The following is a 55,242-nucleotide window of genomic DNA, read 5'->3' as shown; positions in this document are numbered from 1 at the left end:
ATTCATAATCTGTATCGGTTATTTAGGACTAGACAATTCAAGCAACCTTCTATATGAATTACAAACAAGAAAGAGGACATCCTTTCGGAAGTCCTCTTCTCTAAAAACTAAAAAAGCAAAATATTATAAGTTATATCTAAGACCTAAAGTCAAACCTAATCCACTAATACCTACATAAGAGCTCAACTCATCCATCGGCTTACTTTGATCTAATCCATTAGGATTTGTCAAAGCATTATTAGAAGTTGTATTTAAAGAACTTCCGTAATTAGTATGAATCTGCGCTGTAGTTCTTGAAGCTAAAGCATCATTACCGTTAACAGTAAACTCTGTAGTTTCTTTAGTCTTTCCGTGTACTGTAAAGTTACGATATTCTAATTCTGCAAATGCCGCGATATTTTTTCCTAATTTATAAGATGTTCCTAAAGCAGCTACAAACCCTACTGTTGGATTTGGTTTTACCTTATCAACACTACGAACTGCCATAGTTGCTGGACTAGCTACACCTGTAGGCACAACCGCATCTGTAGTAATTTTAAGATCTCCATGAATTGGAATCAACACACCTACTTTTGTATATGGCTCAAATCCATGAGATTTCCCTAAATACATAACTAAAGCAGGAGCAAGATCAAAGGCTTTAATTTGTCCTTCAGAAATAAAGTTATAAATAGGCTTTCCTCCAGAAACAAAAATCTGATCTGTAGTAGTTTGCGCCATAGTCTTACTATTACTAGTGTAATAATTAATCCCCATCTCAACTCCTAAACGAGCAGAAAAACGGTAACCAGCAGTAACTCCTGTTCTAAAACCTTCACCAAAAGACCCAGTAACACTTTCTTCAGAGACTAATTCTTTACCTACATAAGTTCTATCCAAAGGAAGATTTCCTCCTACAGTTGGAAACTCAGTAGCTGCTGTTTGCAAGAAATAAGATCCGCCTAATTTAAAATACCAGCTTTCATGTTCTTTTGTTTCAGTTTGAGCTACCATTGTCATAGAACAAACCATCATTCCTAATAAAAAAAGGTTCTTTTTCATAATTTTTTTCTTAAAATAATTTATACAGTCTAAAATAATTTAACAGGATGTTCTCTTTTGCTTTGTAGCAATTAGAACGCAATCGTTGTAATTAACAACAATGATACTAAAAAAATAATATGCACGCATAATTATATCGTTAAAAAAATACATTATTTAAAAATTTAACTATAAAACTTTAATTTAACTTAAAATTTATCTGCATTTTCTCTAATTCTTGCAATAACTCAGTACAAATATTTACTTTCAACCTTCTACTTGGCATAATCAATTTAGTAACTACATTTATCTCCTCAACTTCTGTAACTTCTGCCGTTTTTGTACTCATCGCTTCATCACCATTCTCATCATCACCTTCATCTACAAAAACTGTATCATCAGCTCCCTCAAACTCTGTTGTAGTTTCAACTTGAACCAAGCGCTTTATTTTTTCTAATTCCATTATTTCAAAAGTTACTGTATTATCCCCTTTATTCTCATTAAATAAATGGCTCAACTTATGAATAAACTCTGCCTGTAAATCTTTTATATTCAACAATAAAATCAATTTTCTAGCAAAAACTTCCAGAACATCCTGTAATTGTCTTACTTCGACAAATTGCAATCTTGGATCTGATTTTTTACCTGTATCATGATTTACCCATCCATCTTTAATTAGTACTTTCAGAAAAGCAAAATTATTCTGAATCAGGAAATGGCGAAATTTCAAATATTCTTCGCCAAAGATTTTGAATTCATAACTTTCATCATATCCTTCCAAATTAAATATTGCCCAACCTTTTCCGTTTTTTGCAACGCGATGTTGTACGTTATTTATTATTCCGGCAAAATTTAGATTTTTCCCTACATACTCATTCATACTTTTCAGGGATTCTAATCTGGCATTGCAGAAGTATTTCATTTCAAATCTAAAATCGTCAAGAGGATGTCCTGAAATATAAATTCCAACCACTTCCTTCTCCTTAGCCAGTTTTTCCATTGTGCTCCAATCTTCACACGGAGGCACAATTGGCTCAGCGATCTGAACTTCGCTTGTTTCTCCGAACAAACTCACTTGTGATGAATTTTCATTTTCCTGAAACTTTGATCCATAACGAATCGCCTTTTCATAAAAAGTAATTCCATCCCCGTCATCATGAAAATATTGCGCTCTAGTAGTTCCTTCAAACGAATCAAAACCACCTGCAAGTGCCAGATTTTCGATTGCTTTTTTATTAGCCGCACGCAAATCAATTCGCTTAGCCAAATCAAAAATCGATTTATATTTGCCGTCTTTCCTGCTTTCTACAATTGTTGCCACTGCCCCAGAACCAACGCCTTTAATAGCCCCCATCCCGAAACGTACCGCATATTCATCGTTTACAGTAAATTTATAAAACGATTCATTTACATCTGGCCCTAAAACCTGTAATCCCATTCGCTTACATTCTTCCATAAAAAATGATACTTGTTTGATATCATTCATATTATTCGAAAGTACCGCTGCCATATATTCTGCAGGATAATGTGCTTTTAGATAAGCAGTTTGATATGCAATCCAAGCATAACAAGTTGAGTGCGACTTGTTGAAGGCATAACTTGCAAATGCTTCCCAATCTTTCCAAATTTTCTCTAAAACTTTTGCATCATGGCCTTTTTTCGCAGCCTGTTCAACAAATTTAGGTTTCATTTTATCCAATACATCCTTTTGTTTCTTACCCATCGCTTTACGCAAAACGTCAGCCTCACCTTTTGTAAAGTCAGCCAGCGATTGCGACAAAAGCATTACCTGCTCTTGATAAACTGTAATTCCGTATGTTTCTCCTAAATATTCTTCACAGGCATCTAAGTCGTATTTGATTTCCTCTTCGCCATTCTTTCTTCGTACGAAAGATGGGATATATTCTAAAGGTCCCGGACGATACAAGGCATTCATCGCAATTAAATCTCCAAAAACTGTTGGTTTTAGATCCTTCATGTATTTCTGCATTCCGGGCGACTCATACTGGAAGATTCCAACCGTTTCTCCTCTTTGGAAAAGTGCATATGTTTCAACATCATCAATCGGGAATGTATCTGGATCAAGATCGATTCCGTTTCTATATTTTACGAGTTTAACAGTATCTTTTATCAAGGTAAGGGTCTTCAGACCCAAGAAGTCCATCTTCAGCAATCCTGCACTTTCTGCAACCGAGTTATCAAACTGTGTTACATATAAATCAGAATCTTTTGCAGTTGTTACAGGAACAAAATTCGTAATATCCGATGGCGTAATAATTACCCCGCAAGCATGAATCCCAGTATTTCGCATCGATCCTTCAAGGATTTTTGCCTGTTGAATGGTTTCTCCTGCCAAATCATCTTCATTAGCAATAGCAATTAATTCTTTTACATTATCAAACTCATCAGAACGAAGTGCTTTTTTAACCTCATCTTCATTTTCAGAAATAAAACGTGCTAAATTCCATTTTGACGGCATCATTGCCGGAATTAATTTAGCAATTCTATCCGCTTCAAATAATGGCAAATCCAACACACGAGCCGTATCACGAATGGCTGATTTGGTAGCCATTTTACCGTATGTAATAATTTGCGCAACCTGATTTTTACCGTATTTATTGATTACATAATCCATAACTCGACCACGCCCCTCATCATCAAAATCAATATCAATATCGGGCATGGATACACGATCTGGATTCAGGAAACGCTCAAAAAGCAAATCGTACTTAATCGGGTCAATATTGGTAATTCCTAAACAATATGCAACGGCAGATCCCGCTGCGGATCCACGTCCCGGACCAACCGAAACATCCATATTTCTAGCTTCGGCTATAAAATCCTGAACAATCAAGAAATAACCCGGATATCCGGAATTTGAAATGGTAAGCAATTCAAAATCCAGACGTTCCTGAATAGATTCTGTAATTTCACCATATCGTCTTTTTGCCCCTTCCATAGTAAGATGGCGCAAGTATTTATTTTCACCTCGAACGCCGCCATCTGCTTCGTCTTCAACAACTATAAATTCCTGAGGAATATCGAATTTAGGAAGCAATACATCACGGTAAAGCGAGTAAATTTCGACCTTATCTACAATTTCCTGAATATTGATAATCGCTTCAGGTAAATCATTAAAGAGTTTTTTCATCTCTTCTTGCGACTTGTAATAATATTCCTGATTGGGTAATCCGTAACGATATCCGCGACCACGACCAATTGGCGTAGCTTGTTTTTCACCATCTTTTACACACAACAAAATGTCATGCGCATTGGCATCTTCTTTATTTAAATAATAGGTATTATTTGTCGCGATTAATTTGACGCTGTGTTTTTGAGAAAACTCAATCAGTGTTTTATTTACGCGGTTTTCGTCTTCTTGATTGTGGCGCATTACTTCTAGATAGAAATCGTCTCCGAATTGCTCTTTCCACCAAATCAAAGCTTCTTCTGCTTGGTTTTCACCAACATTCAGGATTTTACTCTGGATTTCTCCGTATAAATTCCCAGACAAAACCATGATATCTTCTTTATATTGCTCAACAATCTTTCTATCAATCCTTGGAACATAATAAAATCCGTCTGTAAAAGCAATCGATGACATTTTTGCCAAATTGTGATAGCCTTTCTTATTTTTAGCCAACAGCACAACCTGATTACCATTGTCTTTTTTGCTTTTATCCAAATGATTATCACAAACATTAAATTCGCAACCCACAATTGGTTTTATTTCTGTTTCCGTTGGCTCTTCACCAGCTTCAACCAAAGCTTTATTTTTACCTGATGCCGCTTTATTATGATTCATAACGGCACTTACAAAATGAAAAGCCCCCATCATATTTCCAGTATCGGTCATCGAGACAGCTGGCATTCCGTTTTTGGCTGTAGCCGAAACTAAATTTCCAATCCCTATAGTTGATTGTAAAACTGAAAACTGCGTGTGGTTATGCAAATGTGAATACTTCGCTGCTTTAAAACCCTCTAAATCTGACTCTGAAACTGTTGTTTGCTTATCATCCGATTCCAAAGCTTTTAATTGCTCTCTAATTTTATCAGAAGCCGCTTTTAAATTGATATGCTTTAAGCCTATCAACTTGATCTCCTGAGGATTTTTATTCTGGAATTCCCCAAAATAATCCTTCGGAACATCTAATTCTTCTTTTGTAAAAACTTCTCTTCTTATTAACTCTAAGAAACAACGTGTTGTTGCCTCAACATCGGCAGTTGCATTGTGCGCTTCTGCAAAAGGTTTATTAAAAAGATAGCTATGTAATTCTGTTAATGTTGGCAATTTAAATCTTCCTCCACGACCTCCAGGCAATTGTAATAACGAAGCGGTAACTTCTGTACAAGTGTCAAGAACTGGCATAGTACTCATAGGGGAATCAATACCCATTCGATGAAATTCTGCCCCCATGATATTTACATCAAAACCTAAATTCTGACCAACGATAAATTTGGTTTTACTTAAAGCAATATTGAATTTCTCTAAAACTTCGGCCAAAGTAATTCCATCGGCTTCGGCCAACTCAGTCGAAATTCCGTGAATACGTTCTGCATCATACGGAATATTGAATCCATCGGGTTTTACCAAATAATCCTGATGCTCGATGAGTTTCCCCATATCATCATGCAGTTGCCATGCAATTTGTATACAGCGAGGCCAGTTGTCAGAATCAGTTATAGGTGCGTCCCAACGCTTAGGTAATCCTGTAGTTTCTGTATCGAATATTAAGTACATAGTTGTAAATGAGATGATTGCAATTATATGAAATTACAAAAATTGAACTTCAAATTTAGTCTTTTTTTAGAGAAAGAAAAAGAGGTTGAGTGTTAATAAAAAAGCCGTTTTTGAAAATCTATTATATTATTAAAAACAATGGAGCTTCTAAGAATAAAACATGTAATTGTGTTAAATTTAATGACAATAAAATAGAAAAATACATCTTTTCTATTTTTTTGGATGTCGTAAAACACAACTAAAAGAACAGCCTTATTATAGAATAGATTTAAATGAACAAAACATTCAAAAATTTCATTTTTAAATCACTACAAACTAAAACTAAAAACCACTAATTATTATGTTTTTCATTCCGTTTAGAATATTATCCACATCCAAATCACTTTATACACAACAAAATAGCGACAAATACACAAATTATCAATATCCACAACAATCAAGATAATTTTAGCTAAAAGAAGAAACTAAAAAATAAAACAAAATACAATTCCCCAATCAATATCAAGTAATCTGAATGAGTTTATAATTTGTAAAATGGTTTGGGCATCGTATATAATCAAATATACCAATTCTTACTTTTGTTTCTTTTTCTAATTTTGTTATTCTCTTATGATTACATGGAAATTACAATTAAAAAATAGTTAAAAAATGAGTACTACATTATTCGACAAAGTTTGGGATTCGCACGTGGTGCGTAAAATTGAAGATGGACCAGATGTGTTTTTCATTGACCGTCATTTCATTCATGAAGTTACAAGTCCTGTTGCTTTTTTAGGATTAAAATCCAGAGGTATTTCGGTTTTATACCCAGAACGCACTTTTGCAACTGCGGATCACAATACACCAACTATAAATCAACATCTACCAGTTCAAGATGCTTTATCTGCCAACCAGCTAAAAGCATTAGAAGATAATGCTGCCGAATACGGAATTTCTCACTGGGGATTAGGTCACATTAAAAATGGAATCGTTCATGTTGTAGGGCCTGAAAACGGAATTACATTACCTGGCGCAACTATTGTTTGTGGAGATTCACACACTTCTACTCACGGAGCTTTTGGAGCAATTGCTTTTGGAATTGGTACTTCTGAGGTTGAAATGGTACTTTCTACTCAATGTATTATGCAGCCAAAACCAAAGAAAATGCGTATTAACGTAAATGGTGAATTAAGTAAAGGTGTAGGCCCGAAAGATGTTGCTCTTTATATTATTGCTCAATTAACTACTTCTGGAGGTACTGGATATTTTGTTGAATATGCTGGAGACGTTTTTGAGAACATGTCTATGGAAGGTCGTATGACGGTTTGTAATTTAAGTATCGAAATGGGTGCTCGTGGAGGAATGATTGCTCCTGACCAAAAAACATTCGATTTCCTAGAAGGAAGATTATACGCTCCAAAAGGAGAAGCATGGGATAAAGCGGTTGCTTATTGGAAAACTTTAAAAACGGATGCTGATGCTGTTTTTGATGCTGAATTAAACATCAACGCATCAGATATTGAACCTATGATTACTTATGGTACTAATCCTGGAATGGGTATTGGTATCTCTGCAACTATTCCGAATGCCAACCAAGTTGAAGGCGGAGAGGAAACATATAAAAAATCTTTGGCTTACATGGGCTTTCATGAAAATGATGTAATGATTGGAAAACCAATCGACTACGTGTTCTTAGGAAGCTGTACCAATGGTCGAATAGAAGATTTTAGAGCTTTTACAGAAATTGTAAAAGGACGCAAAAAAGCTGATAATGTAACCGCTTGGTTAGTTCCTGGCTCTCATGTTGTCGAAGCACAAATTAAAGAAGAAGGTCTTTTAGACATCTTAACCGAAGCTGGATTTGTATTACGTCAGCCCGGTTGTTCAGCATGTTTGGCAATGAACGATGATAAAGTTCCTGCTGGAAAATATGCAGTAAGTACCTCTAATAGAAACTTTGAAGGTCGTCAAGGTCCTGGCTCAAGAACACTTTTGGCTAGTCCGATTATGGCTGCTGCTGCTGCTGTAACAGGAAAACTAACAGACCCGAGGGAGTTATTTTAATTCTCGCTATAAGCTTTAAGCAATAGGCTTTAAGCAAAAAAAAACAATACATAATACACCCTGTAGGAAAAGCCTAAAGCTTATAGCCTACAGCCTAAAGCAGATATCAAAATGGCATACGATAAATTTAATATACTTACTAGTAGTGCAGTGCCACTACCGATAGAAAACGTAGATACGGATCAAATCATCCCAGCTCGTTTCCTAAAAGCTACAAAACGTGAAGGTTTTGGAGACAATCTTTTTAGAGATTGGAGATATAACGGAGATGATACTCCAAAAGCTGATTTCGTTTTAAACGATTCAACTTATACTGGAAAAATCTTAGTTGGAGGAAAAAACTTTGGTTCAGGATCTTCTAGAGAACATGCTGCTTGGGCAGTTTACGATTACGGTTTTAGAGCTGTAGTGTCTAGTTTCTTTGCAGATATCTTTAAAGGAAACTGTTTGAATATTGGAGTTCTTCCTGTACAAGTTAGCCCTGAGTTTGCTGACACGATTTTCAAAGCAATCGAAGCTGATCCTAAAACAGAATTAGAAATCAACTTACCAAACCAAACCATTACTTTGTTAGCAACTGGTCAGCAAGAATCTTTTGCCATCAATGGATACAAAAAGAACAATATGGTTAATGGCTTTGATGACATTGATTATTTACAAAACATCAAAGAAGATATTGTGGCTTTCGCTGATAAACTTCCTTATTAATACAACAAATAAAATGCAGCTACATTAACTTCAACTTTAATATTGAACTTAATGTAGCTGCTTTATAATTTTTATTTCAACCCACTATACAATTTCAAACAAATGAAATAGTATTAGCATCATGTTTATAATGGAAAAAAGAAAAATTGAAATAATGGACACAACGCTCCGTGATGGTGAACAAACCTCAGGAGTATCTTTTTCTGCTGCAGAAAAACTAACCATTGCGCAATTACTGTTAGAAGAATTAAATATTGATCGAATAGAAATCGCTTCTGCTCGCGTAAGCGAAGGAGAATTTCAGGCAGTAAAAGGCATTACTGCTTGGGCAGAAGAAAGAGGCTACATTAAGAGAATTGAAGTATTGTCTTTTGTCGACGGAGGAGTTTCTATCGAATGGATGAAAAAGGCTGGAGCAAAAGTTCAGAATTTATTAACCAAAGGTTCGATGAACCACCTCACGCATCAGTTAAAAAAAACACCAGAACAACATTTTGCAGAAATAGCAACAAGTATTGCTTTGGCAAAAGAAAACGATATCGAAACAAATGTATATTTAGAAGATTGGAGCAACGGAATGCGTAATTCTCCTGAATATGTTTTTGATTTTCTAGCTTTTTTAGCAACACAACCCATCAAAAGAATCTTACTCCCTGATACTTTAGGCATCTTGATTCCTGCTCAAACTTTTGAATTCATCTCTAAAATTACTGCAAAATATCCTGATATCCATTTTGATTTTCATGCACATAACGATTACGATTTAAGCGTTGCTAATGTTATGGAAGCTATAAAAGCAGGTATAAAAGGACTTCACGTTACCGTAAACGGAATGGGAGAACGCGCAGGAAACGCACCACTAGAGAGTACCGTTGCAGTAATCAATGATTATTTACCCGAAGTAAGCATCAACATCAAGGAAACCTCTTTATACTCTGTGAGTAAATTAGTTGAGACTTTTACTGGTTACAGAATACCAGCCAATAAACCAATTGTTGGAGACAATGTTTTTACTCAAACCGCAGGTATTCATGCCGATGGTGACAATAAAAACAATTTATATTTTAGTGATTTACTTCCAGAACGCTTTGGAAGAAAACGAAAATATGCTCTTGGAAAAACTTCTGGAAAAGCTAATATCGAGAAAAATCTTCAAGAATTAGGATTAAAACTAAATCAGGAAGATTTGAAATTGGTTACCCAACGAATTATCGAATTGGGTGATAAAAAAGAAACTGTCACCAAAGAAGATTTGCCCTATATCATTTCGGACGTTCTGAACAGTCATACGTATCAAGACAAAATCACGATTGACTCCTATATGCTAGTTCACTCTAAGGGAATGCGCCCATCAACGACTTTGTCTTTAAATCTTAATGGGGAAATAATAGAAGAAAACGCGCAAGGTGATGGTCAGTTTGATGCCTTTATGAATGCATTAACAAAAATCTATAAAAGCAAAAAAATGACTTTACCTAAATTGATTGATTACGCTGTTAGAATCCCACCAGGAAGTAGTTCTGATGCTTTATGCGAAACTATTATTACTTGGATTAATCACGGAAAAGAATTTAAAACAAGAGGACTAGATTCCGACCAAACGGTTGCTGCAATTATCGCAACACAAAAAATGCTTAATGTAGCTACATAATAAAATCACTAAACATCTTAGTTACTGAGATTAAAAAAAATCTTAAAACCTTAAAATAAAAATAATGAAATTTAATATAGCCCTTTTAGCAGGAGACGGAATCGGACCTGAGGTAATTAATGAAGCCGTAAAAGTATCTGATGCTATTGCAAAAAAATTCAATCATGAAATAACATGGACACCAGCTCTTACAGGAGCTTGTGCAATTGATGCCGTTGGAGTTCCTTACCCTGATGAAACACATGAAATCTGTATGGCTGCCGATGCTGTTTTGTTTGGCGCAATTGGTCATCCAAAATACGATAATGACCCAAGCGCACCAGTTCGTCCGGAACAAGGATTATTACTAATGCGTAAAAAACTAGGCTTGTTTGCCAATGTTAGACCAACATTTACTTTTCCTTCACTTATCGATAATTCTCCTCTAAAAAGAGAAAGAATCGAAGGAACTGACTTAGTTTTCTTAAGAGAACTAACTGGTGGGATTTACTTTGGAGAAAAAGGTAGAAGAGATAACGGAGAAACAGCTTATGACAATTGTGTTTACACAAGAGCTGAAGTACAACGTTTAGCAAAAAAAGGTTTTGAACTTGCTATGACGCGTAGCAAAAAATTATGTTGCGTAGATAAAGCCAATGTTCTTGAAACATCTCGCTTATGGAGAGAAACGGTACAGGCAATGGAAAAAGACTACCCTGAGGTAACTGTTTCTTATGAATTTGTAGATGCTGTCGCCATGCGATTAGTACAATGGCCAAACTCATACGATGTGTTAATTACTGAAAATCTATTCGGAGATATCTTAACTGATGAAGCCTCGGTAATTTCAGGCTCAATGGGACTAATGCCTTCTGCATCTGTTGGAGAGCATACTTCATTATATGAACCAATTCACGGTTCTTATCCACAAGCAACTGGATTAAATATTGCTAATCCATTAGCCACTGTATTATCTGCAGCAATGATGTTTGAAGATGCTTTTGGGTTAAAAGATGAAGCAGAAGCAATTAGAGCAGTAGTTAATAAATCATTGGAACAAGGAATTATCACAGAAGACTTAGCTCCAAAGGGAACCAAAGCATATAAAACCAGCGAAGTTGGAGATTGGTTAGTTGCTAATTTGTAAACATTTCAACAAAAGAAGACACATTGCATTGTCTCTCTATTACAAAACATATACAAACAAAAAAGGTGTCAATAAATTGACACCTTTTTTTATATCTTAGAAAAAAATATTAATATCCTCCTCTGTTTCCACCACCACGGTTATCTCCACCACGGTTGTTTCCACCATAACCACCACGAGAATCACTTCCTCCACGGTTGTTATTAAAACTTCTTCTTTCGCCTTCTGGTTTTGGCTCAGATTTGTTTACAACAATTGCACGTCCTTGAACAGTAGCTCCGTTCAATTCGTCAATTGCTTTTTGAGCCTCATCATCATTTGTCATTTCAACAAAACCGAATCCTTTACTTCTTCCAGTAAATTTATCAGTAATGATTTTAACTGAATCAACTGCTCCGTAAGCCTCGAAAGACTCTCTTAAATCTGCTTCCTCAATACTGAATGGAAGGCTTCCAACAAAAATATTCATATGTACTTATTTATAATATGCAACAAATGTAATCTTATTTTTTTCTAATCTACTATAAATTAGCTTATTTATGTTTTTATTATTAATAAAAAAAAGTAAGAAGACTCGTAAATAGATATTTTTATGTTTTATAAAATTATTTAATCACGAGAATTAGTCAAAGTAACTGGCAATTTATAAAAAACTCCTTCTTTAAAATGAGCCAAATTTTCATCTAACATAATATCATTCTCATTTGGTGCCACAAATGCGAAGGTTCCTGAAACGGTATTTGTCTCCTCATTATACTGTGTAATTACTATCTGTCCGCTCCCTAACTCTTTTCCTGTTTTATATAAAGCCTCTTGTTTTGATACTGAACTTATATATGTAGCAGTAGAAACATCATCAACTCCCAAAACATACGTTTGAACTTTTGCAAAAGCCGTTTGCAGAACAACCTTATCACTACCTAAACTACCTATAACTATAAGTTTGCCATCACTATCAATACTTGCACTAAAACTTACTGCTCTCCAAAAAACATCGTTCTTTAAGGATTGAAAAGCAGGATTATTAGACGCTACTTCATCTTTATCGCATGCGAGAAATAACAAAAGTATAGATAGCAGAAAGAACCATTTCTTCATGATTTTATTGAAATTTTAGCAAAATTATCAATTAAAAAATAAAATGATCAAATTCCCATCTTAAAAGAACCATAAAAAACCCGCTAACAAACACTTAAACTTTTAATTAAAAATAGAAATTGTAATTCAGAATAAAATTATATCTTTGCACCCTTAATTAACAGAGGTCGAGTACCTCAAAATTTAATCATACGATTATGTCAGTAAAAATTAGATTACAAAGACACGGTAAAAAAGGAAAACCTTTTTACTGGGTTGTAGCTGCAGATGCACGCTCAAAAAGAGATGGTAAATACTTAGAAAAAATAGGCACTTACAATCCGAACACAAACCCAGCAACTATCGACTTAAACCTTGATAGTGCAGTTAGATGGTTAAACAATGGTGCACAACCAACTGATACTGCTAAAGCAATTCTTTCTTACAAAGGAGCTTTGTTGAAACATCACCTTGAAGGTGGTATTCGCAAAGGTGCTTTAACTCAAGAACAAGCTGATGCAAAATTAGCTGCTTGGTTAGAAGCTAAATCTGGAAAAGTTGACGCTAAGAAAGATGGTTTAACAAAAGCGCAAGCTGATGCTAAAGCTAAAGCTTTCAAAGCAGAACAAGATGTAAATGCAAAACGTTTAGCTGCTGCTGCTAAAGCTGAAGCTGACGCTATTGCTGCTGCTACTCCTGCTGTAGAAGAAGTTACTGAAGTTGAAGCATCAACTGAAGAAGCTCCTGCTGCTGAAGAAAATAACGAAACAACTGAAGCATAATTATATTTAGCGGGAATGCGTAAAGAAGAATGTTTTTATTTAGGTAAAATCGCTAAAAAATTTAGTTTCAAAGGTGAAGTCTTGGCTTATTTAGACACGGACGAACCTGAGTTATACGAAAACTTGGAATCAGTGTTTGTCGAATGCGACAAACACTTGGTTCCTTTTTTTATTGAAACTAGCTCATTACACAAAAACGATTTCTTACGAATTCGTTTTGAAGACATGACTACTGAGGAAGATGCTGATGCTATTATGGGCAACGCCATCTACCTTCCTTTAAGTATGTTACCAAAACTCTCAGGTAACAAATTTTATTTCCATGAGGTTATTGGTTTTGAAATAGAAGATCAACGTTTAGGCGTTTTCGGAAAAATAGTTTCTGTAAATGACTCTACAGCCCAACCTCTATTTGAAGTTATCAATGGCGAAGTAGAAATGTTAATCCCAATGATTGATCATTTCTTGGTAAAAATCGACCGCGATAACAAAAAAGTCATCATGAATCTACCTGAAGGCTTAGTTGAAATGTACTTGTAAAAAGTATTCAGATCTCAGTTACAGTTTTTCAATTATTCTGATTTTTAAATTTTTAGCAATGTCTCAATTTTATTTCAAGCAATTTTCTATTCAACAAGATAAAACTGCTATGAAAGTTGGCACTGATGGTGTTTTATTAGGTGCATGGACTCCTATAAGCAATCATCCTTTTAGTATTTTAGATATCGGAACTGGAACCGGACTTATAGCTTTAATGCTCGCACAAAGAACAGCTTCCGAACAAATAGATGCTTTAGAAATTGACGAAACTGCCTACGAACAAGCTGTAGATAATTTTGAAAATGCTCCTTGGAACGACAGACTATTCTGCTATCATGCTGGATTAGATGAATTCATGGAAGAACCTGAAGATGAATATGATATTATTGTATCAAATCCACCTTTTTATAGCGAAGATTACAAAACAGACAATGAGCAGAGAGATCTAGCCCGTTTTCAAGACGCTATGCCTTTTGAGGATTTAGTTGAAGCAGCCGATTTATTACTTTCTGAAAAGGGCATCTTTTCAGTAATCATTCCTTTTAAAGAAGAAGAGAGATTTATCACACTAGCCAAAGAATTCGAATTATATCCTTTTAAAATTACTCATGTAAAAGGAACACCTACAAGCGATATAAAACGTAGCTTATTGGCCTTTAATCGTATTGAAAAAGCTGATATTTCTATTGATGAATTAATCATCGAAACTGGAAGACATATTTACACTCCTGAATACATAGAACTTACAAAAGATTTTTATTTAAAATTCTAATTCTGCCTAAACAGACTCTTGAATTGATATAATATTCTTTCTAGTAATCGAAGGTCTTCGGTAACAATTTCCGCATTTCCTTTCATTTCCTGTTGAAAAGGAATCTTCTTATTATATGATGTTTCTAATCCCTTGGGAAGTGATATATCCAACAATAGATCTCCATCTTTATCTGGAATAAGTGAAATATTCTCAACCTTACCCCTGATAACACCAAATTCCCTATCTGGAAAATTAAATAATCGGATATTAACCTGTTGCCCTAATTTAATTTTTCCTGAGTTCTGAGCTTTGGCTTTGGCTTTGCCAATATATCCTTTTCCAGTGTCTGGGATAATCGAAAAAACATTCTCTCCTGAAGTGATTGTCTGATTCTCCGTCCATATTTGCAAAAAGGTGACAACTCCTGGAATTGATGATCTTAATGTATATGCCAATTCCCAGTCTTTAATTCCTTTCTTTAACTGATAGTAGGATTGCATTAGATTACGCTCTAAATTCACTTCTTCTTTTGTCCCACTTATTCGGGTTCCCTGACTTGATCTTGTGTTTTCTATCAGTGTTGATTTTAACTGTGATATTGACGAAAGCAAACCCTTATAATTCTTATTCGCCTGAAGATAACTTAATTTTTTATTCTCCAAATCTTGTGTTGAGATAACACCTTTTGCATACAACTCCTCAAAACGGTTTACATCATTTTTTTGAAGCTGTAATTCACTTTCATTAATACTTTTTTGCTGTTGTAAAATAGCCAATCGCTCTTTAATTTGAATAGACTCTGAGGTTTGAGCATTATTTTCTACCTGAAAGGGCTGTAATCTTTCATTCAACTTCCAAGCTATATAATCCTTTTGAAAAACGCCATACAAGCTTTCCAATTCTCCTAATTGCGTATTGCTTAAGCTCATAAAAGGAAATTCTTTATTCTTTTCGTTTATATTAAAATTATCTACTGTGCTCTTTAGAACAAAAACATCTTTATAATTTGCTGAATTCTCTATAATTGCAAGCGCTGTATTCTTAGACACTTTTGCCTTATCTTTTACTAAAATTGCTTCAATTCGACCTGTTGTTTTTGCCATTAATTTCTCAGGCGGTATAGCTGTCGTTATACTTATTTCTGTACTTACTACATCCGGGTATTTAAGAAACCATGAAACAAAAAACAACATGCATATTATAGCAAAGATTAACACCGTTCCCCATCGTATCATCCAATGTGGCACTCGTGTAAGAATATCCTGCACTTCTTCGCTTCTTAATTCAAATTTTGTATTGTCTTCTGCCATGTTTTAATTTCCTAATTGCAATTGATTACGAACCAATTCAAAATAATTCCCTTTTTGTTCTACCAATGCTGAGTGACTGCCAATTTCAATAATTTTTCCTTTATCCAAAACAACTATTTGATCTGCATTCATAACCGTACTTAATCTGTGCGCAATTACCACGACTGTTTTGTTTTTGAAAAAAATATCTAATTTCCCCATAATAGCTTTTTCATTATTGGCATCTAATGCTGAAGTTGCCTCATCAAAAAACAACATTTCTGGATTTTTATAAACTGCCCTCGCTATTAACAATCGCTGTTTTTGCCCTGTACTCATACCCACTCCTTCTGATCCTATTTTGGTATTATATCCTAGTGGTAATCCAGTGATATACTCTTTTATATTTGCCACTTCTGAGGCATACACCAGTCGTTCTTTATCTATTTTATCCACTCCAATAGCTATATTATTAGCAATTGTATCACTAAAAATAAATCCTTCTTGCATTACTGCCCCAATATTATTACGCCATGCTTTTTGTGAAATATTTTTAAGTTGTGTATTACCAATATTAATTTCCCCATTATTTGGCTCATAGAATTTCAGTAATAACTTCATTAAAGTAGTTTTTCCGCTTCCGCTAACTCCCACGATTGCGGTTACTTTATGCGCAGGAATAATTAAATTCAAGTTATCTAAAACCGGAATATCAGAACCTAAATATCGATACGACAGCTCTTTTATAATTATATCATTATCTTTCGGAATGTCTTGCGTCTGATGCTCTTCTTGTTGCACCTCATCTTCTTTATCATGGATTTCGGATAATCGAGCTAATGATATTTTTGCATCTTGTACTTCTCGTACAAACTCAATAAGTTGGGTAATGGGTCCATTTAAACTTCCTACAATAGAACTTATAGCTAGCATCATTCCAAGAGTAATCTGCCCATCGATTACCAATTTTGCCGAAAGGAAAATTATGAATATATTTTTTAATTCATTAATTACTGATGATCCTATTGTTTGTGTTTGCTCTAAGACTAATCCTTTTATAGAAACCCTGAATAATCTTGCTTGTACATACTCCCAACCCCAACGTTTTTGCTTTTCAGCATTATGGAGTTTTATTTCCTGCATTCCGTTTATAAGCTCCATAACCTTGCTTTGCTCCTGACTAACTTCAGAAAACCGCTTATAATCAAGCTCTTCTCTTCGTTTTAAAAATAGGGTTATCCACCCGAAATACAAGATGCTTCCTGCAAAAAACACTAAAAATATCTGGAGATTATAATAAGCCAAGACACCTCCCATTATAATCATATTTATAACCGAAAACAATACATTTAATGATGACGTCGTAAGAATTCTTTCGATACGACGATGGTCGTTTATTCTTTGCATGATATCTCCTGTCATCCTCACATCAAAAAATGAGATAGGTAAGTTCATTAATTTAATGAAGAAATCTGAAATCAACGAAATATTTATTCTGGTAGATAAATGCAATAATATCCAACTCCTAATAAGTTCTAATCCTGTTCGTCCTGCAAAAAGAAACAATTGCGCAAACAGAATTAAATAAATAAAATGAATATTTTGGTTTTGTATCCCTACATCGACAATACTTTGGGTAAGAAAAGGAAAAATAAGCTGCAATAAACTACTCGCTAATAAACTGATACTTAACTGAGTTAAGAATGACTTATACCGCAAAACATATTGCGATAACAATCCAAATCCCAAACCTTTTTTATCTTCTTTATCAAAATCTGATTGAAAGAATCTTGGGGTGGCTTCTAATAATAATGCAATTCCTTCCTGAGTTAAATCATCGGCATTGTTTCCAATCCAAAACTTAATAAAATCCTTCTTACTATATTCTATTAACCCAAAGGCTGGATCTGAAATATAATAAACACCCTTTTTTATTTTATGAAGGACAACGTAATGTTCTTTATTCCAATGCAAAACACATGGTAATGGAGCTTCTTCTAAACTTTGAGCACTAAGTTTTACTCCTAAAGTTCGAAATCCGATCTTCTCTGCTGCATCACTTAAGAACAACAAATTACTACCTTCTCGTGTAGTTTCACTAAAGTCACGCAGCTCTTGAATATTTATGGTTTTACCATAATGTTTAGCAATAATTTTCAAACAAGTAGGTCCACAGTCCTTAAAATCTGCTTGTATATAATTCGGGAATTTTTTCAATTTTTAAATCTTGTTTTACTAAGACAATATAATGCAATTATCTCACATACTAATATAAAATAATAGAGGTGTAAAGATGTTTTCTTATTCAAATTTCAATGGTTTCAAGTATTGACTAAAAAACAATGTCAAATTTAGATACTCAAAGTTATTTTAAGTAAGTGGTTTTGAATCTCATTTTAGAATAGCATTAGTAAAATCAGCCAATGACAACAAGTAAATAACTTTACACCTCTATAAAATAATAAAGAGGAAATTACATCCTCTTTATCATCTTTTCCAATAATCATGAACAAATTCCTATTATAATTTTTACTAACTATATAGACATTATCCTCTTTTTAAGGCTCTATTGGCGGATCTATCAGATCTATACGACAAGGGGGAGCACAAGATCGATTATATCTTTTACATCTATTGGTAGCAGGATCAATACAATCGATCAAACCTCCTTGAATACTTTTTTGCTCATTTTTAGTTAATTGCTGAGCTCCTTCTAAATTCAAAATTTGTTTTAACATAATATCTTAATTAAAATTCAGTTAATAATTTTATACTCGGACTTATAAATCCGAGTATAAATAACTACCTAGAGCACTCAATATAAGTACAATCTGGATATGCAATATTGTTATCTTCGGGACAACAAACAATAAATTCTCCAGGCCCGCTTCCTTTTACTACTTTTAGCTCATTAATCGTCAATTCTTGAGCACCTTCTATTTTAGAAATATTTTTTATCATAATTTATATTTTTTAATTACGAAATACCCTATTGACATTATGTCTTTTAGGCTTAAAATTATTAGTTCAGTTAATTAACAATTAACTAAAGCATACAAGCGACTCCTTTAGGAACACATAAGCATCCTACATCTGGACAACAAAGAATAACACAAGCTCCTCCATTGATACTTTTTTGCTCATTTTTAGTTAATTTTTGAGTTCCCTCTAAATTTAAAATGCTTTTTAACATAACTTAGTTTTTTGATTTTGTTACTACTTCAATCATTTTAACACACTTGAAGTTTTATGCGCAAACTATTATCTAACTCAACATACATGGTGTCCCTTTTGGAGCACATCCACATATCCCATCTGGACAACAAATAAGAACATCAGGACGCTGACATACCGGTACAGATCTAGCACCACTAATAGTTTTTTGTTCTTTTGTTGTAAGTTGCTGAGCACCTTCTAATTTTAAAATATTCTTTAACATAATTATTGGTTTTTTGATTTTGTTAATACTTCAAACATTTTAAGACACTTGAAGTATATGTCTAGTTTTTCATTAAATTAAATTAAATACAAAGATCAGATGGTCTTCTGCAAGGCCCTCCTTCTACATATTGACATGTTCCATTTGGACAAGATCCACCTGGTGGCGGAACCCAACCACCGTTAATTTCTTTTTGCTGTTTCTTTGTCAACTCCTGAGCGCCTTTTAGGCTTAAAATGCTTTTTAACATAATTTGGTTTTTAGATTTTGTTAATACCCCAATCATTTTAAGACACTTGAAGCTTATGTCTATTCATATAAGAATTCCATATATACTTTACATATACACTAGAGCATCTCTCTCTAACGTCTCATTACTTTCTAAAATATCATTAATAAAATATTTCAACTCACTTAATTCATACTCACTTGGATACAGTTTATTGTTAACGATTTTAACTGGTGTATAATTAAACCCATTTTGCGAACACCAATCATATTGTTGCTGGATTTGCTGATTAACTTTCATAGAAATCGAGTCAACATTCCATTTTTTCTGCCATGCTTCTAATGACATTTTTTTAATATGCCAATCAGATATCGCTTCTACAATATTTTCAGAATTAACTTCATTAATCATTAACAATCTTTCTACAACAACTTTATAAGGATTTTGATTGTTTTCTGGATTTATATTAAACAAAACATTCAAAGATATTTTTTCAGGAAATTTCCAAACTAATTCAAATGCTTCTTCAAATGCTTTATGACAATGCCCACAACTCGGACTTATAATAATAGTGAGTTTAGCCGCAGCCATACTATTGCCAAAATGTAATCCTTCTAGTTTTTCAAACCCATCTAATGCAGTAATTTCTTTAGATAAGAATTCAAAAAGAGTAAAATTTCTTCTAAACTTAGTTAAGTTTTTTACCAAATTTTCAGCTTTTAATTTATCTTCTATAACTGGCTTTACCACAGACCACAATGACGAAACAACTATTAAAGAAAACAAATACTGAAAAAGACTAGTCAATGTAAAATTTACACTAAAACCTGATTCAAAAACCCACATTATTCCTTGAATTATCATTAAAAAAGAAATAGCCAAACATAGTACACACCATTTTTTTATTTGAAACTTTTGAATCCAAATAGAATATATAATTACTGGTATAGCTATCAAACTAAGAAAACCAACAAGGTAAGAATTTGCTGGCCCTATTAATATTGCAAATACTGCAGTAACAAAAAAGACCAAGGGCAAATCTGAAAAGCCAAACCATTTATTAACTTCTACATTATCTGATTTAATAACAGATTCACAAGAAGTACTTGGATTAATATTACACAACTTAGATACCATTTGATTATCAATACCAAATTTCTCTTGTACAATAAAAATACTAACTAACAATCCAAATAAGGAAGTTATTAAAAAAGCATAATCAAATATCCTATAGTCATTGTAAAAACTTGACAGCACCATTAGTGCCAAAAACAAAATACTGTATTTTAACCACTTAGGATTTCCATTCAAAGCTTTCTCCTCTTGAACTTCATTAGGTTCAATTGCCAATACAATACCATTCCAATCCTTAGAAAAATCATCCACGGATAAAGTTAGCTTCTTACTTTTTTCAGTCTCAATTACAATTAAAGATTCTATTTTTTCAACTAAAACCAAATCATGATTAAAAATTGCCAAGAAAGTATAAGGCAATTCATGTAATTGTTCTTTAGGAACTTTTATTACAATATTCTCTATTGATAATGTATTCAATGAATCTGTAATAGCAAACAGACTTGGATAATTAGGGTGCGAAAGAAATAGTTCTTCGAATTCCTTTTTTTTATTTAAATAATCATTCAAATCAAGGTATTTGTTAACTAATTTAATCATAGCATAATCTTAATTATTATAAAAAGGAACATCACAAATATTAATAATCTTTCAGATAAAAAAAGTTAAATTTCTAAATTTTAAAAAAAGATGAATACATAATTTATAAATAGTTAAGCACACAAAAAACACACAATTAGCTGTATTGCACGACATTAAGAAAAAAAATAGTTAGTAATTATTTCCAAACCTACAATCTAATTAATCGCTACGTCTTTTCCATAATTTTGATATTCTAACAAATAAAACTTATGAAAAAGCCCCCCTTTAAATTAAATTATTTTAAAAAAAACGAACTTTCGAAAAAACATTACAAAATGATTATTGGAGGTGAAGATCCAAAAGATGGCACCATTACTCTACCAGTAACTGACCCTCCTGGGACAGTGAAGCCTCCAGGGCAATCCTAATTAAAAGACAAATTAGAAACTACAACTTTATTCTTTTAAAAAATTTGTAGTTTCTAATTTTTTAGTAAACTGGGTTGGCGTTACTCCAGTTCTTTTACTAAATGATTTCGTAAAAGAAATAGCATTCTTAAAACCTACGCTCTCGGCAAGTGCCTGTGTTGAATATTTTCGATATTTTGAATTTGTAATCAATTCGTTTATAACATAATTAATCTTTAATTCATTGGAGTATTCACTAAAAGTCTTACTAAATCTCTTATTGACAACATAAGACAAATAGCTTGTGTTTGTTTTAATTTTTTTGGCTACAGATTGTTGAGTAAAATCTGAATTCAGATAGTAATGCTTCTTTTCTAACTGCTTTAATTTTTCATAAATTTCTTCTTCCTTCTCTAAGTCTAGATTCATTTTAGCAACCGCTTTTGGCATACTCTCCGTGATTGCTTCCTCTTTGTTCATATCCTCTGAAAGCACTTCTTTTAATTCTAGCCTTTGCTTATATTCTTCAATTAAAGCATTTGCCTTTCTATCAGTCTCTCTTTTTTTCTTGATACTCTTTGCATACAAAACAATTAAAACTAACAGCACTCCTGTAAAAAGAAAAACCATCAGATTCCAAAACCTAATTTTATTTTGATTTTTGGCCTGAAGCTCCTCCATATCTTTTCTGACATTCACATTTCCTAGCCGAAAGTTAACCTCCTGAACCTCATTGTCTAATTTTGACTGAATTTGCTCAAACTTATCAAAATATTTCTCTGAACATTTCAATGCCTCTTGAGGGTTATTTTTAATGGTATAAATCTTAGCCAGATAATAATTAGAATTTACATAATACAAGTCATTAACCTTATTCATTTGATAAATTGAATCTACTTTTTTAAAAAAATACAGTGATTTATCGTACTCTTTGGTATCAAAAAAAAGACTTCCTAAATTATAGCTAGCAATAAAAAGTTCTGGCTGCAAATTATTTTCTTTACTATACAACAAAACATCATAATACACTTTCTCAGCATTAGGAAAATCATTCTTCATATAATAAATATTCCCTAAACTCATTTTAGAGTTTAGCTTTGTATTTAAATAATTTTTAGAATATAAAATTGCCTTTGTGTAATAATATTCCGCAGAATCCAAAAACTTGGGATTAGAATAATTTTTCCCATAAGCCTTCTCAAAAGCACGTCCTAAATTAAAATTAATATTACTCTTGTAATTTGTAAATTTTTCTTCTGAAAATGAATACTTTAATTCATCCGTTATCTTGTTTGATTTTTTTAAAGATAAAATTGCTGCTTTATAATTACCTACTTCTATATTAATTAATGAAATATTCATATAAAATTTCACCATTCGTATCTGATCATTCTCCCTCTTAACAATGGTTAATCCTTTCTCAAACTTATCGAAGGCTGCTTTTAGATTATTCTTCCTCCAATCTATAAGTCCTCCATAATTTAATAAATCGGCATTTAATATTCTCTTTTCTTTTGACTGTTTAACTATTCCCAAAAACTTAAAAGCTTGTTCATAATAACGCTTTGATTTAATACTATCATCTTTAAGTTGATACAAATAAGCTTTTGCGCCACTCGCAAAAGTTTTATGTGAATAGTCTCCTGATTTCTCTATTTTATTTACGAAAACAAAAGCGCTATCTACATTAGAATTTGCAGATGCTCTTACTTTATCTTGTAACAGGGCATACACTTTAGAGCTTAGCCGAGAATTTTCCTGAGAAAAAACAGCACTTGTAATAAAAAAAAACAAGAGGCATTTAACAAATTTCATTAACTATTTAGTTTTGAATTATCCCAAATTTAGTTCATTAATACTAATAAGCAAATACTAATTTACAACAGAATATATAAAACAATCACAATTTAATTTTGATTATTATTTCTAAATCCCTAAAAAATATAACAATTTACTTTTGTTTTGTTATATCTATATTGTGTAAATTTGTTCTAGAAAAAAAACATAAATTATGAAACCAGACCTATTTCAAGCCCCAGATTATTATAACCTAGATGACTTATTAACCGACGAACATAAACTCGTAAGAGATTCAGCCCGAGCATGGGTAAAAAGAGAAGTATCTCCTATTATTGAAGAATTTGCGCAAAAAGCTGAATTCCCAAAACAAATCATAAAAGGCTTAGGAGAAATAGGCGGTTTTGGCCCTTATATACCTGTTGAATACGGTGGAGCTGGACTAGATCAAATTTCTTACGGCTTAATTATGCAAGAAATAGAACGTGGTGATTCGGGAGTACGATCCACTTCATCTGTTCAATCTTCATTAGTAATGTATCCTATCTGGAAATATGGAAACGAAGAACAAAGAATGAAATATTTACCTAAACTTGCCACTGGCGAATTTATAGGCTGTTTTGGATTAACAGAACCTAATTATGGTTCTGACCCTGGAAGTATGATTACCAACTTCAAAGATATGGGAGACCATTATTTATTAAACGGAGCTAAAATGTGGATCTCAAATGCTCCTTTTGCAGATATCGCAGTTGTTTGGGCAAAAAACGAAGAAGGAAGAATACACGGTTTAATCGTAGAACGTGGCATGGAAGGATTTACAACACCAGAAACTCATAATAAATGGTCACTTCGCGCATCATCTACTGGAGAATTGATCTTTGATAATGTAAAAATCCCTAAAGAAAACTTATTACCAAACAAATCTGGATTAGGAGCCCCATTAGGATGCTTAGATTCGGCTCGCTATGGAATTGCATGGGGAGCAATTGGAGCAGCAATGGATTGTTATGATACAGCCCTAAGATATGCTAAAGAAAGAATCCAGTTCGACAAACCTATAGCAGGAACTCAATTGCAACAAAAAAAATTAGCCGAAATGATTACCGAAATTACAAAAGCTCAATTATTAACTTGGCGTTTAGGAGTTTTAAGAAACGAAGGAAGAGCAACAACTGCTCAAATTTCGATGGCAAAAAGAAATAATGTCGATATGGCAATTAAAATTGCTCGTGAAGCTAGACAAATATTAGGAGGAATGGGAATTACTGGCGAATACTCGATCATGCGTCACATGATGAATCTAGAAAGTGTTATTACATATGAAGGAACTCATGACATTCATTTACTAATTACCGGAATGGATATTACTGGAATTCCTGCTTTTAAATAGAAAACATCTATTAATATATATATAAAAACAATTTAAAAGCTTCTTCTAAACAAGAAGCTTTTTTATATTTGTAAAAAAATACCACCATGAATATTGAAACTATAAACAATAGCATTCAACCTCAAAAAGATCTTTTATTACAACATCCTCTATATAAAAAAATCCAAACCATAGATGACTTACATTGCTTTCTAGAAAGTCATGTATATGCTGTTTGGGACTTTATGTCATTATTAAAAGCATTACAAGCAAAACTTACATGCACAACAACACCTTGGTTTGCAAGTAAAAACCCGGAAATTAGATATCTAATTAATGAGATTGTATTAGCCGAAGAAACTGACTTAAGTATTGATGGTCGTCGCCAAAGTCACTACGAAATGTATCTTGATGCAATGGAAGATTGCGGAGCAAATACAAAAAAAATCGAAGGCTTTTTACATGAAATAAATTCTTTACAAAATATTTTTGTTGCAATAAAACAAAGCCAATTACACCCTAATATTAAAGCTTTTTTAGACTTTACTTTTAGAGTAATTGAAGAAGGAAAACCGCATCAAATTGCCGCAGCTTTTACCTTCGGAAGAGAAGACTTGATTCCGAATATGTTTACAGCAATTTTAAAAAATTTTCAAGAAAACTTTCCTAACACAGATTTAAGTAAACTAATATACTACTTTGAAAGACATATTGAGCTTGATGCAGATGAGCACGGTCCTATGGCAATGAAAATGATTACTGATTTATGTGAAAATGATCCGAAAAAATGGTCTGAAGTTCAAGAAATATCTATTCTGTCACTAGAAAAAAGGATTGGGTTATGGAACGCCATCGAAGAAGAAATTAGCATAAAAATCGAAATGGTATAAAACCAAAACAACTTTTTTAGCGTAAGTATTATTGAGAAAACTACGAATATCTTAATAATCCTATTATGAAAAATGTATTCAAAATAATACTTACACTTTTAATCGTAATTCCTACGATTAGCTGTGATTCTGAAAGCGAAACACCTAAAGCACCTACAGCTATTGTTCCACCTGTAACTACAACGCCACCTCTCGTTCCAAAAACAATAAACTATTTAGCCCTTGGCGATAGCTATACAATTGGTCAAAGCGTATGCGAAACCTGCAACTATCCTGAACAATTACAACGCAACCTATCGAATACATACCCAGCAACTTCTTTTTCGCTAAAAATAATTGCAAAAACAGGCTGGACAACATCCAACTTATTATCGGCTATTAATACTGAGAATCATGGCTCAAATTACGACTTAGTAACACTATTGATAGGTGTTAATAATCAATTTCAAAACATCCCTTTTTCTGTATATGAAAAAGAATTTCCTGAATTGGTAAATAAAGCCATTACTTTAGCAAAAGAAGAAAAGTCTAATGTTATCGTTATTTCTATACCTGACTATGCTTATACTCCTTTCGGGCAATCATCTGCATATAACAACAAACAAATCTCACTAGAAATAGACAAATACAATGCTTTTGCAGAAAATTATTGCAAAAACAATAATATCATATTTATCTCAATAACTGATATTACACGACAAGGATTATCAAATCCAAGTTTAGTTACTCAAGATGGATTACATCCATCACAATCAGCATACACCTTATTTGTTGAGCGCATTTTGCCAAAAGTAAAATTTACATATAAAGAATAAAAAAAGCGAGAAAAATTTCCTCGCTTTATACTTTATTTTTAATATTCTGGGGCTAACTCTAGTTCTAATCCTTCTAAACTTTCCGTAATTGGTATTTGACAACCTAAACGACTATTAGACTTAACATAAAAAGCCTCTGAAAGCATTGCCTCTTCCTCATCTCCCATCTCTGGCAATTCAACATCATTCAACACATAACACTGACAAGAAGCACACATTGCCATTCCGCCACAAGTCCCTTCTACAGGAAGCTCATAAGCTTTACACAATTCCATTACATTCATTGCCATATCAGTTGGGGCTTGTAGTTCATGAACAACTCCCTCTCTATCTTTAATCTTTATTAATACATCCATTTTTAAATTATCGGAATTTTGATTATTAACGCATTTTTAATACAACAAAAATACATTATCTTTTACAAAATACTAATTGCTCGGTTTAAAACTAAATGCATATTCTTTGGATGTGTCTTTTAGATGCATCTTAAGACCTAAAACACTGTCTTTTTGCAATATTGTAACTATAGCAATAACAGAATAATAATCTTTATCGTTTTGAAGGATTAGTGTACCTTCGTAGGTAGAATTTACGATACCTTGTTTATCTTTTGTTGTTTTAATTTTACGAGGATGAGAAAACTCAGCAACTGCATAACTTTGTTTATTTAAAAAATTAGCTTTTCCATCACAAAAATCAAACAAAAAATCATAATTATAAATTTTCAAACTCCCTTCTTCAGTCATTTGAGAAATAACAATTTGGCCTTCATAATTAAAATCCGACCAAACTTCATATTCATTTACCCATGCCTTATCGACATATAGGTTTTCATTCATTTGTTGGGCATAACTAGTAGAAGTAAAAATCAACAGAACGATTAGCTTATAATAATTATTCATAAATGTAAGATTTAGGTTATATCGCAAATTTAAGCTAAATATACACTAAACACCATTACAGAACCCCTAATTCTTAACACTTTTTTTCAACAAAAACAACCCAATCCACCACTTAACTGAAGATTACGCAATTTAAAAATTGTTTACGAATTAGTAATTTCAACTTTAGACAAACGCACCTTCTGTTTTTAAACTATATTACTATGTATCGAGATTATCTAAAAGAATGCTTAAACATTCTCATTAGTACTTATGAATAACTTAGAATAAATCCAGAAAAAGCAACTATCTTCATCACAGAAAATTGCTACAACTAAATATTTACCACGGTTTCTATCTGTGGAGCAAACTTTTTAATTGTAGTTTCTACTCCTGCTTTAAGTGTCATTTGATTTACACTACAGCTTGTACAGGCTCCTTCAAGACGAACCTTAACATGCTTATCATCTTCTATAGAAACTAATGTTATATCCCCACCGTCTGAATTCAGAAATGGTCTGATTTCGTCTAGAGCTTTTAAAACATTATTTGTTAATTCTTCTGTTGTCATAATTTTAATATTAATTAGAGAATGAAGTAATTAGAAAATACGCATTTAGATAATTAGGAGGATTTGTATATCAGAAAGTTAAAACTCTCTAATTTTACAAAAACTGCTAATTATGTAATAACTTAATTATCTAATTTATCTCATTATCACAATTATCTAATTTATTTTTTCTTTACTGCAGAACATCCTGCCATTGTTGTAATTTTTATTGCTTCTGTAACAGGTAAACTCTCATTACGATTTACCACTTCTTGCACTACATTTCTAGTAATCTCCTCAAAAACAGTTTCGATAGCTGATGCGGTTTGCAGGGCAGCAGGACGCCCATAATCTCCAGCCTCACGAATAGACTGCACGATTGGAACTTCTCCTAAAAACGGAACTCCTAAATCTTCTGCTAAATTTTTAGCTCCTTCTTTTCCAAAGATATAATATTTATTCTCTGGCAATTCTTCTGGTGTAAAGTACGCCATATTTTCTATAATACCTAAAACAGGCACATTGATGTTATCTTGCATAAACATCGAAACTCCTTTTTTAGCATCTGCCAAAGCCACAGCTTGTGGAGTACTTACAACAACTGCTCCAGTTATAGGAAGCGATTGCATAATTGAAAGATGGATATCTCCTGTACCTGGAGGTAAATCAATCAACATAAAATCTAACTCTCCCCAATCAGCATCAAAAATCATTTGATTTAATGCCTTAGAAGCCATTGGTCCTCTCCAAATTACCGCTTGACTTGGTGCAGTAAAAAATCCGATAGAAAGAATTTTAACTTCATAACTTTCAATAGGCTTCATTTTTGACTTACCGTCAACCAAAATTGAAACTGGTTTTTCTGATTCTACATCAAACATAATTGGCATAGATGGCCCATAAATATCCGCGTCTAATACTCCAACCGCAAAACCCATCTTTGCTAATGTAACCGCCAAATTTGCTGTAACTGTTGATTTACCAACTCCTCCTTTTCCTGAAGCTACAGCAATAATATTTTTAATTCCTGGTATTGCACGACCTTTAATTTCGTTTTTCTCAGGAGTTTCAACTTTAATATTTACTTTAATTTTTGCGTCTGCAGAAACTAAATCATGAATCGTTTTTTTAATATCATCCTCAGCACGCTTTTTTATGTGCATAGCTGGCGTGTGCAAAACTAAATCGACTACAACTTCATCACCAAAAGTAATAACATTTGCAACCGCTCCACTTTCAACCATATTCTTACCTTCTCCAGCTATAGTAATCGTCTCTAAAGCTTTAAGGATTTCTTTTCTGTCTAATTTCATCTTAACTTACTATTTTCTATTGACAATAATCGCTTCAAAAACTACATTAATTTAAACCGATTTCAGATTACAAAGATAGCAGATTAAGTTCTTATTCTAACAGTTTTAAATTGGATTTATTGATAGGCTAATCGTTTGAAGCTATTACTAATTTTTTTTCTTGAGTAATAAAACATTTTATCTATTGAATCTCTTAAGATTCATACCTAAACCAATAACTGTAAAACAATCCTTTTAGATTAATGATGCCACAATCGCTTCTTTTTTTAAAAATTACCCCTAATTCAAAAAACTACCGATTGAGACCCAATAACTATGGAATAATCATTCCAAGAATTAAAACCTTTTATAGTAGAAAGACTATTGACCAAACTAGACATCCCTTAGCAATCATTGGAGATTTAAAAGAAATATTTATGACTAGGAGGGAATAGATGTTGTTTTAAATTATGAAATCACTTCAGAACATATCAAATGAATGAATGAATGAACCTATCGAAGACCGCATAAAAACGATGACGCTATAAGCAGTGAGCAAGAAACAGTTTACAGGTTAAAGACCAAAATTCCATTTTAGATTGGATACTTTACTGCCTAAATGAGTGATGCTGGTGAAATTAGTTTTTATAAAGATGTATCTGACAGAGATAGTCGTTTGTCTTTATTATTATTTCCTGATAAAATTAATTAAACAAAAAATACATCTAACGAGTTATCTTATCCATATATGTTCCCGAAAAAGACCCGACCAGCGATAAAGCTAGTCGAGTCGGGAACCAAAACTCAATTCTAATTAATTGCTCAGATTAATTATTCGTATTTAAGATATTTAAGTAAATCTATTTTAGTCACTTGATATGCTTTTGCTAAAACGATTACCAAAGTTAATAAAAGCAACACAACCAATGCTATAAAAAATGGCAAGAATGAAACATCAATTCTAAAAGCAAAATTCTCTAACCATTTATTAAGTAAAAAGTAGGCAGGAAATATCCCTAATACAAAACCTATAAGACAAAAAAGCACATATTGCTTTGACAATTCTTTAAGCAAAGCATTCGTTTCTGCTCCAAGTGTTTTTCTGATTGCAATTTCTTTTAGTCGTCTTTCCATCGAAAATGATGCTAAAGCAAATAATCCAAAGACTGCAATTACAATCACAATAATATTAAGCACAAAAAATAAGTTCTTTTGCTTAATCTGCTCATTATATGTTTTTGCAAATGCCTTATCTACAAACTGATAACTGAAAGGATAATCGGGATTGATATTCTTTTGCCAGTAAGTCTCTAATTTAGATAGTGTTTCGGTTAAATTTTCAGGTGAAACTTTTACATATATATTATCTAAATTATTCCATTTTAAGGTTTTAATATTGACAAAAACCATCGGTGGAACTTTATTTTTAAAACCTATAATGTGAAAATCTTTTACCACACCAACAATTTTAAATTTTAAATTTCCATCTTTATTTCCCCAACCAGAACTAATTACAGTATTTATGGGATTTTTAAGATTTAGCATCTTAGCACAAGTTTCGTTTATCAACCAATTACTTATTGTATCTGATGCATATTGAGGTGATAAATCTCGTCCTTGATTTATCTTAATTTTCATCATTTCAAGAAAACCAAAATCCATTGTCACATTTTGAGGTTGAACAAAAACACCATTATGTTTAAATCCTGAACTTGAATTCGCTCCTTGACCAAAAGAGCCCGCAAAAGTAGAAACATGTTCAACGCCAGTTATTTTCATCAATTCTTCCCTGGTTGTAAAATACTTTTCTAATCTTTTTTCTCGGTCTTTGTAATTAAATGAAATATTAATTACTTGACTTCCGTTAAAACCTAAATCTTTATTCATCATATAACTTACCTGAGAATGAACAACTAATGCTCCTATGATAAAAAAGGCTGCAATTGTAAACTGAAAAATCAACATCGAGTTCCTAATCCAGATACCACTTTTACTTCTTGAAAAATTCCCTCTTAAAACTTTTAATGTTTCAAAATTAGCTACATAAACTGCTGGAAATATACCTGCTAGAACAATTACAACAATAAAAACAATGATAATTTGCAGGTAAAATTCAGCCCCTTTGACAACAAGGGTTTTACCCAAAAAGTCATTAAAAAAAGGCAAAGAAAGCTCTACAATTGCTAACGCCAAAAGAATGGCCAAAACAACAATTATAGCAGTTTCAAATATAAACTGTAATACGATTTGAGATTTATTTGCTCCAACAATTTTTCGAACACCAACTTCTTTCGCTCTTTTAATTGCTGATGCAGTTGCTAAATTAATGTAGTTAACCAAAGACAAAGCCAGAATAAGTCCAGACAAACCTACCATAATATACAATAACTGTAGATCCCCTCTTCCTTCTGGATAACTTCCTCCTACACTAGATCCTACACCATAAAGTCGTGCCTCTTTTAACTGATCCAGAATAACTGTAATTTCACCGTTTTCTTTCAAATATTGCTCCACAGTCTGTCCATTTTCTTTCGCATCTTTCATTGTTCGGTTAACAAAATTAACATGCTTCATTTTCTTTAAAACAATTGCAGCATCTATTCCTTTTTTTACCTTTATGCAAAGCGTATGATTGAAATTCCCCCAACTATCCATATCATACTCCTTCAGAAGCCCTCCAAATACATAATTAGGTTCAACAGAAGATGGCCTCATGATTTTATAAACTGCTTTTACAATAAAAACATTCCCATCGTTGACAATAGTTTTCCCTATAGGATCTTCATTTTTAAAAACCACTTTTGCTTCATCTTCCGAAATAGCAACACTATTTTTCTCTTTAAGAATATCTTTTTTAGCACCTTTAACAATTGGAAATGGAAATACTTCAAAAAAATCGTAATCAGCAACTATGATTTTTTTACCCATCCATTTTTGATTGTTATATTTGAGTATATCTTCATAATACCAACTATCAAAAAAAGTAATATTTTCAATTTCAGGAATTGTAGCCTTACATGTTACTCCAAAAGGAACTGGACTTGAATTCCATATATTCTCTGGTGCATCACCTATACCATTAAGAACCTGATATACATTCTCCTTTTCAGGATTCCACTGGTCATATAAATTCTCATTGTTCCAATATAAAATTGCAAAAATAACTCCTGCAATTCCTATGCTTAATCCTAATACATTTAAAAACGAAAACAGTTTGTTTTGCTTTAAATGATAAACAAATATTTTTATCCAGTTAAGTATCATCTTTCTTATTTATGATTTGGTTTGATTGATTGATTGATTGATTGATTGATTGATTGATTGATTAGTTTAAAATATTTTATAAAAACAATGTTTTACAAAATTCTATCACTACTATAATTACTATTGTTATCAATTTTATCATGATTTCTATACTTTAAAAACATCTACATTTCTTTGATTAAATCTTTCCGAAAAAATAACCCCATCCTTCATATGGATTGTTTTTTGCGAAAAAGATGCGTCGTAATCCGAATGCGTTACCATTAGTATTGTTGCTCCTTTGGCATGCAAATCAGTTAAAAGTTCCATAACTTCATTACCATTTTTACTATCTAGGTTTCCTGTTGGCTCATCGGCCAAAATAATCTTAGGATCATTTACTAAAGCTCTTGCAACTGCAACACGTTGTTGCTGTCCTCCTGAAAGTTGTTGCGGAAAATGTTTTAATCGATGAGAAATATTTAACTTCTCTGCAATTGCTTCTACTTTTTGTTTTCTATCAGATACCTTTACATTATTGTAAATTAAAGGCAACTCTATATTATCATAAACTGATAGCTCATCGATAAGATTAAAATTTTGAAAAATAAATCCAATATTTTCTTTACGTACACTAGCTCTTCCTTTTTCTTTAAGTCCAATCATTTCGTTATCCAATAATTTATAACTTCCACCGCTTGCACTATCCAAGAGCCCGATTATATTAAGCAAAGTAGATTTTCCACAACCCGAAGGTCCCATTATTGTTAAGAAATCTCCTTTTTTTATTTTAAAATTAATACCACTTAATGCCGCTGTTTCTACTTCTTCTGTTCTAAAAACCCTAGTTAAATCTTGTATTGTTATCATATCTTTTTAAAATATTTGTTGTTATTGATTGTGTTTTTTGATTGATGATTGAACTCTATTTTTTTTTATTTCGTCTTTATTGAAAGCTCTTCCATATCTTTATAATCTAGATAAGAAGATACAATTACTTTTTCGCCTTCTTTTAATCCGCTTAAAACTTCATAATACGAAGGGTTTTCTCTACCTAATTTAATTGTTCTTTTCTCTGCTTTATTTCCATTTATAACAAAAATCCATTTTCCTGCTGTTTCCTGATTAAAACTTCCTTTTTGTAAAACAAGAATTTTATTTCTTTCTGATAAAATTAATTTTATCCCAAAGCTTAATCCATCTTGTAAAGCAATTTTATCTTTAGAAATAAAATTTAATTCAACTGAAAAATGACCACTTTTAACCTCTGGAATTACTTTTGTCACAATTACTTCCAAAATTTTTCCCTGATAATCAACTTGCCCTTTTAGCCCTTCGCGCATTTTTTCTAAATAAAACTCATCTACTTCTGCTACCAATTTATAACCTTGTCTAGAATCTATTCTTCCTATACTTTCTCCCGCCTGAAAAGTCTTTCCCAGAACTGGCTGAAAAGAAGTTAGTCTCCCTGATTCTGGTGCTGTTATCAAAAAGTTTTTTTTATTATTTCTCAAAATATCCAAGCTCTTTTCCATGGTTTGAATCGAACGGTTAATTTGTGAAATCTGCAATTGATTCGTTTGCTTCTCTTTCTGAATACTTTGCTGAATTGTTTTTCGGCGTTCATCCTGAAAACGTAAACTCTCTTTGAATGCATTCCAATCATTTCGGGAAATAACATCTTTCTCATACAATTTCGAATTCATATCATACAATCGTTTTGCATCATTATAATCATGTTCTATTGCAACTAAATCCTTTGTCAAATTCAACTCTTGATTTCTGATATTTAATTTTCCAGTATTCAGATTATTAATCTGTTCTATAATTGCCGTTTCTTGTGTCAGGTAATTAAGTTCTGTGTTCGGATTATACAATCGAGCCAATGGCTTCCCTTTTATAACCGTAGCTCCGTTTTCTACAAATATTTCCTTAACCGAACCTCCTTCGGTGACATTCACCAACATCACATTCAAAGGTTCAACTTTTGCCTGAAAAACCATAAAATCTTCAAAAAAATCTGTTTCTACAGTTTTCACAGTCAACTCATCTCCCTTAACATTCAGGCTTCTTTTTTTATTGAAAGAAAAAAAGACTACAATTGCCACAGCTAAAAAAACTCCGATTCCTATTGTCAGATACCTAATTTTTTTACTTTTACGAAGAATTACTTTATCCATGTGTTCTAATAATTTACTGATTACCAATAGGTAAATATTGTGCCAAAAGAATTAAAATCTATAAAGCGTTGATTTATAAAGCAGTTCAAAACTATCAATAAAAAGTAATGTTCGATAATGAACAGTTGACCGTTCATAATTGAACAAAAAAACATATCATGCGAAAAAAACAAGCCAATATATTAGTTGTCGATGATCAGGAAGAAATTCTTTTTTCAGTAAAAATGATTCTGAAAAAACAATTCGAATCTATTTTTACTACAAATGACCCAAAAAAAATCATCTCGCTTTTATCCGAAAACCCAATTGATGTTGTTTTATTAGACATGAATTATCGCATTGGTTTTGAAGATGGCCGCGAAGGAATTCATTGGCTAAAAGAAATCAAGTTATTATCTCCACAAACTGTTGTTATTTTAATGACTGGCTTTGGAAAAATAGAAACTGCTGTAGAAGGTATAAAAATAGGTGCCTTTGATTATGTTTTAAAACCTTGGAACAATGAAAAGCTATTAACTACAATTGACAATGCGGTTAATGAAAGTCGAAAGAAATCAAAGAAACTAATCGTAAAAACCGAAGAAAAAAAATATTTTACTGGAACTTCTGATAAAATAAAGCGAGCGTATACAATTGCCGATAAAGTTGCTAAAACAGATGCCAACGTACTAATTTTAGGAGAAAACGGAACTGGTAAATTTGTTTTCGCACAACATATCCATCAAAATTCTCAACGAAAAGACAGCCCTTTTATCCATGTGGATTTAGGATCTTTAAGCGATAATTTATTCGAAAGCGAACTATTTGGTTATGCCAAAGGAGCTTTTACAGACGCCCAAACTGATACTCCGGGACGGTTTGAAACTGCAGCTAACGGAACTATTTTTCTAGACGAAATAGGGAACATCCCTTTGCATTTACAATCGAAGTTACTGCACGTTTTACAAACCAAATCGGTCACCCGCTTAGGCGAGAGTAAAACCAGACCTCTTAACGTACGCATAATTGCTGCTACTAATAGCGACATAAAAGCCGAAGTAATAAACAAAACATTTCGTGAAGATTTATTGTATCGCATTAATACGATGGAAATTACTTTACCCGCTTTACGGGAACGGAAAGACGATATTGTACCAATGGCTGAATATCTTCTTAACGAAATTGCAGAAAAATACAATCAAGCTGATATTGTTTTTGACAGCAACGTTGCCAAACATTTAGAAAAATATCCTTGGAGAGGAAACGTACGTGAGATGGAAAACAAAATTGAAAGAGCTTTAATCCTATCCGAAAACAATATAATTACAGTAACCGATTTAGATATTCTTGATTTTGAAGACGTCTTGATTGATGATGAAAACCCATTGTCTGAAATAGAGAAAAATGCTATTGAAAAATCCTTACTTAAAAACAACAGAAACATTAGCAAAACTGCCGAAGAACTAGGGCTATCCAGAGCTTCTCTATACCGAAGAATTGAAAAATATGGTTTAAAAAATATTGAATAATGAAAAACTGGAAATTTTACAACCTCTTATTTTTACGCGTTTTTATAGTCATAATCATTCTTTTTACTTCATTGTATCTTGCACAAAAGGAGCTGTATTACAATAGTATATTGGCAGGTGTTGCCGTTATTATCGCTCTAATAGAAATGTATTCTTTTATCAAAACAAAAACTAACTTTTACGACAAGACAATTCTCTCAATTCTTCAAAACGACTACTCGTCCAATTTTCCCGAAGAACAAAAAAAAGGTAGTTTCAAGAATCTTGCTCTTTTATATAATACTTTAAAAGAAAAGCAACAGGAACAAACTTCTAAAGAATTAATTTATCGTTCTATTTTAAACAATATAGATACTGCCACTTTAATTCTGGAAAAAGACAATAATAATTGGAATATATTCTTAATGAATGATTATTTCTCTTCATTGTTTAATGTCCCTAAAGTGAGTCATTGGAGTTACCTTAAAAATTACCTTCCATCATTGTGTGAAGAAATTGAAAATACTCATTTTACTGAATTAAAAACTGCTATTAGTATCAAGATTGAACAACAGGACTTACAAACTTTTACACTCCAGACTTCGCTTACAAGATCATTAAACAAAGAATACTACATTATCTTACTTGATAGTATACAACGCGTTATCGACAAGAAGGAAAAAGAAGCTTGGATTACTTTAATGAAAGTTATCTCGCATGAATTAATGAATTCACTAACACCAATTCGTTCGCTTTCGCAAAATTTACTTCAAATAATTGATCAAGAAAAACTTGAAGAAGATGATCTTGAAGACATTAAAAACAGCATATCTACTATTATTAACCGTAGCGATCATTTACAAATTTTTGTAGAAAACTACCGAAAATTAACCATGTTGCCTACCCCAAATAAAAAACTAACATCGATTAATACTTTTTTTAATGATTGTTTAAAAATCATGTCACCAATTTTAAAAGAACAAGGAATCGAATTGATAAACAGTATCAACAGTTCCCGCAACATCCTCATTGATAAGAGTCAAATGGAACAAGTTATCATCAACTTGATTACCAATAGTATTTTTGCTTTAAAGGAAAGACATGAGAAAAAAATATTCTTATCGGCATTGACTGAAAACAATCGTTTTTTTATTACAATATCCGACACTGGAAAAGGAATTGACCCTGAAATAAGAAACAAAATATTCCTGCCTTTTTTCACAACCCGAAAAGAAGGTGCAGGAATCGGGCTTACACTTTCAAAGAATATTATTGAAGCTCATGGTGGCTACTTAAGTTATCAGGCAGATGAGGATAGAACTAATTTTGTGATTTGCCTGATTACGTCCTAAAACGGTTTACAGTCACAGTCGAGAACCTAAAACTTTAAATTATCCGCAAAAAAAAAATTAACTGGAAACTGGAACTGGAAACTGAGTTCATCACATTTTAAATAGACTAAATCTCTATTGCTGGTTGCCAAAAATGTTTTTCGAAATCTACAATTTGATTGTCTTTGACTTCGATGCCTTCGTTTTCGAGTAATTGCTGCATCAGGTTAGTTCCGTCAAAATGATGTTTACCACTTAGTAAACCTTTCCTGTTTACAACACGATGCGCAGGAACATCATCCCTATTATGACAAGCATTCATTGCCCAACCCACCATTCTTGCTGAACGTGCTGTCCCCAATGCTTTTGCTATAGCGCCATACGAAGTTACTTTCCCGTACGGAATCTGTCTTACAACTATATATACCCTTTCGAAAAAATTATCCTCTGCCATAGCTTTATTTTAAAGTAAAAACTAAGCGAAATAATACCGTATAATATTAAAAAGTGTAATTATCGAAATTACTCCTGTAATACTTCCGATAATGATATTCATGTTCTTCAGTATATAATCTGTTTTCTGCTCTATCTTTTGGAAAAAAGCAATATAACAGTAAAAAACGGTAAACGAACCCAAAACCGAACCCGTTACAAACACAGATATAAAATAGTTTTCGAACAAAAATAATTTATAAGAAGCAAGCGTAACACTAACAAAAACATAATACGGGATTGGAAAAAAATTAAGCGCTGAGAGTAACATTCCTAAAAAGAAACGGCTTTTCTTACTGTTATTTTTAATCTTATTTTTTTTCTTTTTTGGTTCTTTTGCAATCCACAGAAAGTAAACCGTTAGAAGAGCAAAAATTCCAAAACCAATTTCACGCAATAAAGTTACAACATCTGGTCGCTGGTCAATAATCCTTGCTGATAAAATCGCCAAATATACTTGGCAAAAGATAATAAGTACTGCTCCAGCAACAAACCACAACGCATTTTTTTTTCCTTCTTTTAAATTCACTTTGGCTGCCGTCATATTTATTAATCCAGGCGGAATAATACCAATAAAAGCCGTAATGAAACCTAAAAGTAAAGGGATAATAAATGTCATGCGCTGCGAATCATGTATTAAAAAATGGGTATTTGAAATTAAATAAAGAACTACGCTTTAATTTTGAAACGAATATACGTAATTGCCTTGTTAATTTCTAAATATTGTTTCTCATAAAATGTTTGAAAGGCAGTTACCTCTTCTGGACTTCCTTCGTTTACATACACATTATGATTAGCATATAAAACTTCATGACCTTCTCCATGCAACAACCCTAAGGTGTAGCCATGCATAAATTCGCTATCGGTTTTTAAGTTTACAACACCATCTTTTTTAAGAATCTTTTTATACAACTGCAAAAATTCCGAATTAGTCATTCGGTGCTTGGTACGTTTGTATTTTATTTGTGGATCTGGAAAAGTAATCCAGATTTCATCTACTTCATTTTCAGCAAAAATATGATTGATTAATTCGATTTGAGTACGAATAAAAGCAACATTGTGTAAACCTGTTTCGACAGCAGTCTTAGCACCACGCCAAAAACGAGCTCCTTTTATATCTATTCCAACAAAATTTTTGTTTGGATATCGCTCTGCTAATCCAACAGAATATTCCCCTTTTCCACAACCTAATTCAAGTACCAACGGATTATCATTCTTAAAGAAGTCTGTATTCCATTTCCCTTTTAGCGGAAATAAATCGCCTACAACTTCTTCTCTCGTTGGTTGAAAAACGTTATCAAATGTTTCGTTCTCCTTGAATCTCTTTAGTTTATTTTTACTTCCCACTTTTTTACAAATATTTCGGCAAAATTAAGGAATATATACGAATGAATCGCATCGGATTTCAAAAATGAAAAAAACCACATCGAATAGCTTTTTTCTACAAAAACATTTGATGTGGTTTTCTTTATAAAATCACCTAATTAAACGACACTTTTCATTTTAGGCTCTAATGTTTCGTCGTGTTGAGATAAGTCCAACCCGATGTGCTCTGATTCTTCTGACACGCGCATTGGGATAATTAGATTCGTCACCTTAAATAGTAAATAAGCTCCAAAGAAAGTAAATATCGATACCAAGACCAATGCCATCATATGGTGTGCAAAAACGATCCATCCGCCGTGAAGTAAACTTGCTTTTTCGCCATGTGCAAAGATTGCAGTAAGAATCATTCCCATAATCCCTCCCACTCCATGACAAGCAAAAACATCTAGAGTATCATCTATTTTCTTTAAGAAAGCAGCATTCACCACCATATTTGAAACTAGTGCTGCACTGAATCCAAAAAACATACTTTCTGGCACTGATATAAATCCTGCTGCTGGAGTAATCGAAACCAATCCTACTACTGCTCCAATACACGCTCCTAAAGCGGATACTTTTCGCCCGTTTATTCTATCAAAAAATACCCACGTTAACATTGCTGCTGCAGATGCTGTTGTTGTAGTAGCAAAAGCCATTGCCGCAACACCATTTGCTGCCAAAGCCGAGCCTGCATTAAAACCAAACCAACCAAACCACAGCATTCCTGTTCCTAATAATACAAAAGGAATATTAGTAGGTATATGTCGGCTATTTTTTCTTTTTCCTAATACAAGAACTCCTGCTAGTGCTGCAAAACCAGCACTCATATGAACCACTGTTCCTCCTGCAAAATCTTTAACTCCAAAATAAGATCCTAAAATTCCTGTAGGATACCAAACTGCATGACATAAAGGAGCATAAATAAATATGGTAAACAAACAGATAAAAAGAAGGTACGAAATAAACCGAACACGCTCTGCAAATGAACCTGTAATAATTGCTGGTGCAATAACTGCAAATTTCATCTGAAACAAAGCAAATAACATAAACGGAATCGTATTTGCTAATTGTTTATGAGGCAAAACACCCACATAATCCATAAAGGCAAATGTTGTTGGATTTCCTACGAAGCTGTAAAAATTTCCTCCTGAATGAATCCCTATTGGCTCTCCAAAAGCAAGACTAAAACCAACTACAACCCACAAAAGTGTCACTACTCCAAGGCATATAAAACTTTGGAGCATGGTAGATATCACATTCTTTTTCCCAACCATTCCTCCATAAAAAAAGGAAAGTCCTGGGGTCATAATCAAAACCAGACAACAAGAAGTAAGCATCCAGGCAACATCGGCAGGAACAATATGATCTGTAGATCCAAATTCTGAAAGAACATAATCAGTTCCGCTAACTGTTGGCCAAAATGCACCCGTTATAGATATGATACTTATAATGACAAAGGAAATAATCCACCACTTTTCTATTTTCATTTTCAAAATACTTTACTTTAACCCCATTTATATAGGGGTCAAAGTTATAAAAAAACAAGTATTTTACTTTTTAAAGGCTGAAAAATAGTGGTCGACATTAAATTATAATCAATATTGCAGTTTTAAAAGCTTTTTATTGCCAGTATCCTATTTTGAGTTTCTAATTAATATATTAAATTATCAATCCTATTATAATGAAATTAGAATTTCAATTTTTAAAAGACTAAAAACAAAGTCTTTACTTACTTTTTCTTAAGTTTAGCAATCATTCCATCTTCAATTGGTGCTTTTATTTTCACAACCTCATCTACATTGTCGTTTGGAATCGTCATAGACAATACATAATGCTTTACCTTCCATTCTTTTCCCACTTTTACCATAACTCCCGATCCGCGACAAATTTTCATTTGGGTATCAAGCAATTCATCAAACCAAGCTGTTTTTCCTGTTGCATCAAAAAAGACATGACGTTCTAATGCTGTAAAATTCCACGCTTTTCCTCTATCAAAAAAAGGCTTTGCCCAAACTTTAAAATCGGCTTTGTTCCAATTTTCAGTAGCATCTGTACCTATAAAAATTACATCTTCGGCCATTAAAGCAAAATAAGGTTCATAACTGGCAGTCGCAGCGGCTTTATGCCAAGCATCGAGGGTTTTATTTATTTTATCAACCTCAACAGTTTGTGCATGCGCAAATGATGTAATGAATAAAAGAAGTAGAATTGACTTTTTCATAGTATATAGTTATTTATTTTTAAAGTTAAGAAAATAGTTTTCAGTTTACAATAATCAGTAGTCTCATCCTGAGCGAAGCCGAAGAACAGTCGCAGTTTTTAGTCACGATATTCAGTTTGCAGTTATCAGTAGTGTCATCCTGAGCGGAGTCGAAGGACAATCGCAGTATAAAATCTTAAACTTAAATATTTTTACATTATCTACAATGATTTAATCACATAAAAAAAATCATTCTAATCCTTATAATCTGTGGCTAAACTTGTTTTTAACAAAGTCCTACTAGAAAATAAATTAAAAAAACGAGTATATTCGAGAACTTTAAAAATCACTTACACATGAATTCGAAAATCTTTATAAGCTCGTTAATCATTTCCTCAATACTTCTTGTTTCTTGTAAAAAAGGATTAGAACCTCAGGAAAGTACGCCAGCATCTGAATTAGTAAAACTAGGATTGGCACAAGACACGACAAAAGCAAATTCGGAAGTTCAAACACCTGCAACAGTAGCAAATCCAAACACTGTAATGGGTGCTACAGGAGGGATTAATCCTGCTCACGGACAACCTGGCCATCGTTGCGACATTGAAGTTGGTGCTCCTTTAAATTCAGCAGCTCCTGTACAAACAGTACAACAAACCACAACTCAAACTGCTCCTACAACAACTGTAGTAACAAATACAGCAACTGCTCAACCCACAACAACTACTGCCAAAGGAATGAATCCTCCTCACGGACAAAAAGGACATCGTTGTGATATTGCTGTAGGTGCACCATTAAATTCTACAGCTCCAAAAGCAACTACTCAAACTACTCAACAAACACAATCGGGGTCGGGTACCGTTAGCCAACAAATGGCGATTCCGCTTCCTGCTCCAAATACCGATGTTACTGCTCCTGGAATGAATCCGGCACACGGACAAGATGGTCACCGTTGTGATATTGCCGTAGGTGCAGCATTACCAAAATCATAAAGTATCGATTATAATCGACCTCATATAAAGCAAAAACCCGAATACACAACATGTATTCGGGTTTTGTCTTTTTAATCTAAATCTATTTTTATTCGATTTCAAAAATTGCCTGAATTTCAACTGCCGAATTTACTGGTAACGAAACTGCACCAACTGTCGCTCTTGCATGTTTTCCTTTTTCTCCAAAGACCAATGCTGTCAAATTAGAAGCCGAATTCATAAGACCTGCATGTTGTGTATATTCAGGAGTTGTATTAAAATATCCTGTTAACTGAACACATTGTTTTACTTTGTTCAAATCGCCTCCGCAAGCTACTTTTAATACCGCAATAACATTTAGCATCGTTTGATACGTTGCTTCTTTTGCTTGCTCGTCTGTAACTGTTGCACCCACTTTACCTGGATTTAATATTTTACCATCTTTTAATGCAACTTGATTAATGTATACTTTATTATTCGAAATGGTAAAGGGCACGTAATTCCCAACAGGCATAGGAGCCTCAGGAATCACAATATTATTATCTTTTAATACTTTATTAACATCAAAACCTACTTTAGTTTCTGCTGGAGTTAGTTTGAGCATTTTAGCACTTTCTGTATTTTTCAATCCCAAAGCTACTCTTGCCAAAGCTTTACCTTGTTCTTTTGCCAAATTCAATTCGCTAGCCGAAGGTCTAGTTCCTGTTGATCCTGCCAATGAAGTTGCTCCAAAAGGTGTATTCCCCTGTGGAACTGTTTTATCTAAAGTAGCTGATCCCATAATTCCTGTAGGTACAATTACCATTCCGTGTGAGGCAAGGATATTCCAAAAAGACAAAATTGCGGCTTCTTTTCCTGCTCCTGATCCAGCCGACATAAAAACAGTTGCTGGTTTTCCTTCTAAAGCTCTTAATGTCCAAATTGGAATACTTTTGCTAAAAAAGTAATTCATATCGGCACTGATGTTTGCAAAATGAACTGGGCTACCAAAAGCGATTCCATCGTAATTAGCCAATTCTTCGATTGTTGCAACTGGCAATTTCTCTACCTCAGCAGTTAATTTTTCTTTTGGATTTATCGAAGCAACTCTTTTTATTGTTGCTTTTGTATTTGGATACTCCTGAATTCCCTCTGCCATAGCTTTTGCCATTTTATATGTTCCTCCGCTCTGAGAATGGATAAGAACCAAAACAGTAGTCTCTGGTGTTTTAACTTGCGCATTTGCACCAAAACCTATAAAAATTACGGTTAATAATGCGAGTAATTGCTTTTTCATGAATTTATTTTAAATGATTTAATATTTGATAACCCAAATCAGGTTACTTGCCTTTTTATAAAGAACGACTACTTTTTTTGGGACTACAAAATTACTATTTTACAACAGCGAAAAGCGTTATTATTATCTTAATTTTGTTTTTGGGATTTCATAAAGATTCACAAAAACCCACAGAGTTACAGCATTTTTTTTTTGCGACAGATTAAAAAAATTAGAAAAATCGGCTTAATCTGCAAAATCTGCGTGAAACAAAAAAATAAGTTTCTTTTTTCACATATAAAATCTATGCCTCTATGTGGCAAATAAAACTTAACAACCTTCAGCAAAGCAAACAAAGTAGCTACACGCAACGTATTAGTCTGATATTTTTTCTAACTTCGAGGAAACAAATTATCTTATGAAAAAAGCAATTATTTATGGAGCAAGCGGACTCGTTGGATCTTATATTCTTGAATATTTGCTAAACAATCCTAGTTACGAACAAATCATTATCGTTATCCGAAAAGACTTAAACATTCAGCATCCTAAACTAAAAACTCTTATTGGTGATTTTCATTCTTTAGACAACTTAGTAAAAAACAGTCCAGTAGACGAAATTTATATCGCTCTTGGAACCACACAAAAGAAAACGCCTGATCAAAAAATATATTACCAAATTGATCATGACTATCCTGTATTAGCTGCAAAATTGGCTAAGGAGAATGGAGCAAAAGCTGTATTTTTGGTTTCTGCGGTTGGAGCAAATCCAAATTCATCTGTATTTTACACTAAGACAAAAGGAGAAGCCGAAGAAGATATTATCAACCTAAATTTTGAACATACGTATATCTTTCGCCCTTCGATGATTTTAGGAAATAGAAAAGAAAATCGACCTCTTGAAAAAGTTTTAAAGACACTATTTAAAATCATCAATCCGTTATTCATGGGAAAATTAAGCAGCTACAAAGGCATTGAAGCTAGTGATATAGCCCAAGCAATGGTTAATAGTGCTGATGGGGCCAATGAGAGAGTCAAAATATTGCATTGGAAAGAAATGATTGCTTTATTAAAATAAAAAATGGCATTATCTTAATTTTAGATAATGCCATTTTACAATTATATAGGTATGTAAATTAATACTCCTTCATTTTTTCGAAAGTTGTAGTAAGTGATTTTTTGATTTTACCCAAAGCACCTTGAAAAGCTTTTTCAAGTGTATCGGCATGATCAGTAACCGTAATAGGCTGTAATTTTACAGGACGAACTTCAATCACACATTTTTTGTCGTTCAGACTAAATTTCTCTCCGTTTTCGTCTCCAAAATGCACTTCGATGCGTGTAACCTTATCTTCAAAACGTGCCAACGATTTATTTAATTCGCCAGAGAAATAAGCTTCTAATCTTTCGTGTCCTTCTATGTTTTTGTCGGTGTTGATTTGAATTTTCATCTTACTATATGTTTAATGTTTGTTTCTCAAAGCTATCAAATTTTGAACGATAAACCGAAAGAGTTAATAAAACATTATGAAAATAAATTACGATTTTTTTTACTCCATTTGCCTTTCCTCCTAAGAAGAAATCATATTACAAAACCTTCACTAACAGACAAGTTAAATACCAAGGTAATTAGCGGGAATTTTTATATGTTTGCAGTCCTAAAACTTTCAGATTATGAACTTGACAAAACTTTTGCCCGTGTGGTATGCTGGCGGTATTGGAAACAACCGTAACGCTCTGAAAGGCGTAGGACAGCTAACCTATGCGGGTTTTATATTTCCTTAAACTTTCAGATTATGAGTACAAAAACCCTTACTAAAGAAACAGAAACAAGACTAATTAACTTTCTTACCACAGAAATTAATCCTCTTGAAATGGCTAAATGCATCAGGCGAATAAACCACTTTCTAGCCTTAACCGTTATTCGCAACGATGACAATCGCAATCCGATTAATAAGTATTGGTTAGAAGATGATTTTTATTGGCTCAACGAATTAGCCGAAACCTTAAATCCCCATTTGGAAGTTGAATAATTAAAGAAGCCACTGTGAATAGTGGCTTTTTTGTTATTAACGGATTATTTTTTATACAGTAATAATATTAGCATTTAAAAACAGTATTATTATTTTACTATACCTTTTTTCAAAATAAATATTAAATACCAATATTAATTCTTCTTTTCATCCAAGTTTTCTTTTTTTATATTTTTTACTTTGTCACAAAATCAACTCCAACTCTGATAGGATAAGAAAAAGCGTGATTTGCAATTCTTTGAGCATAATTCGGGCGAATGGTTCCTATATATGTAAGCTTTTCAGTTTTTATTTCCCCCGTTTTATCCAAATAGTGTACTTTGATTCTATTATTTTCATCAAATTTATTTTCCCCTTCAAATACTTTATATTGCAATGGTTTTATATACAAAGGAGCATAAGATTTTTTTAAATCATCTAAAGTAATTTCTGTCCATTTTATTGTAATATTATTTGATAAAAAACTAACAAAAGCAGTATCGCCTAAATCAAGAGCATCTGTATTTTTAATATTACTACCCTCAGCAAAATAAAAATTACTCTTGATTTTATCTTGAGGTCTCAAACAATCACACAAAGCCGTTAAACAAATTAGATATTTGGGACTCTCTTTATGATTTTCATTAGGTTCAACCAACAATACATCACCAAAATTTAATATTTGATCTTCTTTATTAAAATAATATGAATTATAAAAAACATTCATTTTATGCAATGAAATAAGATCAGAATATTCAGGATCAAGTCTATCTTCAAACTCATCTAAAAGAATATCATCAAGCAATAATGATTCTCTATTTCTTATTGACATTGATATTTTTTCCATCAAAACCTCATCCATAAAAGATTTAAAGAAATATTCAGTATCATCAGCTTTTAATTTTTTACGATGATGGATTAAAGCATCCTTTGGGAATGATATTGCTAAATCATTTGTAATAGCGCTAGATCTAAACAAGTGATTATATAATTCAATTCCTAAAAGGTGATTAAAACTATCAATATCGTCAATAATATGATTTTTAAAATTTTCTAATAAAGCCTCTGCATCATTATCCGATTTATTCAAAATAGTTATTATTGTATTATTAATTACAATAATTTTTTTATCGTAATCTACATAAGTAGGACATTGTAGATCAACATCAGATTTAACCTTACTCGATAAAGCTATAGAAGTCTTTATCATTGCGCAGGTTATGTCTTCCGAACCAGTTATTTCTTTAAGTTTATTTGGAACAGATCGGTCTTTAGTGTAAATCTCTTTCCTTAAACTTCTAACTAACTCATTATTGCTTCTTTTAACATTAATTTGATCTAATAATGCTGTTAATTCTGGAGCAAATCTTTCTAATTCTAACAATTCTCTTATCCCCTCATAGTAATCTTTATTTTTCCCTGAGAAATAAGACAAAATATTTAAAAGAACATCATCTAAACTTTCTTCTGAAGTATAAATAGTACTAAAGTGAATATGATTGGTATTAACAATTTCACTAAGAATTTTTAATGATTCTTCTTCCCCATGTTTCCCATCTAATTTCCAATCTAATATTACAAAATCTCTGTTTTCAGTAATAAATTTAAGTTTAGCTACATCTATTTCATCTCCTTTCGAATATTTAAAAACATCTAGAGAAATGCCATTTTTTTTAAAATTATTATACAATTTTTCAGATAAAACTTCTTCAATTTCTGGATTTGCAGATTCAACTTGATAAAATGGCCTTGCTTTTTCATCAATATAAATCGCAGATTTAATTGCATCTTGTAAAATTAATTTTGCTCTTCTTTCGTAACTCATAAATTTATTTTAAAGGCTTAATAACAAAACATGCACCGTTTAAAGTGCTATAGTTTTTATCGTTTGTTGCATAAATATCAAAATAAGACTCACTCAAACTTTGCTTTGAAAGATACAATCCAATTCCTCTTCCATTTGGTCTATTAGAATAAAACAATTGGAATATTTTTTCTAATCGATGCTCTTCAATTTTTTGACCAGAATTTACAATTAGGATCTCTTCTGTTTCAGAATTATAATCAAATTTTATATGTTTTGTATTTGAATTTTTCATCCAATACAAAGCGTTATTAATAATATTAATAAACACAGTATGAACAACTGGTTCTTTTATATTAATAATATGATTTTTAAAAGCTAGTGTTTGTTCAAAATTGATGTCATTATTAGTGATTTTAGAATCAAAGAATTTTTTTAAATACTCAAAAATAGTGTTACACTTTACATCTTTCGAAATAACTCCAGATATTCTATACAAGGGAGACAACAAATCATATTTATCTTCTAATTGCTTGAAATTTTGTTTTAAAAACTGAAATTGCTGAACATCAGTAAATAAATTATCATTACTTAACTTATCAATTGAATGATTAATTTTAGCATACAACTGATTAAACTCATGGTCAATAATCTCAACAGCCACACCTAATTGAGCTGTTTCTCTTGTTTGCTCCCACTGGTATTTCATTGTATCATATTCTGCTTTGTATGCACCTTGAACTAGCTCTTCATCTAAATCAAAACTCAATTTATTTAAATGTTCAATTAATGGAAGTAATTCTTTATTTACTTGTTCCCTCAGAAACTCAAATTTATTAGATAATCTCTCAGATTGAATTATAACACTTTCTTTAGAATTAATTAAGTTGACAATTTGCTCTTTATCTGAATTTAACTCTTCTTTAATTCTTTTAGATCTAGCTGAATAATCTTTTAATAAGGCATCAAATTTGTCTTTAAGAATTTCTCTATTATCAGAGATTAATCTATCAAGAGTCCCATTGAATTTTTGAAAATTCTTCACAAACTCCATTTTTAATTCTTTAACCTCTAATTTTTCTTGAACCCTAACCATTAAATTGGAACTATCTTTCTTAATAGTATCATTAAATTTAATTAACTTATTTTCAAACTTATCAAGCCTATCCAACTGTGTATCTGTAGGCTTATACCGTTTAGGTATTCTTGGCAAAAGAGTTTTGTATTCTATATCTAAAGAATTTAATTTATCTAAAATATCTTCTATATCAGAATATAAAACATCCGATTGATTCGTTTTTTCATCTAATTGATTTAACAAATTTTGATAATCGTTTTGATACTTCTCAAACCGTTCATTATATGAATTTAAATTTTTTGAAAATTGAACTTTCTCAGCTATTTCTCTTTTATTATCTGCTTTCAAAGCTTCAGATTGAGCATTTAATTCTGCTTTTTTATCAAGAAAAATAGATTGTTTTGCTTTGTCTCCAAAATATTCAGTTGCTAAATAAACAAAAAAAGCAATTAAATCCGCTTCAAATGCCCTGTAAGAAGCATTATTAATTAATCCTTCCCGGCTTGACTTGTCTTTTAAGTTAGGATTTTCATTTCTAGACAAACCCAAATAACCAAACATTCTTCTATATGAGAAAAAACCAGTACTTGCTCTTTTTGATCTTCTTTCTTCAAACCTTAAAAAATCTACATTAGGCCTTCCATATGGTAATACTCTAAAATCATCCCTATAAATATAAAGCCCACCATAATTTTTGACCTTACTCTTAATTCTATCAAAACTTTCACTTCCAAGTTTTGAAGAAGCCTCTTCTCCTTGGCTATATCCTAATTTAATTGGAACGTTACCATAAAAATTTCGAACGTCCTTTTTTCTAGGGTTTGTATAATTATGAATTATATATTCATCATAAACTTTAATTTTACCATTAAAATTACCATTACCATCAAAGCTACCATCTATTATAATATCAGCAAGTTCATAATCTTTTATTTCAAAGAAATTTCCTTGTGATGTAAGAAAATCATAATCTTGATTTTCTTCTTTATAGATCGGAATGACTGTTTTTACAGGTGCTTTTTCGTCTTTAAATACATTTGTAAAACCTGACAAACTAGATAAAACAAACATCCTATCCTCAGTTTTGTCTTCGTCAGAATTTGTAAGCTCTATTATTTGATCTATTGGTTCAAAAATGATAAATTTTGTACCATTATTTTTTTCTATATGGATAATTTCTTTGAGAAGTTTTTTTTCTAAAAATTCAGGTAAAAAACTTTCGTTTACTGATTTTTTAATTTCAGATTTTAGTTTAGATTGTGATGATTCCCATATTAAATTACCATCTAAATCATTTTCTTTCTCGAAGTTTTTAAGAAAATCAGTTTTAAGTTTTTCAAACTTAAAAGAAAATTCACTAATTGAATCTATGCTTTCAACCGGAATATCTACATCATCGAGAAAAAGATTGTAATTCTCTAATAGTCTCCAATCAAAAAATAAAGCTTGCAAAGCATGACCTTGTTTTTTAGTCAACATCAACATTGGATTTCCTAAAAAAGCAACAGAAAGACGACCAATCCCTTTTTCTCCAGCCTTAATCCTTGGCTTTTTCCAAAGTGTTTCTTCACTTTCTTTTTCTTCTAAAGTAGCTCTACTTTTAGAATCAGTACCAAGCACCAACCACTTTTCAAAAATATCATTCCTAGACATTCCTTTTCCATCATCTGTCATTACAAACAACGGAGTAGTTAAGTCTTTATAACCTGGTAAATAAATTTCAGCAGTAAGATTATCAGCATAAGCATCATAGCCATTTTTCCATAACTCAGTTATAGCTGTTGGTAAATCGGCAATTTGTCCTTTACCTAATAAATCGACTGCTCTTGCTTTAGTTCTAAATTGCATCTAGATGATTTTTTATTATTGCAGTTGCTATTGCAGTTGCATACTTAGGAGGAACTGCATTTCCTATCATTCTAGCTGTATTTGCTACACTTGTAGTTTTAAAAACATAATCTTTTGGGAAAGATTGTAAAGTTGCTCCTTCGCGTATAGAAATTGCTCTGTCTTCTTCAGGATGTGCAAATCTTCCATTTGATATACTGAAAAATTTAGTAGTAATAGTAGGTGATAGCTTATCCCAACTCATCCTACCGTAAGAATCTTTAAAGTTAGTGTAGTCGTTTTTATGACAAGGCGGAGCAAGATCTTCATTATCTGCATAAACAGTTCTTGAACCTCCATTTATAGGTGTCACTTTTAATCTGTCTAGGTTAATTTTTTTAAGACCTGCAACTGTATGCATAAAATCTGTCGAATCTCTATGACCAGCATTTACTTTAGGAAAACCATTATGCTCTCCTATTATATCACTAACATTTAATTTTTTTCCTGTAATTTTTAGTGGCTCCAATTCAATATCGCTTACCCTATTAGCAATTAAAGTAAATCGTTTTCTACTTTGTGGAACACCATAATCACTAACATTATGCACATCAAAATGTACATTATAATTATTTTCTTTAAGCCATTCTATAAAACCTTCAAGTCCACTTTCTTCTTTTTTCCTTAACACCCCAGGGACATTTTCTACAACAACGTAACCAGGATTAAAATATTCAACAAATCTCTTAAATTCAACAAGAAGGTTTTTTGATTTACTGGATTTACCCTTATCACTATTTATTATACTCCAATATTGGCAAGGACTGCATCCAATCAAAATTAGATTGTCATCGTTTTTTTCAAGGTTTAGTTTTTGTTCGAGTTCAATTTCTTTATATTCAAAAACATCCGCATGGATAAATTCTGCACCTTTGATATTAGTTTCATAAGTTTCTCGACAACTATTATCATAGTCGATACCCGCAAGAATTTCAACACCCGCTTTCTGCATTCCATGACTCATACCGCCACCAGAACAAAAAAAATCAACTGCTTTTAAAATAGGTTTTTTCTTCATAATTAAACAAGCTCTAGAACCATTATAAAACTGATTTTACAATTAAATAATTTCTAATATTGATATTAACTTCAAGAGCATTCTAGTAATCCAGTAAGGACTAATTAAAATAATTTTATTTGTTTTTATTAAATAAAAACATTGCAATTTCTAACATTTAATTTGAATAAACAACAAATCATTTATTCTTATCATCCTTCTTCCCCCATTTAATTTTGATTTTCCCTCCGTCATCGACTGCTAATAAATGCAAAACGATTCCTCTGTTACGAATGGCATCGCGTTCGGCTTTGGTGGCTAGTTTGGCATCGTTTTTAGAATTACGGAGCGGAACTGTCATTGCCAGATTGGTATTGTTACCGATAGAATAAACTCCTGTGACATCAAAATTCAGAACACTCGAACTTACTCTTAAATCCAAAACATCGATATCATGTCCTCTTAAAACAAGGTTTCCTGACAAATCGCTGAATGTGATATTCTTTACATCGCGAAACGGAAAAGCAAACTTCCCGATTTTTACAATTGGCTCAAAGTTTACCAAAGCGCCGTTATTGACTTTAAAACTAACATTTCCGGTTGCCGATTTAGCCACTAAATTGCCTTGAGCATCCATCACACCACCAATATTTGCTTTGGTTGTTAGTTTTCCTTTTATATCTTTTGCATCAAATGACTTAATATCGAAGTTATTAAATGATGTTAGGAAACTGGTAATATCCACATTAGTAACCTGTGCATTAGATTGAAGGTTGTACTTATTCCCTTTAGGACTCAATACTCCCGAAAAAGCTACTGTTCCTCCCGATGTTTTCAGAAATCCATCATGTACTGTTACATTGGAATTCGTTAATTTAATAGTTGCTTTGGCATTTGAAGCGGTTAATTTTCCATAGACTAACTTATCTAAATTAAGTTGCAATACTACCTGACATTTATTTATAACGGTATGAAGCTGATCTGAAAAACGCTCTCCATTGGCTGTTTTTTTTGCAACCTGTTTCTTTTTTTGCGTTGCGGCAATAACTCCTATAAATTGTTTTACATCGATACTTGAACTATAAATATCCCAATCGATTAACATTTTTTCGGGAGCATTATAATAGAGATTCAAAAAATTATCGACTCTTCCTTCTACATAAACCGTATTGTGTCGGTCTTTGAATGCGAATTTTTTAATTAAAAGCGCTTGTTCCGTAAAGTCTAACTGAATGTTTGTTTTCTCAAAGTTAAGTCCTTTAGGAACATATTTTAAACTGGCATTTGTAACCCGAACGCTTCCTATAAATTTTGGCTTTCTGAAGTACAAATCGACAATATCACACTGAAATTTAAAATCGACTTTAGCTTGACCGTTAGAAAAATGCATTAAATCGGCGTTTATTATACTGTTGAGTTTTTGAACTTCAAAATCGGCATTTAAGATTCCCGTTGCAACTGGCTTGTCGAAATTATGAATCATCGCATCCGGAATTACAAAAGCCATTTTGTTATAGGCTCCTTTAAAATCTTTTATTATCACAGCCGAATTAGCATCTTCGCACCCCAACTCTTCTTTGAATATATTTGTAAACTTCCCATTAAAACTACAATCTGAGATAGATCCATCGGGAATATGTAATTCATTATTCTTTACTGTGACTGTTACATTAATCTTAGGATCGCCTTCGGAATTGAAATCTCCATCGAGAATACACGTTACATCTATTGGCTTTTTTAAATCATAAAATTTTAGTTTTGAACTAATATTATTTGCTAATAAATGGATTGCATCCTTCCAGAGAATCTTTGTTTTTATTTCAATCAAGAAATTAGCACTGGGTTTATTACCTACTTCAAAACTGGATTTAACATCAAATTTGTCTCTTCCTATTTTGAGTCCATTAACGTTGGCCGTGATTTTGTTTTGATCTGACTTGTATGCAGCTGCAATAATTCCTCTAATTCGTTTGTCTTTGGCAAAGCTTCCTTTTTCAGTATTGAACGCCATACTTTTTACATTTGTATCTACAAACAGATTAGTGTTCCAATTATCCCCATCGTAATTAATTTTGGCTTTTAATGCCATTACTTCAAAATCGAATAGTTTATTTCGGGGTTTGTTTTCGGAAATAAAATGCACATTGGTCATGCTTATTTCGTCAATCAATGTTGTTTTAGTATTGGCTTTTTCTTCTTTTTTTGTTTTTTTTCTGAAGATATCTGTATTTGTTATTCCGTTTGGACCGTTGTATAAATCGAGTGTCGCATCATTTATTTCTATTTTATGAAAGTCTATTTTATCCGATAGTAAACTCATAATATTTAATCGCACTTCTATTTCTTTTGCCACCAGAAATGTTCTTTTGTGTTCTGCCCACAAACTATCTTTTAGGCTAACATCTTTTAATGCTAATGTAAGATTAGGAAAGCCCGTAAGAAACTTATACTGAATGTCTCCTATATGAATCGTCCCGCTAATATTATCGTTTATCTTATTATTTATTTTAGAGACAATTTCGGCTTTGTTATTATTAAAATAAAATGCCAATGCTCCCGAGGCAATTAATACCAAACCAATAAGCCCTAAAAGAAAAAAAGCAATGCGTTTAGCATACTTTTTAAAATGAGCCGACTGAAGAAAATGTTTCATTTAAGCGTAGATTTTTAAAGGAGTATTAAAGATAATCTAAAACAGCAGAAATAACTACGTTCCCTTACAGAAAAACGCCTTTACAGCACATAAGTGCTACAAAGGTGATATTGTTGTTACTCGCTGAGTTTAATTAATTTTAACGCATAGAAACATAGATTTTTTGCATAAAAAAGATTTAAAAAAAGAAATACATTTCTTTCACATAGCTAGGCTCTGCGCATTTTAAAAAGGTGAAATATCTTTTTTGAGATTACAAGATCTATCTTTCTATGTATTGAATGATATTTTTATGAATCACCAAAGCTTTATTATTTAACGAGATGTGCTTGTCTGAATTCTTTTAAAACTGCATCGATAACCCAAGTGGTTCTCGCTGCAGAAATTCCGTTAGACGGGCAACCTGAATTGCCAAGAATTTCCTGCACTACTGTTTCTATAAGTGGCTGTTGGATATGCAATGGATTCTCTATCGGGAAGCTTTCTATTTTTCCGTCTTTATCTTCAAGTTGTATAGGATCGTTACCAAAGGTTGAAAAGGAAATTTTACCTTTATCGCCTACAATCTCGACAATATCATGTCGTTTATGACTGCCAAAATTCCACAGTCCTGTGCCGTGAATTCCGTTTTCAAACAGAAACGACATCGAAACACTGTCTTCGGCTGGATATGCCTTAAGTTGTGAAGTTGCATGACCTCGAACCGACTTAATTGGTCCAAAAACAAAATCTAGAAAATCTAGTGTGTGACATGCTAAATCAACAAATATTCCACCTCCAGAAATATGCGGTAAAACTGTCCAAGGCAAATTAATTTCGTCGTCGTATCTTGCTTCAAAAGAATGATACAAAACACAGTTTACATGTCTCGGCGCTCCGATGATTCCGTTATCGATTAATTCCTTTATCTTTAGGAAACGTGGCAAACATCTGCGATAATAAGCTACAAATAATGGTACATTATTAGCCTTGCAAGCACTTATCATTTCGTTGCATTCTTCAAAATTTAGTGCCATTGGTTTTTCGACATAAACTGGTTTTTCCGCTTTGGCGCATAAAAGCGTATATTCTTTATGTGATGATGGTGGCGTTGCAATATAAACAGCATCTACATCTGGATCATTTATTAAATCAATAGCATTCGAATACCATTTGGGTACATTATGGCGTTTAGCATAATCTTCTGCCAAGGCAGCATCTCTGCGCATTACAGCTACCAGAGCTGAGTTTT

Annotated in this window: 47 protein-coding genes (1 of these 47 running past the window's edge); 16 read left to right on the top strand and 31 right to left on the bottom strand. The window is 32.5% G+C overall.

Annotated features, from left to right (window positions below):
- Nucleotides 1–123: 123 nt before the first annotated feature.
- Nucleotides 124–1,041: an outer membrane beta-barrel protein gene (locus IUY40_RS11570; RefSeq protein WP_195737026.1), complete on the bottom strand. Its 918-nt coding sequence runs from the start codon at nucleotides 1,039–1,041 to the stop codon at nucleotides 124–126.
- 178 nt (nucleotides 1,042–1,219) lie between these two features.
- Nucleotides 1,220–5,761 carry a DNA polymerase III subunit alpha gene (gene dnaE, locus IUY40_RS11565; RefSeq protein WP_195737025.1) on the bottom strand — a complete coding sequence of 1,514 codons (4,542 nt, stop codon included), beginning with the start codon at nucleotides 5,759–5,761 and terminating at the stop codon, nucleotides 1,220–1,222.
- 648 nt (nucleotides 5,762–6,409) lie between these two features.
- Between dnaE and leuC the strand changes: the two genes are divergently transcribed.
- The 4 genes from leuC (at nucleotide 6,410) to leuB (ending at nucleotide 11,289) form a co-directional block, all read left to right on the top strand.
- Complete coding sequence (gene leuC / locus IUY40_RS11560) at nucleotides 6,410–7,804, top strand: 3-isopropylmalate dehydratase large subunit (RefSeq protein WP_195737024.1); 1,395 nt, start codon at nucleotides 6,410–6,412, stop codon at nucleotides 7,802–7,804.
- A gap of 111 nt (nucleotides 7,805–7,915) precedes the next feature.
- Nucleotides 7,916–8,512: a 3-isopropylmalate dehydratase small subunit gene (gene leuD / locus IUY40_RS11555; RefSeq protein ID WP_195737023.1), complete on the top strand. Its 597-nt coding sequence runs from the start codon at nucleotides 7,916–7,918 to the stop codon at nucleotides 8,510–8,512.
- Between the two features lie 130 nt (nucleotides 8,513–8,642).
- The gene (locus IUY40_RS11550; RefSeq protein ID WP_195737022.1) at nucleotides 8,643–10,163 is read left to right on the top strand and encodes an alpha-isopropylmalate synthase regulatory domain-containing protein; all 1,521 of its coding nucleotides are present in this window, start codon (nucleotides 8,643–8,645) and stop codon (nucleotides 10,161–10,163) included.
- A 64-nt stretch (nucleotides 10,164–10,227) separates the two neighbouring features.
- Nucleotides 10,228–11,289 (top strand): 3-isopropylmalate dehydrogenase, encoded by a 1,062-nt coding sequence (gene leuB / locus IUY40_RS11545; protein WP_195737021.1) that lies wholly within the window; start codon nucleotides 10,228–10,230, stop codon nucleotides 11,287–11,289.
- Between the two features lie 109 nt (nucleotides 11,290–11,398).
- Here the strand turns inward: leuB and IUY40_RS11540 are convergent, their stop codons facing one another.
- Nucleotides 11,399–11,758: an RNA-binding protein gene (locus IUY40_RS11540; RefSeq protein ID WP_195737020.1), complete on the bottom strand. Its 360-nt coding sequence runs from the start codon at nucleotides 11,756–11,758 to the stop codon at nucleotides 11,399–11,401.
- Nucleotides 11,759–11,898: 140 nt separating this feature from the next.
- A complete protein-coding gene (locus tag IUY40_RS11535) occupies nucleotides 11,899–12,387 on the bottom strand; it encodes a DUF6252 family protein (protein WP_195737019.1) in 489 nt (162 codons plus the stop codon).
- Between the two features lie 197 nt (nucleotides 12,388–12,584).
- Between IUY40_RS11535 and IUY40_RS11530 the strand changes: the two genes are divergently transcribed.
- The 3 genes from IUY40_RS11530 to IUY40_RS11520 are packed head-to-tail and all read left to right on the top strand — an operon-like array spanning nucleotide 12,585 to nucleotide 14,460.
- Nucleotides 12,585–13,148: a 30S ribosomal protein S16 gene (locus IUY40_RS11530; protein ID WP_195737018.1), complete on the top strand. Its 564-nt coding sequence runs from the start codon at nucleotides 12,585–12,587 to the stop codon at nucleotides 13,146–13,148.
- A 15-nt stretch (nucleotides 13,149–13,163) separates the two neighbouring features.
- The gene (gene rimM, locus IUY40_RS11525; protein WP_195737017.1) at nucleotides 13,164–13,688 is read left to right on the top strand and encodes a ribosome maturation factor RimM; all 525 of its coding nucleotides are present in this window, start codon (nucleotides 13,164–13,166) and stop codon (nucleotides 13,686–13,688) included.
- 58 nt (nucleotides 13,689–13,746) lie between these two features.
- On the top strand, nucleotides 13,747–14,460 hold the full coding sequence (locus tag IUY40_RS11520; RefSeq protein WP_195737016.1) for a methyltransferase: 714 nt from the start codon (nucleotides 13,747–13,749) through the stop codon (nucleotides 14,458–14,460).
- Here IUY40_RS11520 and IUY40_RS11515 read toward each other — a convergent pair.
- From IUY40_RS11515 to IUY40_RS11485, 7 genes are all read right to left on the bottom strand, one after another.
- Nucleotides 14,457–15,752 carry an HlyD family efflux transporter periplasmic adaptor subunit gene (locus tag IUY40_RS11515; protein WP_195737015.1) on the bottom strand — a complete coding sequence of 432 codons (1,296 nt, stop codon included), beginning with the start codon at nucleotides 15,750–15,752 and terminating at the stop codon, nucleotides 14,457–14,459. The two genes, IUY40_RS11520 and IUY40_RS11515, sit on opposite strands and share 4 nt — an antisense overlap.
- Nucleotides 15,753–15,755: 3 nt before the next feature.
- Nucleotides 15,756–17,948, bottom strand: coding sequence for a peptidase domain-containing ABC transporter (locus IUY40_RS11510; RefSeq protein WP_195737014.1), 2,193 nt, complete (start codon nucleotides 17,946–17,948; stop codon nucleotides 15,756–15,758).
- 341 nt (nucleotides 17,949–18,289) lie between these two features.
- Nucleotides 18,290–18,454 (bottom strand): hypothetical protein, encoded by a 165-nt coding sequence (locus tag IUY40_RS11505; RefSeq protein ID WP_229335513.1) that lies wholly within the window; start codon nucleotides 18,452–18,454, stop codon nucleotides 18,290–18,292.
- Between the two features lie 79 nt (nucleotides 18,455–18,533).
- Nucleotides 18,534–18,692: a hypothetical protein gene (locus IUY40_RS11500; RefSeq protein ID WP_195737012.1), complete on the bottom strand. Its 159-nt coding sequence runs from the start codon at nucleotides 18,690–18,692 to the stop codon at nucleotides 18,534–18,536.
- A gap of 85 nt (nucleotides 18,693–18,777) precedes the next feature.
- The gene (locus tag IUY40_RS11495; protein ID WP_195737011.1) at nucleotides 18,778–18,924 is read right to left on the bottom strand and encodes a hypothetical protein; all 147 of its coding nucleotides are present in this window, start codon (nucleotides 18,922–18,924) and stop codon (nucleotides 18,778–18,780) included.
- Nucleotides 18,925–19,252: 328 nt separating this feature from the next.
- A complete protein-coding gene (locus IUY40_RS11490) occupies nucleotides 19,253–19,420 on the bottom strand; it encodes a hypothetical protein (protein WP_195737010.1) in 168 nt (55 codons plus the stop codon).
- 87 nt (nucleotides 19,421–19,507) lie between these two features.
- The gene (locus tag IUY40_RS11485) at nucleotides 19,508–21,073 is read right to left on the bottom strand and encodes a vitamin K epoxide reductase family protein (RefSeq protein WP_195737009.1); all 1,566 of its coding nucleotides are present in this window, start codon (nucleotides 21,071–21,073) and stop codon (nucleotides 19,508–19,510) included.
- A 251-nt stretch (nucleotides 21,074–21,324) separates the two neighbouring features.
- On the opposite strand from IUY40_RS11485, the gene IUY40_RS11480 reads away from it, so the two are divergent.
- Nucleotides 21,325–21,483, top strand: a complete 159-nt coding sequence (locus IUY40_RS11480; protein WP_195737008.1) for a hypothetical protein — start codon at nucleotides 21,325–21,327, stop codon at nucleotides 21,481–21,483.
- A gap of 27 nt (nucleotides 21,484–21,510) precedes the next feature.
- On the opposite strand, the gene IUY40_RS11475 is transcribed toward IUY40_RS11480, so the two are convergent.
- Nucleotides 21,511–23,277, bottom strand: a complete 1,767-nt coding sequence (locus tag IUY40_RS11475; protein WP_195737007.1) for a helix-turn-helix domain-containing protein — start codon at nucleotides 23,275–23,277, stop codon at nucleotides 21,511–21,513.
- Nucleotides 23,278–23,473: 196 nt separating this feature from the next.
- Between IUY40_RS11475 and IUY40_RS11470 the strand changes: the two genes are divergently transcribed.
- The 3 genes from IUY40_RS11470 (at nucleotide 23,474) to IUY40_RS11460 (ending at nucleotide 26,336) form a co-directional block, all read left to right on the top strand.
- Nucleotides 23,474–24,652, top strand: a complete 1,179-nt coding sequence (locus IUY40_RS11470) for an acyl-CoA dehydrogenase family protein (protein ID WP_195737006.1) — start codon at nucleotides 23,474–23,476, stop codon at nucleotides 24,650–24,652.
- Nucleotides 24,653–24,738: 86 nt separating this feature from the next.
- Entirely contained in the window at nucleotides 24,739–25,521 is a 783-nt protein-coding gene (locus IUY40_RS11465) for a DUF3050 domain-containing protein (RefSeq protein WP_195737005.1), read from the top strand.
- Nucleotides 25,522–25,586: 65 nt separating this feature from the next.
- A complete protein-coding gene (locus IUY40_RS11460) occupies nucleotides 25,587–26,336 on the top strand; it encodes an SGNH/GDSL hydrolase family protein (protein WP_195737004.1) in 750 nt (249 codons plus the stop codon).
- 38 nt (nucleotides 26,337–26,374) lie between these two features.
- Here the strand turns inward: IUY40_RS11460 and IUY40_RS11455 are convergent, their stop codons facing one another.
- The 7 genes from IUY40_RS11455 to IUY40_RS11425 form a co-directional block, all read right to left on the bottom strand.
- Nucleotides 26,375–26,692, bottom strand: a complete 318-nt coding sequence (locus IUY40_RS11455; protein WP_195737003.1) for a 2Fe-2S iron-sulfur cluster-binding protein — start codon at nucleotides 26,690–26,692, stop codon at nucleotides 26,375–26,377.
- Between the two features lie 72 nt (nucleotides 26,693–26,764).
- Nucleotides 26,765–27,238 (bottom strand): hypothetical protein, encoded by a 474-nt coding sequence (locus IUY40_RS11450; RefSeq protein WP_195737002.1) that lies wholly within the window; start codon nucleotides 27,236–27,238, stop codon nucleotides 26,765–26,767.
- A 313-nt stretch (nucleotides 27,239–27,551) separates the two neighbouring features.
- Nucleotides 27,552–27,788: a NifU family protein gene (locus IUY40_RS11445; RefSeq protein ID WP_195737001.1), complete on the bottom strand. Its 237-nt coding sequence runs from the start codon at nucleotides 27,786–27,788 to the stop codon at nucleotides 27,552–27,554.
- Nucleotides 27,789–27,949: 161 nt separating this feature from the next.
- Nucleotides 27,950–29,080 (bottom strand): Mrp/NBP35 family ATP-binding protein, encoded by a 1,131-nt coding sequence (locus IUY40_RS11440; RefSeq protein WP_195737000.1) that lies wholly within the window; start codon nucleotides 29,078–29,080, stop codon nucleotides 27,950–27,952.
- A gap of 810 nt (nucleotides 29,081–29,890) precedes the next feature.
- Nucleotides 29,891–32,323 (bottom strand): ABC transporter permease, encoded by a 2,433-nt coding sequence (locus IUY40_RS11435; RefSeq protein WP_195736999.1) that lies wholly within the window; start codon nucleotides 32,321–32,323, stop codon nucleotides 29,891–29,893.
- 147 nt (nucleotides 32,324–32,470) lie between these two features.
- Nucleotides 32,471–33,172 carry an ABC transporter ATP-binding protein gene (locus tag IUY40_RS11430; RefSeq protein ID WP_195736998.1) on the bottom strand — a complete coding sequence of 234 codons (702 nt, stop codon included), beginning with the start codon at nucleotides 33,170–33,172 and terminating at the stop codon, nucleotides 32,471–32,473.
- A 65-nt stretch (nucleotides 33,173–33,237) separates the two neighbouring features.
- Entirely contained in the window at nucleotides 33,238–34,482 is a 1,245-nt protein-coding gene (locus tag IUY40_RS11425; RefSeq protein WP_195736997.1) for an HlyD family efflux transporter periplasmic adaptor subunit, read from the bottom strand.
- A gap of 158 nt (nucleotides 34,483–34,640) precedes the next feature.
- Between IUY40_RS11425 and IUY40_RS11420 the strand changes: the two genes are divergently transcribed.
- Both IUY40_RS11420 and IUY40_RS11415 read left to right on the top strand, forming a co-directional pair.
- Nucleotides 34,641–35,990, top strand: a complete 1,350-nt coding sequence (locus IUY40_RS11420; protein WP_195736996.1) for a sigma-54 dependent transcriptional regulator — start codon at nucleotides 34,641–34,643, stop codon at nucleotides 35,988–35,990.
- Nucleotides 35,990–37,321 (top strand): HAMP domain-containing sensor histidine kinase, encoded by a 1,332-nt coding sequence (locus IUY40_RS11415; RefSeq protein ID WP_195736995.1) that lies wholly within the window; start codon nucleotides 35,990–35,992, stop codon nucleotides 37,319–37,321. The genes IUY40_RS11420 and IUY40_RS11415 overlap by 1 nt, the downstream gene beginning before the upstream one ends.
- Before the next feature lie 106 nt (nucleotides 37,322–37,427).
- On the opposite strand, the gene IUY40_RS11410 is transcribed toward IUY40_RS11415, so the two are convergent.
- The 5 genes from IUY40_RS11410 to IUY40_RS11390 form a co-directional block, all read right to left on the bottom strand.
- The gene (locus IUY40_RS11410; RefSeq protein ID WP_195736994.1) at nucleotides 37,428–37,754 is read right to left on the bottom strand and encodes an MGMT family protein; all 327 of its coding nucleotides are present in this window, start codon (nucleotides 37,752–37,754) and stop codon (nucleotides 37,428–37,430) included.
- Nucleotides 37,755–37,775: 21 nt separating this feature from the next.
- A complete protein-coding gene (locus IUY40_RS11405) occupies nucleotides 37,776–38,411 on the bottom strand; it encodes a LysE family transporter (RefSeq protein ID WP_195736993.1) in 636 nt (211 codons plus the stop codon).
- Between the two features lie 50 nt (nucleotides 38,412–38,461).
- The gene (gene trmB / locus IUY40_RS11400) at nucleotides 38,462–39,139 is read right to left on the bottom strand and encodes a tRNA (guanosine(46)-N7)-methyltransferase TrmB (protein WP_195736992.1); all 678 of its coding nucleotides are present in this window, start codon (nucleotides 39,137–39,139) and stop codon (nucleotides 38,462–38,464) included.
- A 137-nt stretch (nucleotides 39,140–39,276) separates the two neighbouring features.
- Nucleotides 39,277–40,644 carry an ammonium transporter gene (locus IUY40_RS11395; RefSeq protein ID WP_195736991.1) on the bottom strand — a complete coding sequence of 456 codons (1,368 nt, stop codon included), beginning with the start codon at nucleotides 40,642–40,644 and terminating at the stop codon, nucleotides 39,277–39,279.
- Between the two features lie 242 nt (nucleotides 40,645–40,886).
- Nucleotides 40,887–41,378 (bottom strand): nuclear transport factor 2 family protein, encoded by a 492-nt coding sequence (locus IUY40_RS11390; RefSeq protein WP_195736990.1) that lies wholly within the window; start codon nucleotides 41,376–41,378, stop codon nucleotides 40,887–40,889.
- Between the two features lie 335 nt (nucleotides 41,379–41,713).
- Between IUY40_RS11390 and IUY40_RS11385 the strand changes: the two genes are divergently transcribed.
- A complete protein-coding gene (locus tag IUY40_RS11385; protein WP_195736989.1) occupies nucleotides 41,714–42,349 on the top strand; it encodes a hypothetical protein in 636 nt (211 codons plus the stop codon).
- 88 nt (nucleotides 42,350–42,437) lie between these two features.
- On the opposite strand, the gene wrbA is transcribed toward IUY40_RS11385, so the two are convergent.
- Nucleotides 42,438–43,604: an NAD(P)H:quinone oxidoreductase gene (gene wrbA, locus IUY40_RS11380; protein WP_195736988.1), complete on the bottom strand. Its 1,167-nt coding sequence runs from the start codon at nucleotides 43,602–43,604 to the stop codon at nucleotides 42,438–42,440.
- Nucleotides 43,605–44,001: 397 nt separating this feature from the next.
- On the opposite strand from wrbA, the gene IUY40_RS11375 reads away from it, so the two are divergent.
- Nucleotides 44,002–44,658, top strand: a complete 657-nt coding sequence (locus IUY40_RS11375; protein WP_195736987.1) for an oxidoreductase — start codon at nucleotides 44,002–44,004, stop codon at nucleotides 44,656–44,658.
- Between the two features lie 58 nt (nucleotides 44,659–44,716).
- On the opposite strand, the gene IUY40_RS11370 is transcribed toward IUY40_RS11375, so the two are convergent.
- The gene (locus IUY40_RS11370) at nucleotides 44,717–45,031 is read right to left on the bottom strand and encodes an HPF/RaiA family ribosome-associated protein (protein ID WP_129540076.1); all 315 of its coding nucleotides are present in this window, start codon (nucleotides 45,029–45,031) and stop codon (nucleotides 44,717–44,719) included.
- Between the two features lie 345 nt (nucleotides 45,032–45,376).
- On the opposite strand from IUY40_RS11370, the gene IUY40_RS11365 reads away from it, so the two are divergent.
- Nucleotides 45,377–45,613, top strand: coding sequence for a hypothetical protein (locus tag IUY40_RS11365; protein WP_195736986.1), 237 nt, complete (start codon nucleotides 45,377–45,379; stop codon nucleotides 45,611–45,613).
- A gap of 175 nt (nucleotides 45,614–45,788) precedes the next feature.
- Here the strand turns inward: IUY40_RS11365 and IUY40_RS11360 are convergent, their stop codons facing one another.
- From IUY40_RS11360 to IUY40_RS11340, 5 genes are all read right to left on the bottom strand, one after another.
- Entirely contained in the window at nucleotides 45,789–47,417 is a 1,629-nt protein-coding gene (locus IUY40_RS11360) for a response regulator receiver domain (protein WP_195736985.1), read from the bottom strand.
- A gap of 4 nt (nucleotides 47,418–47,421) precedes the next feature.
- Nucleotides 47,422–50,322, bottom strand: coding sequence for an ATP-binding protein (locus tag IUY40_RS11355; RefSeq protein ID WP_195736984.1), 2,901 nt, complete (start codon nucleotides 50,320–50,322; stop codon nucleotides 47,422–47,424).
- Nucleotides 50,312–51,379: a DNA cytosine methyltransferase gene (locus IUY40_RS11350; RefSeq protein WP_195736983.1), complete on the bottom strand. Its 1,068-nt coding sequence runs from the start codon at nucleotides 51,377–51,379 to the stop codon at nucleotides 50,312–50,314. Before IUY40_RS11350 ends, IUY40_RS11355 begins: the two co-directional genes overlap by 11 nt.
- A 178-nt stretch (nucleotides 51,380–51,557) precedes the next feature.
- On the bottom strand, nucleotides 51,558–54,011 hold the full coding sequence (locus tag IUY40_RS11345) for an AsmA-like C-terminal region-containing protein (protein WP_195736982.1): 2,454 nt from the start codon (nucleotides 54,009–54,011) through the stop codon (nucleotides 51,558–51,560).
- A 311-nt stretch (nucleotides 54,012–54,322) separates the two neighbouring features.
- Nucleotides 54,323–55,242: the 3' portion of a Gfo/Idh/MocA family oxidoreductase gene (locus tag IUY40_RS11340; protein WP_195736981.1), read on the bottom strand. 79 nt of this gene lie beyond the right edge of the window; 920 of the gene's 999 nt are visible here — the last part of the coding sequence; its start codon lies off the right edge, out of view; the stop codon is at nucleotides 54,323–54,325.

The organism is Flavobacterium sp. ALJ2, from assembly GCF_015594725.1.
Taxonomy (GTDB): domain Bacteria; phylum Bacteroidota; class Bacteroidia; order Flavobacteriales; family Flavobacteriaceae; genus Flavobacterium.
Note: the sequence above shows the minus strand (reverse complement) of the source record. Positions and strands in the feature narration are given on the sequence as shown.

Bases quoted from the DNA above. Each gene is read 5' to 3' on its own strand.
- IUY40_RS11570 (WP_195737026.1), bottom strand. From the start codon at position 1,041: ATGAAAAAGAACCTTTTTTTATTAGGAATGATGGTTTGTTCTATGACA.
- dnaE (WP_195737025.1), bottom strand. From the start codon at position 5,761: ATGTACTTAATATTCGATACAGAAACTACAGGATTACCTAAGCGTTGG.
- leuC (WP_195737024.1), top strand. From the start codon at position 6,410: ATGAGTACTACATTATTCGACAAAGTTTGGGATTCGCACGTGGTGCGT.
- leuD (WP_195737023.1), top strand. From the start codon at position 7,916: ATGGCATACGATAAATTTAATATACTTACTAGTAGTGCAGTGCCACTA.
- IUY40_RS11550 (WP_195737022.1), top strand. From the start codon at position 8,643: ATGGAAAAAAGAAAAATTGAAATAATGGACACAACGCTCCGTGATGGT.
- leuB (WP_195737021.1), top strand. From the start codon at position 10,228: ATGAAATTTAATATAGCCCTTTTAGCAGGAGACGGAATCGGACCTGAG.
- IUY40_RS11540 (WP_195737020.1), bottom strand. From the start codon at position 11,758: ATGAATATTTTTGTTGGAAGCCTTCCATTCAGTATTGAGGAAGCAGAT.
- IUY40_RS11535 (WP_195737019.1), bottom strand. From the start codon at position 12,387: ATGAAGAAATGGTTCTTTCTGCTATCTATACTTTTGTTATTTCTCGCA.
- IUY40_RS11530 (WP_195737018.1), top strand. From the start codon at position 12,585: ATGTCAGTAAAAATTAGATTACAAAGACACGGTAAAAAAGGAAAACCT.
- rimM (WP_195737017.1), top strand. From the start codon at position 13,164: ATGCGTAAAGAAGAATGTTTTTATTTAGGTAAAATCGCTAAAAAATTT.
- IUY40_RS11520 (WP_195737016.1), top strand. From the start codon at position 13,747: ATGTCTCAATTTTATTTCAAGCAATTTTCTATTCAACAAGATAAAACT.
- IUY40_RS11515 (WP_195737015.1), bottom strand. From the start codon at position 15,752: ATGGCAGAAGACAATACAAAATTTGAATTAAGAAGCGAAGAAGTGCAG.
- IUY40_RS11500 (WP_195737012.1), bottom strand. From the start codon at position 18,692: ATGATAAAAAATATTTCTAAAATAGAAGGTGCTCAAGAATTGACGATT.
- IUY40_RS11495 (WP_195737011.1), bottom strand. From the start codon at position 18,924: ATGTTAAAAAGCATTTTAAATTTAGAGGGAACTCAAAAATTAACTAAA.
- IUY40_RS11490 (WP_195737010.1), bottom strand. From the start codon at position 19,420: ATGTTAAAAAGCATTTTAAGCCTAAAAGGCGCTCAGGAGTTGACAAAG.
- IUY40_RS11485 (WP_195737009.1), bottom strand. From the start codon at position 21,073: ATGATTAAATTAGTTAACAAATACCTTGATTTGAATGATTATTTAAAT.
- IUY40_RS11480 (WP_195737008.1), top strand. From the start codon at position 21,325: ATGAAAAAGCCCCCCTTTAAATTAAATTATTTTAAAAAAAACGAACTT.
- IUY40_RS11475 (WP_195737007.1), bottom strand. From the start codon at position 23,277: ATGAAATTTGTTAAATGCCTCTTGTTTTTTTTTATTACAAGTGCTGTT.
- IUY40_RS11470 (WP_195737006.1), top strand. From the start codon at position 23,474: ATGAAACCAGACCTATTTCAAGCCCCAGATTATTATAACCTAGATGAC.
- IUY40_RS11465 (WP_195737005.1), top strand. From the start codon at position 24,739: ATGAATATTGAAACTATAAACAATAGCATTCAACCTCAAAAAGATCTT.
- IUY40_RS11460 (WP_195737004.1), top strand. From the start codon at position 25,587: ATGAAAAATGTATTCAAAATAATACTTACACTTTTAATCGTAATTCCT.
- IUY40_RS11455 (WP_195737003.1), bottom strand. From the start codon at position 26,692: ATGGATGTATTAATAAAGATTAAAGATAGAGAGGGAGTTGTTCATGAA.
- IUY40_RS11450 (WP_195737002.1), bottom strand. From the start codon at position 27,238: ATGAATAATTATTATAAGCTAATCGTTCTGTTGATTTTTACTTCTACT.
- IUY40_RS11445 (WP_195737001.1), bottom strand. From the start codon at position 27,788: ATGACAACAGAAGAATTAACAAATAATGTTTTAAAAGCTCTAGACGAA.
- IUY40_RS11440 (WP_195737000.1), bottom strand. From the start codon at position 29,080: ATGAAATTAGACAGAAAAGAAATCCTTAAAGCTTTAGAGACGATTACT.
- IUY40_RS11435 (WP_195736999.1), bottom strand. From the start codon at position 32,323: ATGATACTTAACTGGATAAAAATATTTGTTTATCATTTAAAGCAAAAC.
- IUY40_RS11430 (WP_195736998.1), bottom strand. From the start codon at position 33,172: ATGATAACAATACAAGATTTAACTAGGGTTTTTAGAACAGAAGAAGTA.
- IUY40_RS11425 (WP_195736997.1), bottom strand. From the start codon at position 34,482: ATGGATAAAGTAATTCTTCGTAAAAGTAAAAAAATTAGGTATCTGACA.
- IUY40_RS11420 (WP_195736996.1), top strand. From the start codon at position 34,641: ATGCGAAAAAAACAAGCCAATATATTAGTTGTCGATGATCAGGAAGAA.
- IUY40_RS11415 (WP_195736995.1), top strand. From the start codon at position 35,990: ATGAAAAACTGGAAATTTTACAACCTCTTATTTTTACGCGTTTTTATA.
- IUY40_RS11410 (WP_195736994.1), bottom strand. From the start codon at position 37,754: ATGGCAGAGGATAATTTTTTCGAAAGGGTATATATAGTTGTAAGACAG.
- IUY40_RS11405 (WP_195736993.1), bottom strand. From the start codon at position 38,411: ATGACATTTATTATCCCTTTACTTTTAGGTTTCATTACGGCTTTTATT.
- IUY40_RS11395 (WP_195736991.1), bottom strand. From the start codon at position 40,644: ATGAAAATAGAAAAGTGGTGGATTATTTCCTTTGTCATTATAAGTATC.
- IUY40_RS11390 (WP_195736990.1), bottom strand. From the start codon at position 41,378: ATGAAAAAGTCAATTCTACTTCTTTTATTCATTACATCATTTGCGCAT.
- IUY40_RS11385 (WP_195736989.1), top strand. From the start codon at position 41,714: ATGAATTCGAAAATCTTTATAAGCTCGTTAATCATTTCCTCAATACTT.
- wrbA (WP_195736988.1), bottom strand. From the start codon at position 43,604: ATGAAAAAGCAATTACTCGCATTATTAACCGTAATTTTTATAGGTTTT.
- IUY40_RS11375 (WP_195736987.1), top strand. From the start codon at position 44,002: ATGAAAAAAGCAATTATTTATGGAGCAAGCGGACTCGTTGGATCTTAT.
- IUY40_RS11370 (WP_129540076.1), bottom strand. From the start codon at position 45,031: ATGAAAATTCAAATCAACACCGACAAAAACATAGAAGGACACGAAAGA.
- IUY40_RS11365 (WP_195736986.1), top strand. From the start codon at position 45,377: ATGAGTACAAAAACCCTTACTAAAGAAACAGAAACAAGACTAATTAAC.
- IUY40_RS11360 (WP_195736985.1), bottom strand. From the start codon at position 47,417: ATGAGTTACGAAAGAAGAGCAAAATTAATTTTACAAGATGCAATTAAA.
- IUY40_RS11355 (WP_195736984.1), bottom strand. From the start codon at position 50,322: ATGCAATTTAGAACTAAAGCAAGAGCAGTCGATTTATTAGGTAAAGGA.
- IUY40_RS11350 (WP_195736983.1), bottom strand. From the start codon at position 51,379: ATGAAGAAAAAACCTATTTTAAAAGCAGTTGATTTTTTTTGTTCTGGT.
- IUY40_RS11345 (WP_195736982.1), bottom strand. From the start codon at position 54,011: ATGAAACATTTTCTTCAGTCGGCTCATTTTAAAAAGTATGCTAAACGC.